57 protein-coding genes, 9 pseudogenes and 1 other annotated feature (1 of these 67 running past the window's edge) are annotated in these 52,760 nt (G+C 63.4%); of the genes and pseudogenes, 28 read left to right on the top strand and 38 right to left on the bottom strand.

The genetic code is table 11. The features are described 5' to 3' along the window. Positions 1–734, top strand: partial view of an endonuclease/exonuclease/phosphatase family protein gene (locus AC23D4_RS22955; protein ID WP_472890560.1) — the 3' portion only. Its footprint begins 133 nt before the window's first position; 734 of the gene's 867 nt are visible here — the last part of the coding sequence; its start codon lies beyond the left edge, outside the window; it ends in the stop codon at positions 732–734. Positions 735–823: 89 nt separating this feature from the next. On the opposite strand, the gene AC23D4_RS22950 is transcribed toward AC23D4_RS22955, so the two are convergent. Beyond that, positions 824–1,147: a hypothetical protein gene (locus tag AC23D4_RS22950; protein ID WP_472890559.1), complete on the bottom strand. Its 324-nt coding sequence runs from the start codon at positions 1,145–1,147 to the stop codon at positions 824–826. Next, on the bottom strand, positions 1,137–1,901 hold the full coding sequence (gene phnF, locus AC23D4_RS22945; protein ID WP_472890558.1) for a phosphonate metabolism transcriptional regulator PhnF: 765 nt from the start codon (positions 1,899–1,901) through the stop codon (positions 1,137–1,139). Before phnF ends, AC23D4_RS22950 begins: the two co-directional genes overlap by 11 nt. Positions 1,902–2,022: 121 nt before the next feature. On the opposite strand from phnF, the gene AC23D4_RS22940 reads away from it, so the two are divergent. After that, positions 2,023–2,874 carry an endonuclease/exonuclease/phosphatase family protein gene (locus AC23D4_RS22940; protein ID WP_487623750.1) on the top strand — a complete coding sequence of 284 codons (852 nt, stop codon included), beginning with the start codon at positions 2,023–2,025 and terminating at the stop codon, positions 2,872–2,874. 304 nt (positions 2,875–3,178) lie between these two features. On the opposite strand, the gene AC23D4_RS22935 is transcribed toward AC23D4_RS22940, so the two are convergent. The 3 genes and pseudogenes from AC23D4_RS22935 to AC23D4_RS22925 all read right to left on the bottom strand — a co-directional run bounded on the left by AC23D4_RS22935 (position 3,179) and on the right by AC23D4_RS22925 (position 8,499). Next, positions 3,179–4,738, bottom strand: coding sequence for a transposase (locus AC23D4_RS22935; RefSeq protein ID WP_472890556.1), 1,560 nt, complete (start codon positions 4,736–4,738; stop codon positions 3,179–3,181). 108 nt (positions 4,739–4,846) lie between these two features. Then, positions 4,847–5,452: pseudogene (locus tag AC23D4_RS22930) on the bottom strand (FAD-dependent oxidoreductase); the annotation flags it as partial. Between the two features lie 131 nt (positions 5,453–5,583). Next, a complete protein-coding gene (locus AC23D4_RS22925) occupies positions 5,584–8,499 on the bottom strand; it encodes a Tn3-like element IS1071 family transposase (protein ID WP_003158660.1) in 2,916 nt (971 codons plus the stop codon). Between the two features lie 144 nt (positions 8,500–8,643). Between AC23D4_RS22925 and AC23D4_RS22920 the strand changes: the two are divergent. Then, positions 8,644–9,189: pseudogene (locus AC23D4_RS22920) on the top strand (transposase); the annotation flags it as partial. Between the two features lie 60 nt (positions 9,190–9,249). Continuing rightward, positions 9,250–10,146 carry an alkaline phosphatase family protein gene (locus tag AC23D4_RS22915; protein ID WP_487623749.1) on the top strand — a complete coding sequence of 299 codons (897 nt, stop codon included), beginning with the start codon at positions 9,250–9,252 and terminating at the stop codon, positions 10,144–10,146. A gap of 24 nt (positions 10,147–10,170) precedes the next feature. Here AC23D4_RS22915 and AC23D4_RS22910 read toward each other — a convergent pair. The 5 genes and pseudogenes from AC23D4_RS22910 to AC23D4_RS22890 all read right to left on the bottom strand — a co-directional run. Further along, positions 10,171–10,744: pseudogene (locus AC23D4_RS22910) on the bottom strand (transposase family protein); the annotation flags it as partial. Beyond that, positions 10,428–10,544 (bottom strand) — a sequence feature (AL1L pseudoknot). It overlaps the preceding pseudogene by 117 nt. A gap of 212 nt (positions 10,745–10,956) precedes the next feature. After that, the gene (locus AC23D4_RS22905; protein WP_472890600.1) at positions 10,957–11,940 is read right to left on the bottom strand and encodes a porin; all 984 of its coding nucleotides are present in this window, start codon (positions 11,938–11,940) and stop codon (positions 10,957–10,959) included. Next, a complete protein-coding gene (locus AC23D4_RS22900; protein ID WP_472890601.1) occupies positions 11,852–12,304 on the bottom strand; it encodes a 2-oxoglutarate and iron-dependent oxygenase domain-containing protein in 453 nt (150 codons plus the stop codon). The genes AC23D4_RS22905 and AC23D4_RS22900 overlap by 89 nt, the downstream gene beginning before the upstream one ends. Further along, positions 12,301–12,972 (bottom strand): ATP-binding cassette domain-containing protein, encoded by a 672-nt coding sequence (locus AC23D4_RS22895; RefSeq protein ID WP_472890602.1) that lies wholly within the window; start codon positions 12,970–12,972, stop codon positions 12,301–12,303. The genes AC23D4_RS22900 and AC23D4_RS22895 overlap by 4 nt, the downstream gene beginning before the upstream one ends. Then, the gene (locus tag AC23D4_RS22890) at positions 12,965–13,678 is read right to left on the bottom strand and encodes an HAD family hydrolase (RefSeq protein WP_159433803.1); all 714 of its coding nucleotides are present in this window, start codon (positions 13,676–13,678) and stop codon (positions 12,965–12,967) included. The genes AC23D4_RS22895 and AC23D4_RS22890 overlap by 8 nt, the downstream gene beginning before the upstream one ends. A gap of 131 nt (positions 13,679–13,809) precedes the next feature. Between AC23D4_RS22890 and AC23D4_RS22885 the strand changes: the two are divergent. Continuing rightward, positions 13,810–14,253 (top strand): annotated as a pseudogene (locus AC23D4_RS22885) (Tn3 family transposase); the annotation flags it as partial. Between the two features lie 190 nt (positions 14,254–14,443). On the opposite strand, the gene trfA reads toward AC23D4_RS22885, so the two are convergent. Together trfA and AC23D4_RS22875 are read right to left on the bottom strand one after the other, a co-directional pair. Then, on the bottom strand, positions 14,444–15,667 hold the full coding sequence (gene trfA / locus AC23D4_RS22880; RefSeq protein WP_088138646.1) for a plasmid replication initiator TrfA: 1,224 nt from the start codon (positions 15,665–15,667) through the stop codon (positions 14,444–14,446). 47 nt (positions 15,668–15,714) lie between these two features. Continuing rightward, positions 15,715–16,053 carry a single-stranded DNA-binding protein gene (locus AC23D4_RS22875; protein WP_011798708.1) on the bottom strand — a complete coding sequence of 113 codons (339 nt, stop codon included), beginning with the start codon at positions 16,051–16,053 and terminating at the stop codon, positions 15,715–15,717. Between the two features lie 108 nt (positions 16,054–16,161). Here AC23D4_RS22875 and AC23D4_RS22870 point away from each other — a divergent pair, with 108 nt between their 5' ends. The 15 genes from AC23D4_RS22870 (at position 16,162) to AC23D4_RS22800 (ending at position 28,599) form a co-directional block, all read left to right on the top strand. Further along, positions 16,162–16,524: a transcriptional regulator gene (locus AC23D4_RS22870; protein ID WP_000283041.1), complete on the top strand. Its 363-nt coding sequence runs from the start codon at positions 16,162–16,164 to the stop codon at positions 16,522–16,524. A gap of 310 nt (positions 16,525–16,834) precedes the next feature. After that, positions 16,835–17,800, top strand: a complete 966-nt coding sequence (gene trbB / locus AC23D4_RS22865; protein WP_011798707.1) for a P-type conjugative transfer ATPase TrbB — start codon at positions 16,835–16,837, stop codon at positions 17,798–17,800. Positions 17,801–17,812: 12 nt separating this feature from the next. Then, complete coding sequence (gene trbC, locus AC23D4_RS22860; RefSeq protein WP_011222079.1) at positions 17,813–18,277, top strand: conjugal transfer system pilin TrbC; 465 nt, start codon at positions 17,813–17,815, stop codon at positions 18,275–18,277. Between the two features lie 3 nt (positions 18,278–18,280). Continuing rightward, complete coding sequence (locus tag AC23D4_RS22855) at positions 18,281–18,592, top strand: conjugal transfer protein TrbD (RefSeq protein WP_001207961.1); 312 nt, start codon at positions 18,281–18,283, stop codon at positions 18,590–18,592. Next, positions 18,589–21,147: a VirB4 family type IV secretion/conjugal transfer ATPase gene (locus AC23D4_RS22850; protein ID WP_011798706.1), complete on the top strand. Its 2,559-nt coding sequence runs from the start codon at positions 18,589–18,591 to the stop codon at positions 21,145–21,147. The genes AC23D4_RS22855 and AC23D4_RS22850 overlap by 4 nt, the downstream gene beginning before the upstream one ends. Continuing rightward, the gene (locus tag AC23D4_RS22845; RefSeq protein ID WP_011798705.1) at positions 21,144–21,926 is read left to right on the top strand and encodes a conjugal transfer protein TrbF; all 783 of its coding nucleotides are present in this window, start codon (positions 21,144–21,146) and stop codon (positions 21,924–21,926) included. Before AC23D4_RS22850 ends, AC23D4_RS22845 begins: the two co-directional genes overlap by 4 nt. A 17-nt stretch (positions 21,927–21,943) precedes the next feature. Beyond that, positions 21,944–22,843 carry a P-type conjugative transfer protein TrbG gene (trbG, locus tag AC23D4_RS22840; protein WP_000753228.1) on the top strand — a complete coding sequence of 300 codons (900 nt, stop codon included), beginning with the start codon at positions 21,944–21,946 and terminating at the stop codon, positions 22,841–22,843. Between the two features lie 2 nt (positions 22,844–22,845). Beyond that, entirely contained in the window at positions 22,846–23,334 is a 489-nt protein-coding gene (locus tag AC23D4_RS22835) for a conjugal transfer protein TrbH (RefSeq protein WP_011798704.1), read from the top strand. A 4-nt stretch (positions 23,335–23,338) separates the two neighbouring features. Then, a complete protein-coding gene (locus tag AC23D4_RS22830; protein ID WP_011798703.1) occupies positions 23,339–24,757 on the top strand; it encodes a TrbI/VirB10 family protein in 1,419 nt (472 codons plus the stop codon). 17 nt (positions 24,758–24,774) lie between these two features. Next, on the top strand, positions 24,775–25,539 hold the full coding sequence (gene trbJ, locus AC23D4_RS22825; RefSeq protein WP_011798702.1) for a P-type conjugative transfer protein TrbJ: 765 nt from the start codon (positions 24,775–24,777) through the stop codon (positions 25,537–25,539). 9 nt (positions 25,540–25,548) lie between these two features. After that, entirely contained in the window at positions 25,549–25,776 is a 228-nt protein-coding gene (gene trbK, locus AC23D4_RS22820; protein ID WP_011798701.1) for an entry exclusion lipoprotein TrbK, read from the top strand. 10 nt (positions 25,777–25,786) lie between these two features. Then, positions 25,787–26,713: a P-type conjugative transfer protein TrbL gene (gene trbL, locus AC23D4_RS22815; protein WP_472890263.1), complete on the top strand. Its 927-nt coding sequence runs from the start codon at positions 25,787–25,789 to the stop codon at positions 26,711–26,713. Positions 26,714–26,728: 15 nt separating this feature from the next. After that, positions 26,729–27,160, top strand: coding sequence for an OmpA family protein (locus tag AC23D4_RS22810; RefSeq protein ID WP_001665065.1), 432 nt, complete (start codon positions 26,729–26,731; stop codon positions 27,158–27,160). Positions 27,161–27,315: 155 nt separating this feature from the next. Continuing rightward, a complete protein-coding gene (locus AC23D4_RS22805; RefSeq protein ID WP_011798695.1) occupies positions 27,316–27,990 on the top strand; it encodes a DNA adenine methylase in 675 nt (224 codons plus the stop codon). Between the two features lie 78 nt (positions 27,991–28,068). Then, on the top strand, positions 28,069–28,599 hold the full coding sequence (locus tag AC23D4_RS22800; RefSeq protein ID WP_011798694.1) for a hypothetical protein: 531 nt from the start codon (positions 28,069–28,071) through the stop codon (positions 28,597–28,599). Here AC23D4_RS22800 and AC23D4_RS22795 read toward each other — a convergent pair. Then, a pseudogene (locus AC23D4_RS22795) lies at positions 28,535–28,753 on the bottom strand (helix-turn-helix domain-containing protein); the annotation flags it as partial. The gene AC23D4_RS22800 and the pseudogene AC23D4_RS22795 sit on opposite strands and share 65 nt — an antisense overlap. Before the next feature lie 14 nt (positions 28,754–28,767). On the opposite strand from AC23D4_RS22795, the gene AC23D4_RS22790 reads away from it, so the two are divergent. Further along, positions 28,768–29,001, top strand: coding sequence for a hypothetical protein (locus AC23D4_RS22790; protein ID WP_011798693.1), 234 nt, complete (start codon positions 28,768–28,770; stop codon positions 28,999–29,001). Positions 29,002–29,064: 63 nt separating this feature from the next. On the opposite strand, the gene AC23D4_RS22785 is transcribed toward AC23D4_RS22790, so the two are convergent. From AC23D4_RS22785 to AC23D4_RS22770, 4 genes are read right to left on the bottom strand one after another with little or no spacing between them, the layout of a single operon-like run. Then, positions 29,065–29,271 carry a hypothetical protein gene (locus tag AC23D4_RS22785; protein WP_011798692.1) on the bottom strand — a complete coding sequence of 69 codons (207 nt, stop codon included), beginning with the start codon at positions 29,269–29,271 and terminating at the stop codon, positions 29,065–29,067. Further along, on the bottom strand, positions 29,268–29,441 hold the full coding sequence (locus tag AC23D4_RS22780; RefSeq protein WP_172734609.1) for a hypothetical protein: 174 nt from the start codon (positions 29,439–29,441) through the stop codon (positions 29,268–29,270). The genes AC23D4_RS22785 and AC23D4_RS22780 overlap by 4 nt, the downstream gene beginning before the upstream one ends. Continuing rightward, positions 29,438–30,301 (bottom strand): NgoMIV family type II restriction endonuclease, encoded by an 864-nt coding sequence (locus AC23D4_RS22775; RefSeq protein WP_011798691.1) that lies wholly within the window; start codon positions 30,299–30,301, stop codon positions 29,438–29,440. The genes AC23D4_RS22780 and AC23D4_RS22775 overlap by 4 nt, the downstream gene beginning before the upstream one ends. Then, a complete protein-coding gene (locus AC23D4_RS22770; protein WP_011798690.1) occupies positions 30,301–31,257 on the bottom strand; it encodes a DNA cytosine methyltransferase in 957 nt (318 codons plus the stop codon). Before AC23D4_RS22770 ends, AC23D4_RS22775 begins: the two co-directional genes overlap by 1 nt. A gap of 300 nt (positions 31,258–31,557) precedes the next feature. Between AC23D4_RS22770 and AC23D4_RS22765 the strand changes: the two genes are divergently transcribed. Together AC23D4_RS22765 and AC23D4_RS22760 are read left to right on the top strand one after the other, a co-directional pair. Beyond that, on the top strand, positions 31,558–31,863 hold the full coding sequence (locus AC23D4_RS22765; RefSeq protein ID WP_011798688.1) for a type II toxin-antitoxin system YafQ family toxin: 306 nt from the start codon (positions 31,558–31,560) through the stop codon (positions 31,861–31,863). A 126-nt stretch (positions 31,864–31,989) separates the two neighbouring features. Beyond that, on the top strand, positions 31,990–32,565 hold the full coding sequence (locus AC23D4_RS22760; protein WP_001173919.1) for a recombinase family protein: 576 nt from the start codon (positions 31,990–31,992) through the stop codon (positions 32,563–32,565). 612 nt (positions 32,566–33,177) lie between these two features. Here the strand turns inward: AC23D4_RS22760 and AC23D4_RS22755 are convergent. The 7 genes and pseudogenes from AC23D4_RS22755 to AC23D4_RS22725 form a co-directional block, all read right to left on the bottom strand. After that, a pseudogene (locus AC23D4_RS22755) lies at positions 33,178–34,116 on the bottom strand (ArdC-like ssDNA-binding domain-containing protein); the annotation flags it as partial. Between the two features lie 190 nt (positions 34,117–34,306). Next, a pseudogene (locus tag AC23D4_RS22750) lies at positions 34,307–35,068 on the bottom strand (DNA topoisomerase); the annotation flags it as partial. Positions 35,069–35,082: 14 nt separating this feature from the next. After that, entirely contained in the window at positions 35,083–35,619 is a 537-nt protein-coding gene (gene traF / locus AC23D4_RS22745) for a conjugative transfer signal peptidase TraF (protein ID WP_011304092.1), read from the bottom strand. Continuing rightward, positions 35,616–36,857: pseudogene (locus AC23D4_RS22740) on the bottom strand (type IV secretory system conjugative DNA transfer family protein); the annotation flags it as partial. The gene traF and the pseudogene AC23D4_RS22740, both read right to left, overlap by 4 nt. Continuing rightward, a pseudogene (locus tag AC23D4_RS22735) lies at positions 36,857–37,195 on the bottom strand (relaxase/mobilization nuclease domain-containing protein); the annotation flags it as partial. The pseudogenes AC23D4_RS22740 and AC23D4_RS22735, both read right to left, overlap by 1 nt. Before the next feature lie 34 nt (positions 37,196–37,229). Continuing rightward, positions 37,230–37,601 (bottom strand): conjugal transfer transcriptional regulator TraJ, encoded by a 372-nt coding sequence (traJ, locus tag AC23D4_RS22730; RefSeq protein ID WP_011013290.1) that lies wholly within the window; start codon positions 37,599–37,601, stop codon positions 37,230–37,232. 4 nt (positions 37,602–37,605) lie between these two features. After that, complete coding sequence (locus tag AC23D4_RS22725) at positions 37,606–37,827, bottom strand: hypothetical protein (protein ID WP_011798730.1); 222 nt, start codon at positions 37,825–37,827, stop codon at positions 37,606–37,608. 362 nt (positions 37,828–38,189) lie between these two features. On the opposite strand from AC23D4_RS22725, the gene AC23D4_RS22720 reads away from it, so the two are divergent. From AC23D4_RS22720 to AC23D4_RS22710, 3 genes are read left to right on the top strand one after another with little or no spacing between them, the layout of a single operon-like run. Then, positions 38,190–38,609: a TraK family protein gene (locus AC23D4_RS22720; protein WP_011798729.1), complete on the top strand. Its 420-nt coding sequence runs from the start codon at positions 38,190–38,192 to the stop codon at positions 38,607–38,609. Beyond that, entirely contained in the window at positions 38,609–39,334 is a 726-nt protein-coding gene (locus AC23D4_RS22715; protein WP_011304098.1) for a nucleotide-binding protein, read from the top strand. The genes AC23D4_RS22720 and AC23D4_RS22715 overlap by 1 nt, the downstream gene beginning before the upstream one ends. Continuing rightward, entirely contained in the window at positions 39,334–39,774 is a 441-nt protein-coding gene (locus AC23D4_RS22710; protein ID WP_011304099.1) for a conjugal transfer protein TraM, read from the top strand. Before AC23D4_RS22715 ends, AC23D4_RS22710 begins: the two co-directional genes overlap by 1 nt. A 195-nt stretch (positions 39,775–39,969) precedes the next feature. On the opposite strand, the gene AC23D4_RS22705 is transcribed toward AC23D4_RS22710, so the two are convergent. The 13 genes from AC23D4_RS22705 to AC23D4_RS22645 all read right to left on the bottom strand — a co-directional run bounded on the left by AC23D4_RS22705 (position 39,970) and on the right by AC23D4_RS22645 (position 48,047). After that, positions 39,970–40,608 (bottom strand): IncP plasmid survival protein KfrC family protein, encoded by a 639-nt coding sequence (locus tag AC23D4_RS22705; RefSeq protein ID WP_011798728.1) that lies wholly within the window; start codon positions 40,606–40,608, stop codon positions 39,970–39,972. A 29-nt stretch (positions 40,609–40,637) separates the two neighbouring features. Next, positions 40,638–40,985, bottom strand: coding sequence for an IncP plasmid survival protein KfrB (gene kfrB, locus AC23D4_RS22700; protein ID WP_011798727.1), 348 nt, complete (start codon positions 40,983–40,985; stop codon positions 40,638–40,640). 170 nt (positions 40,986–41,155) lie between these two features. Next, positions 41,156–42,163 carry a DNA-binding protein gene (locus AC23D4_RS22695; RefSeq protein WP_011798726.1) on the bottom strand — a complete coding sequence of 336 codons (1,008 nt, stop codon included), beginning with the start codon at positions 42,161–42,163 and terminating at the stop codon, positions 41,156–41,158. Between the two features lie 201 nt (positions 42,164–42,364). Beyond that, a complete protein-coding gene (locus AC23D4_RS22690; RefSeq protein WP_088138644.1) occupies positions 42,365–43,432 on the bottom strand; it encodes a transcriptional repressor gene korB in 1,068 nt (355 codons plus the stop codon). Further along, a complete protein-coding gene (locus AC23D4_RS22685; protein ID WP_041836471.1) occupies positions 43,429–44,193 on the bottom strand; it encodes a ParA family protein in 765 nt (254 codons plus the stop codon). The genes AC23D4_RS22690 and AC23D4_RS22685 overlap by 4 nt, the downstream gene beginning before the upstream one ends. Next, positions 44,190–44,498: a transcriptional regulator KorA gene (locus AC23D4_RS22680; protein WP_041836477.1), complete on the bottom strand. Its 309-nt coding sequence runs from the start codon at positions 44,496–44,498 to the stop codon at positions 44,190–44,192. Before AC23D4_RS22680 ends, AC23D4_RS22685 begins: the two co-directional genes overlap by 4 nt. A gap of 106 nt (positions 44,499–44,604) precedes the next feature. Beyond that, complete coding sequence (locus tag AC23D4_RS22675) at positions 44,605–44,934, bottom strand: DUF2761 domain-containing protein (RefSeq protein ID WP_011798723.1); 330 nt, start codon at positions 44,932–44,934, stop codon at positions 44,605–44,607. 2 nt (positions 44,935–44,936) lie between these two features. Further along, the gene (gene kleE / locus AC23D4_RS22670) at positions 44,937–45,263 is read right to left on the bottom strand and encodes a KleE stable inheritance protein (RefSeq protein WP_011798722.1); all 327 of its coding nucleotides are present in this window, start codon (positions 45,261–45,263) and stop codon (positions 44,937–44,939) included. Between the two features lie 208 nt (positions 45,264–45,471). Beyond that, positions 45,472–45,708 carry a stable inheritance protein KleA gene (kleA, locus tag AC23D4_RS22665; RefSeq protein WP_011255200.1) on the bottom strand — a complete coding sequence of 79 codons (237 nt, stop codon included), beginning with the start codon at positions 45,706–45,708 and terminating at the stop codon, positions 45,472–45,474. 156 nt (positions 45,709–45,864) lie between these two features. Further along, on the bottom strand, positions 45,865–46,122 hold the full coding sequence (locus tag AC23D4_RS22660) for a helix-turn-helix domain-containing protein (protein ID WP_011798721.1): 258 nt from the start codon (positions 46,120–46,122) through the stop codon (positions 45,865–45,867). A 16-nt stretch (positions 46,123–46,138) separates the two neighbouring features. Beyond that, the gene (locus AC23D4_RS22655; protein WP_011798720.1) at positions 46,139–47,341 is read right to left on the bottom strand and encodes a hypothetical protein; all 1,203 of its coding nucleotides are present in this window, start codon (positions 47,339–47,341) and stop codon (positions 46,139–46,141) included. 11 nt (positions 47,342–47,352) lie between these two features. Beyond that, the gene (locus AC23D4_RS22650; RefSeq protein WP_011798719.1) at positions 47,353–47,571 is read right to left on the bottom strand and encodes a hypothetical protein; all 219 of its coding nucleotides are present in this window, start codon (positions 47,569–47,571) and stop codon (positions 47,353–47,355) included. Between the two features lie 44 nt (positions 47,572–47,615). Continuing rightward, positions 47,616–48,047: an antirestriction protein gene (locus tag AC23D4_RS22645; protein WP_011304111.1), complete on the bottom strand. Its 432-nt coding sequence runs from the start codon at positions 48,045–48,047 to the stop codon at positions 47,616–47,618. Between the two features lie 170 nt (positions 48,048–48,217). Between AC23D4_RS22645 and AC23D4_RS22640 the strand changes: the two genes are divergently transcribed. Then, a complete protein-coding gene (locus AC23D4_RS22640) occupies positions 48,218–48,481 on the top strand; it encodes a type II toxin-antitoxin system RelB/DinJ family antitoxin (RefSeq protein ID WP_011114070.1) in 264 nt (87 codons plus the stop codon). Beyond that, on the top strand, positions 48,468–48,749 hold the full coding sequence (locus tag AC23D4_RS22635) for a type II toxin-antitoxin system YafQ family toxin (RefSeq protein WP_011798718.1): 282 nt from the start codon (positions 48,468–48,470) through the stop codon (positions 48,747–48,749). The genes AC23D4_RS22640 and AC23D4_RS22635 overlap by 14 nt, the downstream gene beginning before the upstream one ends. A gap of 1,061 nt (positions 48,750–49,810) precedes the next feature. On the opposite strand, the gene AC23D4_RS22630 is transcribed toward AC23D4_RS22635, so the two are convergent. Further along, complete coding sequence (locus AC23D4_RS22630; RefSeq protein ID WP_008344252.1) at positions 49,811–52,513, bottom strand: Tn3 family transposase; 2,703 nt, start codon at positions 52,511–52,513, stop codon at positions 49,811–49,813. Between the last annotated feature and the right edge of the window lie 247 nt (positions 52,514–52,760).

Raw genomic sequence — 52,760 nt, 5'->3', positions numbered from 1 at the left:
AGGTCCTGCGCACCCCGGAGCGTGACGCCTACCAGATCGTTAAGGACAGCTCCCCCCTGCACTGGCACCACGCCTCGGACTACCGCGAGATCGGTTGGCTCCCCTGGGGCACCGCCGTCGGCACACGGTGGGAGCCGAAGAGCGTCGACATCCACACGCTCCCGGCAGCGAACGGACCGCACGTCTGGGAGATGGTGCTCCCGCTCCCCATCGGCGTCGACATGCTCTTCCTCGGCGTACGTCCGAGCTGGAAGTTCACCGATGAGGCAGCCCGCGTCGAGCAGGCGCTATTCGTGACAGAGCTCGAAGAGCGCCGCCGCCAGGTCGCGCCGACCATCCTCGCCGGCGACTTCGACGCGGCGCCCGACCAGGACTGCATCCGCTTCTACACAGGGAAGTCCGCGGTCAACGGCCGCAGTGCCGCGTTCCGCGACACCTTCGCCATCGCGGGCGACGGCACTCCCGGCTACACCTGGACCACGGACAACCCGTGGGTCGCACGCACCATCGTCGACGGCCAGGGCATCGTCCCGAACTACTTTGTGCAGGAACCGCACCACCGCCGTATCGACTACATCTTCGCCGGGGCGACCGAGAATCACGGACTCGTGGAGAGTGTGATCACGAACAGCAAGGTGGTGTTCGCGGAGTACCCCACCGCGAGCGACCACTACGGCGTCCTCAGCGACATCAGCCTCAAAGCACTGTCAGAGCCGACCGCCGTCTTACCCTGAGGCCCCACGCATCCCGCATGACAGAAGCGGCGCAACCTTCGGGTTGCGCCGCTTCTGTCATGCGGGGAATCCGTTGGCCCGCACCGCGATTACACCCCGTGGATCTGCTTCGCCTTGGCCGACAACTCCGAACCACGTCGCGTCCGACCGGGGTCTTCCGCCGCGAGCGCCGAGCACAGAGCATCCAGCACCGCGAGATGGATGAACCGGCTCATCGTCGCTTCGAGCTGGAACCGCGTCTCTCCGGAGCCTGCCACGAGAGAGATCATCGCCTCGCCCACTAGCTGGGGCAGCGATTGCAATTGCGCCGCGCAGCGGCCCAGCCAGTGGCTGCCCGCCAGCCAGCCCAGGGTGCCGGGAGCGGGAGCGAAGTACACCGCGTAACGGTGTGCGGTGGTGGCTTCAGTGTTCATCGTGCGCAATGGTCAGTTTGACGCGGTCGCCCGCAAACCAGGCGCGGGCCCACTCGATAGGGATGCCTGTGGGGTCCACGTTCAGGCTTTCCACCAGCAGCACGGGGCGGCTGGCGGGCTGGCGCAGATCGGCCGCTACCTGGGCATCTGGCAGATCGGTGGTGATGCGGCTCTCGCGGCGGGTGTAGTCGGCCACGCCATGGGCGGTAAAGCCTGCCGTGATGGAGCCGGTCTCCTGCACGATGGCGGCCAGGCCTGCAAAGCGCGGCAGCGGGAAATAGCGCTGACTGACGTGCAGCGGCTGGCCCTCGGCCTCGCCCAGCACGCGCAACGCCAGCACCTCGCTGCGCACGGGCACCTGCAAGGCCTTGGCCACCGCTGCCGAGGCCGGCAATGCCTGCTCGTGCAGCACCACCAGGCTGCCACGCAGGCCGGACTGCGCCAGGCTCTGTTTGTGCCGCGTGCGCTTGCCCAGCACCAGGTCCACCGCAAAGTCTTCGACATAGGTGCCGCTGCCTTGTGTGATGCGCACCAGGCCCTGGTTGCACAGGCTGGCCAACGAGCGGCGGATGGTGTGGCGGTTCACGCCGAACTGCTCGGCCAGCGCGTGCTCGGACGGCAGGCGCTGGCCCGGGGCATAGATGCCGCTGCCGATGGCCTCGGCCAGTTCGGCGGCAATGCGCGTCCAGAAGCTGTCGCGGGCGGGGCGTTGCGGTGCGGTGGATGCAATCGAGGAGGGAGTACTGGCTGTCATGAAATCTACACGAGCGCTCTTTAAGCTGACGCGGCGGATAAACGCTATTCGTTAGGCATCAAGACCAAGTACCGCACTTCCAATCGTCAAAGCAAACAACACAAGGAAACCTATGAACACCATGAATCTCCGCGTGCTCACCCTGAACATCTGGCTGGACCCGCGTGATCGCGCCGAACGCGACGCACTCCTGCTCCAGGGCCTCGAGGAGCACGACGCCGACATCGTCTTCCTGGGGGAGGTCCTGCGCACCCCGGAGCGTGACGCCTACCAGATCGTTAAGGACAGCTCCCCCCTGCACTGGCACCACGCCTCGGACTACCGCGAGATCGGTTGGCTCCCCTGGGGCACCGCCGTCGGCACACGGTGGGAGCCGAAGAGCGTCGACATCCACACGCTCCCGGCAGCGAACGGACCGCACGTCTGGGAGATGGTGCTCCCGCTCCCCATCGGCGTCGACATGCTCTTCCTCGGCGTACGTCCGAGCTGGAAGTTCACCGATGAGGCAGCCCGCGTCGAGCAGGCGCTATTCGTGACAGAGCTCGAAGAGCGCCGCCGCCAGGTCGCGCCGACCATCCTCGCCGGCGACTTCGACGCGGCGCCCGACCAGGACTGCATCCGCTTCTACACAGGGAAGTCCGCGGTCAACGGCCGCAGTGCCGCGTTCCGCGACACCTTCGCCATCGCGGGCGACGGCACTCCCGGCTACACCTGGACCACGGACAACCCGTGGGTCGCACGCACCATCGTCGACGGCCAGGGCATCGTCCCGAACTACTTTGTGCAGGAACCGCACCACCGCCGTATCGACTACATCTTCGCCGGGGCGACCGAGAATCACGGACTCGTGGAGAGTGTGATCACGAACAGCAAGGTGGTGTTCGCGGAGTACCCCACCGCGAGCGACCACTACGGCGTCCTCAGCGACATCAGCCTCAAAGCACTGTCAGAGCCGACCGCCGTCTTACCCTGAGGCCCCACGCATCCCGCATGACAGAAGCGGCGCAACCTTCGGGTTGCGCCGCTTCTGTCATGCGGGGAATCCGTTGGCCCGCACCGCGATTACACCCCGTGGATCTACGGATAGGCGTTTTAACCGCATGAGGCCAAGTATCGCACCGCGGAAGCGCCATCAAGCCGGCTGAGACACTCGATTTTCCCGCCCAGGTGTCAGGTTCACCACCAGGGTTTGGCGTTCAGGAGAGTGATTTGCGGCGCTCGGCGTGTACCGGGCGCAGAGCCAGTTCGCGGCAAGTCAAAATCGCCGCTTTGTTCATTCACCAACTGATGCGCTGATCGACCTCAAAGTCCGGTGCCGGTTGCGCCGCTAGGTCCCAGTCTGCTGGCTCGGTTTGCGCCCCGTCATCCATCTGCGCATCACTACAGTCATCCCACAGCGGTGGCCCGCGCGCCGGGGAGATGCGGGGTGGCTCTGAATCTGCCCCGATGTGGTCCAGGATGTGCCGGATGTCAGCGCTGTGCGTAATGAACGCGATGATGCGCATATGCCCGCCACACAGCGGACACAAGAGGGGGAACACCTCGTAGATGCGGGCGATCAGCACCGCCCACAGGTAGTGCGCTGCACGCTTGGGCAGCACCGGCTCGCTCTGGGATGGCAGCGCGCTGCTCATCGGTACCACACCAGGCGCGCACTCCCCCGTGCTGATCGACGCGCCCAGCACGGGAGCGGCTTGCGCCGGTGTCGCCAGCGCCGTCACCGCAGCCCTGAGCGGCGAGTTGGGTGCCAACACGCCAAAGTAGCGGTGCCGGTGGGTGCGTGGCGGTGGCACCAGCGCGGCGATGCGGTCGATCAGCTCCAGCGGTGTGAGGTGCAGCTCATCAACCTTGGCACCGCGCTTGTCGCTGGTGGGTTCGCTGCGCTGCTTGCCGCAGCGGTACACCAGTTTGCTTCCCTCTTTGCGTAGGCGCTCCATGGAAAACGGTGGACGCGCGCAATAGCGCAGCAGCCGCTCCAGCGCAGCGCGGTCGTGGGCTTCGATGCAGACACCGGCGTCCACCGAGAAGCCGCTGTGTTTGTAGCCCAGCATGTCTTTGGCGTCACAGTTCTCCAGCAGGCCCCGAGCAACGAAGGCGCGCAGGATGCGTTTTTGCAGTGTGGTCTGCACTGGGGCCACGGTAGCCGCATCGATGCCGGTGGCCGCGTGAAAGATGACACCCGGCGATGAGATTCGAGGGGTCGCATCAGCATCGCCCTCGCCCTCCACTTCCTCAAACACCCCGTCCACCACACAAACGTGGAAGTGGACGTGTTCATTGAGGCTGGAGCCGAATCGGTGAATGAAGGCGATGGCACCGATGTGCAGGCCTGCCTTGTCCATATGGGCCGCACCGGGGCTGTGGGTCTGCAGAGTTTGTGCGATCACCCGCAGAAAGATGCGCAGCACCATGCTCAGCACCGCTCCGTCGCGTTGCATGAAGTACCGCAACCTCTTGGGCACGGAGAGCACCCACTGGCGCACCGGCAGGCGGGGGAAGACGTGGTCGCTCAGGTGTGCCGCCGTCTCCACCATCCGCCGCGTGGTGCACGAGGGGCAGACTCCCCGGCCTTTGCAGGAGAAGGCTACAAAGTAGTCGTGCCCACAGTCGCCGCAGCGAGCGCGGGCAAAGCCATGGGCAAAGATGCCGCACTCAAGATACTTGGCAAACGCTTTGCGCACGAAGGGCTTGGGGGTGTGGTGGTCGCCCTGGCCGTCGAACTGACCCGCGCTGGCCAACTCTAGCCAGGTCTCGTAGTGCTCGGCTACCATTTGGTAGAGCAGCGTGCGTTCGGGGTGGCGTGGGTTGTAGAGCTTGGGCTTGGAAGTGGCTGACATGAAAACTGTACAAATGCACAGTATTCTGCGGCGATTGTTTGGGTACGCAAAGCACAAGGCCCGAACCGTCGCCAGTTCGGGCCTTGTCAGGGTAGCTTGGCTGCGGACTTACTTGCGCGCAGGCGGCACATCCGTGCAGCTGCCATGCGCCACTTCCGCCGCCATGCCGATGCTCTCGCCCAGCGTCGGATGCGGGTGGATGGTCTTGCCGATGTCGACAGCGTCCGCACCCATCTCGATGGCCAGGGCGATCTCGCCGATCATGTCGCCCGCATGCGTGCCGACCATGCCGCCGCCCAGGATCTTGCCGTGGCCCCGGCCAGCATGGCCGTCTCCTGATCCTGCTTCGGGGCTGTCGTCGAACAGCAGCTTGGTGACGCCTTCGTCGCGGCCGTTGGCAATGGCGCGGCCCGAGGCCGCCCAGGGGAACAGGCCCTTCTTGACCTTGATGCCCTGCTGCTTGGCCTGGTCTTCGGTCAGGCCCACCCAGGCCACTTCGGGGTCGGTGTAGGCCACGCTGGGGATCACGCGGGCGTTGAAGGCGGCGCTGGCCAGTTCCTTGTTGCCCTGCAATTCGCCGGCGATCACTTCCGCCGCCACATGCGCCTCGTGCACCGCCTTGTGCGCCAGCATGGGCTGGCCCACGATGTCGCCGATGGCGAAGATGTGCGGCACATTGGTGCGCATCTGGATGTCCACGTTGGGGTCTCCTCGTTTTCAGTGCAATAAGTGACGGTACGAAAAGCTAGCACTGGCGCGGAGGTGGTGTTGGTAGATCGTTGATTTCATTGACTTTCCTGTTCACTTTCAAATCTGCGATTCGTGGCGTCAAACCGTGGTCGGTTTCATCCATTGGTGCCAGTTATCGATGCATTTGGCCGCGAAGGCAGGATTTGGTCAGCATAGCGGTCAACCGGGAAGCGAAACACACCCCGCAAGTTGATGCTCTCCAGCCTGGTGGGCGCAATCTTCCCGATCAGTTCCGGTGGAATGACCTGGCGGCGGTTCGACCAGCGATCCAGGACCGCCTGCATCTGTGAGGTATTCCACGCCATCACGATGTTGGCCATCAGGCTCAACGCATCGGCCACAGCCTGCATTTCATCGACACGTTTGGCCTGCGCCGGGCTGATCCGGCCGGTATAAATGGCGCGCTTGAGGGCGTTAACAGCCTCGCCCCGATTGAGCACCCGGCGCAACTCGTTCCTGAAAGCGTCCTTGACAAAGTAGTCAGCCAAAAACGCCGTACGCAGCAACCGCCCCAATTGCACGCCAGCCTCATAGATTGGATCGCCCTGGGCGGCAGAACCGAACCGCGCAAGAGCTGCCACCGCACTGGCATGTCCGCTCATGACCGAGGCTGCCAGGTGCACCAGACTATCCCAATGCTTTTCGATCAAAGCGACGTCGACATTGGCTTCGCACACCGCAGCGATTTCTGCGGGCACTTTGGTGCCGCGTGGCACAAAGAGGTGGCGCTGTTTGAGTTCCTTCAACCGCGGGCAAAGATCAAAACCAAGCAAACGGGCATGTGACATGGCAAAGTCGGTGTAGCCATGGGTATCCACAGCAAGCTGGCTGGTCTCCAGCTTTTCTTGGCGGATGACACCTTCAATGGCCACGCCCGCCTGGCGCTCATTGAGCACAAAGGGCTGCGCATGGAAGATGCCCCACCGGTCTTTTACATGGGAGTAGATTCCAATGGAAGGTGTGTTGCGCCGAGGATCAAGCCGGGCTTGCCACACCCGTTTGGTGGTCTCCATGGTCATCATGTCAGAAGATGCCAAATCGGACCGCCCCCAGGTGGCGGCAATCGGGTGTCGCTGCATGAATTCCAGCACAGCCTGGCAGGCCTGGCTCAGACGCCGTTCGTCCCGCGCCCAGCGCATGGCCTGGCGAATGCTGGTGGCAGACAATTGCGGAATCATGCGCGCGCATTCGACCGCAGTCAGACTGGTGCCGTGGGCCATGATGCCGGCATAGACCATCAGCAGCTCGTCGGTAGAGCGCGGCTCACGTCCGAGCATGATCCAGCTAAAGCGCACCTGGGCGTCAACGGCCAGAATCACTTCCGGCAATTGAACCTCACCGATGCGGTGATCCAAAGCCGCGCGCAGCTTGGTCACTTCTGGGTCTTCGTCCTCTGCGGGCAATGGCGACAAATGGAGTTCATCATCCACGCGCAGTACGCCACTGCGGGCTGCAGCGGCCACCGCATCGACACCGGCAGTTACTCTGGCCAGCAAAGGCTTCAAGAAAGTGGCAGCCTTGCTGGGTAACGATAGACGGGCATAGTGTTTCTTGGACTCTGCCTGCCAACGCTCGTCCGTGAAGAACAAGCGCGCACGACCCCGAAAGCTCAGGCTGTGCTCAATCCAGACCGAGCCATTGCGCACCGCGCGGCGCAGGGCAAACAGGGTGGCCACCTCCAACGCCTGAAACGCCCGTTCCCGGTCTGGGCTGGAGATCGAAACCTGCCAGATCATTCCCAGACTTGGTGCCACCACTTCAACTGGCAGCTTTCTGGATCCTTTGAGATATAAAGCTTGCAGCTTGGCAAGGTACTCGATGGCAGGATGCTCGCCGGTGGCCTGCCAGGGCAGCTTTGCAATGGCGACGAGCAACGACCGCACGGGGCGAATTCCATCAATCAATCCCTCGCGGACCAGGGAGGCCCTGCTCGGTGGTTTGCGTTTCTGGGTTTCGGTGATCAAGGCTTCAAGACGGGCACGCAACTCAGCATCTGGCACCGCACCTTGCGCGCTCAAGGCAACAAGTTCGCCGAGCAGCGTTTTGTACATTGCGGCCCAATTGACGGTAGCGGGGACATCGGCGGCAGCCTGACGCCACAGATCGGCGATCCGGCGCTGCACCATAAGGATCAACTGGTCTGTGGTGGTGAACAGGCAATACCGAAGAAAGCATGCGACCTCCACGGTGCGCGCTGGCTCTTTGATCTTGGCTCCGGCTGAGGGCGGCCTGGAGACAAGTCGGCGCGCGTAGCGGCGCAAGATGAGATCGGGGATGTCTGCCAGGTGCTTATGAACGTCCAGCGTGTAAAGCAGGTCGATGCGCTCCAGTACCTCGCTGATTTGGCGGGTTGAGTGTTTCGCCGGTGCAGCCCATAGCCAACTCTGCTGGGTTTGTCCATCTGGGCGCAGCTCTGAAACTGAGGCTCGCCAGCGATCAAGTGTTGCTGGATCAACGCTGGCGGCGATGGCGGTGCCTGTTTCAACTTCAAGCTGGGCAAGTGCCGCCGCAATCAGTGTCCGAATTGCCCGCTCGTGCACGATCACCAGCTTGTTCTTGTACAGCCATTGACGCGCCCGCACGAGTAGCTGATCGCGGTCGGCGCAGCGCGCCACTTCGTCGCGCAGTTCACGTACCAGTGAGCGGCGCTGGTGCTCGCTCATCCACTGGAATCCAAGGACCGTGCAGGCTACTTGTTGGTGATCGAATAGCGTGCGCCCGCGTTCATACATGGCTCTCAGCGAGGCGACTTCTGGTGCTGCAATGCCAAGCTCGTTGCCAAGGTGGCGCCACAAGGCTACTGGAATTACCCGAAAGGCACCGAGCAAACGCCCACTCATGCGCAGGAAACCAATATGGAGCGCCAGACCAAGCTTGTGGGAATCACCTCGGCGTGCATTGATTGCGTCGCGCTCGGCACCATCGAAGGTGAAAAATGCCTTCATCTCGAAGTCGCTGATATCGCGGGGGAGCCCACGCATCCCCAAAAACGTTGTGTGCCAACCCTGCATCGTGAACCTCAAAAGTGGGAGGCCACCATACCCGTTTACAAAGCGAACAGGAAAGTCAATGAAATCAACGGTCTACCCAGACCACCCCCGCGCCAGTGCTAGCTTTGCGTACCGTCACTTATTGCACTGAAAACGAGGAGACCCCACCTCACACCGCTGGAACTGATCGACCGCATCGCCGCGCTGGTGCCACCGCCACGCACCCACCGGCACCGCTACTTTGGTGTGCTGGCACCAAACTCGCCGCTGAGAGCGGCGGTAACGGCGCTGGCTCAGCCTGCTGCGTCGCAACCAGCCACGGTGGAGACTGCACAACCTGGCGCGGGCGTACCTGGGGTGGCGGCGCCGGGCAACGCGGCCACACCCACACCCGAACCTGAAGCACGCCCGAAGCGAGCGGCGCATTACTTGTGGGCGGTGCTGATTGCCCGCATCTACGAGGCATTTCCGCTGCTGTGCCCCATGTGCGGTGGGCAGATGCGCATCATTGCCTTCATCACCCACAGCGCCGAAATCCGCCACATCCTGAACCACATCGGGGTGGAGTCTGCCCCCCCGCACATCACCCCGGCACGCGGGCCACCGCTGTGGGAGGGCTGCGACGCGCCGGTGGATGATGGTGCGCAAGGCGAGCCGGATTGGGATCTGGCAGCTCAACCCGACGAGGTAGACCAGCGCGTCAATTGGTGACCCAGTGAAGCGGCGGTATCCATCGCTGCGGGGAAGCAGCTGCGCGCGCGCCAGGCCCAAATGCATACTGCCTCCCAAGCTCTTGCCATTGAGCGGCAAGCGAGCGCTCAACCTTCCTTGGCCGAACGTGTTTCGAGGCCCAAAACTCGTGCCATACTTGGCCTCATGCGGTTGAATTTCCTATCCGTAGCAATGGTCGGCCGTCCCGCGCCAGACATGTACTCAGGAGACCTATCACTCTACGTCCTTGACGCAGGGCTAGCGCTGCTACGCGCTGGCAACACTCAGCTTCAGTACCTGTCCCTTTCCGATTACGTGCAACACAAGCATGCACCAGGAACGCCGGAATCAGATGCGTTCTTGCGGGCCATTGACGACCGGCTAAGCGAATTCGTCAAATTAGGTGCCGTTGTGGGCTGTGTCGCTGACCATGGCATGAGCCATAAGTCTGGGGCGGATGGCAAGGCCAACATCATCTTCCTGCAAGACCTGCTGGAAGAGGAGTTCGGAGCCGGCAGCGCACGCGTTATATGCCCCATCACAGACCCGTTCGTTCGCCACCACGGAGCACTGGGGTCGTTCGTGCGTGTTTACTCGAAGGACTCTGCGAAGGTAGAAGCAATGGTTGCCTTCACCCGCAGCATACCAGGCATGCAAACTGTGCTCGCGCGCCAGGAGGCAGCCTCTTTACTCGAACTTCCCGAGGACCGCGAAGGTGACTTCCTCGCCGTATGCGAGCATGACCATGTTATCGGTTCTCGGTCAGATGAACATGACCTGTCGAATCTGGGCGAACACCCTTTGCGCTCGCACGGTGGCTTTTCAGAGCAACCCGTGCCGTTCATTGTGTCGGAGCCCCTAAACGCAGCTTACATGGGAAAAGCCAAAGCAACCCGTTTGCGCAACTTCGATATCTTTGACTACGTGCTCAATGGAGCGCAAGGACAAGCCGCATAAGACAGCTTGCGAGGGACTTGCACCAATCAGTGTGCATCGCAATGTACCGGTTCTCAGGTTCCTCGAACCAAGCTCCCATTGAATGAAAAGTTCGACTGTGCAACTAGCCACGACAGTGCACTCCCGTGTCAGCTGCTGCCACACCTTGTCGGCGCCCTAAACCTGCATGTTGGCCTGCCAGACACGTTCAACTTGTGGCATCAGTATCTCGTCGCGATGAGCCCGGGCACAGCGCTTATGTGGCTCGCGCAGCGAAGCCTCACATGTCTTCGACATGCCTACGGAGCGACCTGCAAGACCTTGCAGAGCGGCTCGACGCAGAAGGCATCACGATGCTTGTCGACTAAGGCCTTCAGGATGTAAGTCGGCGGTCGAGCGCCGCCTGGGCAAAAAACGCACTGACCAGCTTCAATATCTCGTTGGCCCGCCGCAGTTCTTTGACCTCGCGCTCAAGCTTCTTCATCCGCTGCGCCTCGCTGGTCGTGACGCCTTCGCGGACGCCGGCATCGACATCAGCACGCTTGGCCCATTCGTTCAAGGTCTGCGGCACGCACCCAATCTTGGGCGCGATGGGAGTGTTGCGCCTTTTCAAACCTGGAACGATTCAACAATCTGAGCCAAACCGTCGCTTAGGGTTGTCCTAGCCTTCGCCTTCGTCGAATTTACCGGGAAATTTCAGCCAACAATCGAAAGCGTTAAGGCTAACGATTCCCAGGAATGACTTCTCCAATCTCTGGGTCGTGCGTCCTGCGTCAGTAGTACCCAACCGACGTAAGCCAAAGCAACAGCCGGTCAAGTAGCCACAGCTATTTAAAAATTATGGTGAATGCCTGCAGACACAACTCTGTCTGAAGCGCCCGCAACACCTCCGGAGTTCAGCAGAGATTTTTGGTCGTTTTTGACATAAGCGAAAGACGTGTACAAAGACGTTCGCTTGGATAGGGAGTGGATGTATCCGATGCCATACTGGCGAGCATTCGCGTTCGCTATAGCCCGATTGTCTTTATTTACAACAGATGCGGTAATCCGGCCGGCGCCCACGGGAGCCGAAATGCCAACCATTGTGTCCCTTACCTTAGATGCACCTAAGCCCTTTACATCATCAAAGGCAACATGAATTTTGACCACACCGAAGTCATAAGTTGCCCCTAGGAAAAAGCTACGCTGTTTATCCGTCCCATCGGCGGTATTTGCACGGTGATATGCGACCGATGCTCTAATTGGTCCGTTGGAGTAGTCGGCCGAAGCCCCTAGTTGGCGGTTTGCCGAGATGTTGTTACTGGCTTCGCCAAACCCATACATTGCGCTGATGTTCCAGCCAGAGATATTGGGCGAGAGATAGACGACAGAGTTGTTAGCCCAGAAGTTGAAGCTCTCGAAGAAGCCACGTCCGCTAGTCATGTCACCCTTATTGCCGCCAGTGAAGGGGTCGATATTGAGTTGCGACAGATAAATTGGTACGTACTGACGTCCGAACTGCACGGTACCCGCCGTGGCACTTTTCAGCCCGACGATGCTCATACGATTGAAACCTGCCCCGGCAGAGCCATCGTCAGCGTTGAGGCCCATTTCTAGGTTGAAGACTGCCGAGAGTCCCCCCCCCAGGTCCTCAGAACCAATGAAACCCAAACGGCTACCCAAGGTAACGCCAGACTCGAGCTTTTTCACGGTGCCGAGACCGTTACGCTCTACAGTGATACCTTCATCAATCACCCCATAAATGGAAACGTTGCTCTGAGCATGCGCTGCAATGGAGGCCGCACCAATAACAACCGTGGTAATGCACTTTTTCATGATTAATACTGCTTAAGGTCAAAAAAAAGGCACCTCTTGAGAATATCAAGAGTGCCAATATCAATTGGGCCGATTTGACGATGTCGATTTCGAGCTTGGCCTCGCGCGGCAAGGCAAAGAACATCCTCGATGCCGTCAGGGCCTGCGAGATGAGGTCGGGCCTGACGCCGTGACCACGAAGATAGAAAAAGCCATGATCGAAAAGGATCTCGCGCAATTCGCCGACCAGCTGCTGACGGTCCTCCTGGCTGCCATACAGGAGTGACAGATCAAGGAAGGGCAACTGGCTCGTCGACACAGCTTCCGCCGACGTGAACTCGTTGGTGCGCTGGAGCACCGGATCGGGGAGTTGGGTGACAGTCACTGGGCGTTGTCCGTGATGCGGGTCTCGCGCGGCGCCATACGAACGACCTGCTGCTCCACGGGGAGGTCTGGATCGTACATGTACTTCGGGCTGGCATCGAGAAAGTCGTGGGTGTGAACGATGACGGCTCCGCCTTGCAGGAATGCGATGGCATAGGCCGGCGGCTCCATGCTGCAGGGGATGCCGCGCTCGATGGTGAAGTCGAGCCAGAGTTGGTGGTTGAGGCCGCGCAGGGTAGTGAAGGGAATGCCGCGCCAGCTCCCTGCGATCGGCCGGTGCACGTGGCCGAAGAAGATGTGCCGGATATCGTGTCCTTCAAGCACCTTTGCAAAGGCGTCCGGATCCTCGAGCATGATCTCGTCGACCGCGCGCAGGTTCACGGGCAGCGGATGGTGATGCATGAACAGGTACAGCGCATAGGACTGGAACACCATCGCGCAGTCCCGCGCGCTGGGCGACAGGGCGAGCAAGTCGCGGTCTCCCATGCGGATCGAGCCGGTGTCGGGCGTGTCCAGGCCGGCGATCAGCTTCAGCAAGGTGGACTTGCCGCAACCGGACGCGCCCAGCAAGGTGAGGAACTCGCCGTCGCGCACGGTCAGGTCGAGTTCCTGAAGAACGGCCGCGTTGCCGTAGCGTTTGGTCAGGCCCGAGATCTGGATGTCAGACATGGTGATTCGTCTCCGTCGTTGACTGAGTCGATGTCCGGGCGGCCATCCAGCTGTGGAATTCTGCGTAGTCTGAAAACGCCACGGTGCAGGGGCGCAAGTCGTCAGGGTCCGCGGCGTAGCCGCCCAGGTGAGCCGCCAGCGGTACGCCAGCCGCCTGAGCGCATGCCGCGTCGATGCCGGAGTCCCCGACGAAGAGCGCTGTCTGCGGCGTCGCGCCCAACTGGGTCAGTGCGAGGTGCAACGGCGCGGCGTCCGGCTTGGGATGCTCGGTGTCGCCCAGGCCCACGATCGCGTCGAAGAAGCCGGTCAGTGCTGCCTTGTCCAGCAGCGTGCGTGTGGAGTCTTGATCGCGGTTCGTGCAGATGCCCAGGGCGATGCGCTGCGAACGAAGCATCGACAGCAGATCGAGAGCGCCGTCGTACACCACGGCCTGGTGCAGCCAGTGCGATGCGTAGCGGTGCGCGAAGGCATCTTCGAGTCGCGAGGCCAGCGCGAGCGGCACAGACGCCGCCTGAAGCCGGAGCGCGCTCTGGAAGAGGGCGGTGATGCCCTGGCTCAAGGCGGGACGAAGATGCTGCGGCTCGACGGCCTGCAATCCGGCCAGCACAAGCACCTCGTTGGCGGCCGCTGCGAGGGAGGGCAAGGTGTCGAAAAGGGTTCCATCGACATCAAAGACGACTGTTCGTATTTGATCGTTAGTGTTCATGTCCTGAATGCTACGAACATAATGAGTCAAACTCATGACAAATACGGGCGGTACAGTTTCCGCATCGATCCCGTGCGCGCGTGGCGCGTCAACCGTCCTGAAATGCAAGAAAACAGATGCTCAAAGCAGCTCGCCAGAAAGAAATCGTCGCCCTTTTGCAAGGGGGCGGCGTCGTCGAAGTCAGCGTGCTGGCGGAGCGTTTTCAGACATCGCCGATCACTGTCCGCCGTGTGCATGCTGGACTGAACAAGGGTGAAGCGCGCAACTCCCTGGCCAGGGCGGTGTTCTTTAACCGCCTCGGCGAGATCAGGGATCGGAGCTTCGAGCAGCAGCGCTACCGGGCCAGCGGCCTGAACCTGGTGACGGCCGCCATTGTGTTGTGGAACACGGTGTACCTGGAGCGCGCCACTCAGGGGTTGGTCGAGGTCGGCAAGCCGGTGAACGGTGAGTTGCTGCAATACCTGTCGCCGCTGGGCTGGGAACACATCAACCTGACCGGCGATTACGTCTGGCGGCAGAGCCGCAGGCTGGAGGACGGGAAGTTCAGGCCGCTACGGTTGCCCGGAAAACCTTAGCGTACGATTTTTTCCGAATTCTGCGGGCTCCCCGGTTTGGGTAACAAGAATTGCTCAGGGCATAGGAGCGTCACTTACCGGCCGTCTGGGCTCTCGATTTCACGCTTTTTTACTCCCTCGCCAGAAGTGGCGATGCTCGAGAAAAAAAGCCGCCTCGATCTCGGGCGGCTCTCCGGGGGCAGGGCGGCGTTCATCGCTTGCAATGCACCAGGTCATCGTTGATCCAGGCGCTGTCCACCAGACCGTTTCTGCGCAGCTCGTCGCACGCCTCGCTGACCTGTTCGCGCCACTTCTTCGGCCGGGTGGAATCAGAGCCGCACATGAGCCGGAACGTCTCCAGCTTGAGCGGGTACGGCTCCCGGTGGGTGGCAAAGTAGTCGAACATCCGCCGGGCGGTGGGCGACAGCTTGCGGTACTTCTCCCACACGAATTTCGTGTAGTGGTCGCCGGCGAAGAGCACCACCATTTCAGTGTCGATCTCGACCTGGCAGCGCGACGTGCGCTTGCCGCGATCCAGGATGCGGAAGCGCCGGATCAGGGACACGGATTCCAGGCGGCCCAGCCGCTGGGACGAGAACTGCATCGCGGACGCTTGCAGCCGCGAAAGGCAGTCCTCGGCCTGCTTGTAGTAGCGGCCATTGATCGACCAGCCCAAGTCCTGGCAAATCTCGTAGAACGTGAACGTGACCGGCTCGCCCAGCGGCGTGCGCTTCGCGTATTCGAGCACCTGGGCAAACACCAGCTCGTCGCTGTCGGCGCGCAGCTCGACGCCGGTAAAGGTGATCTCCACGTCCTTGCTGATGTGGTAGATCGGCTCGCGCTGCAAGGCGGCGCGGGGCACCTTCTTGTTCCTGGTCGTGAAGATCGCCGACCGGCCGAAGTCGTTGGGCATCGCGCGCATGTGGTCGGGCCACGGCGCGAGGTCGAACAAGGAAAGCTGCATGTCCTTGATCTGCTGCTTCGTGTGCTTGAGCAAGGCGGCCTGCTTGGCCTGGCTGACCTGGGCGGCCAGCTCGCCGGTGGCACCGGCCGGCTTCTCGGTCGTTTTCTTGGTCGCCATCTGCTGCGTTCTCCGTTCGGCGGTCACGCCGCTGACTTTCTCGGCCAGGGCATTGACCACGGTGCGCGGCTCGGGCGGAAGGCCCATAGTCCGCGCCAGTTCGGCCGACTCGGCCGCCATCTGTTCGGAGCGCGCCACGGCCGCGCTGGGCGGCGGTGGCGGCGGCTCCGGCGCTGCCGGCCCGTCCGGCAGCTCGAAGAGGGAACCGGCGGGGCGGAAAGCCCCGCCAGCGGTGCCGGCCTGCGTGGTGCGCTCGGCCGCGTAGCGGCGGGCAAGCGCCGTCGCGTCGGCCTCACTCAACCCGCCTTCGATGAGCTTGCGGCGATAGCCCTGCTCGTCGAAACTGTCCGGCATATCTTCGTCCTCCTAGCATAACGCCCGGCCTTGGCCGGGCGCGTTTCTCATTTGCCGCCGGGTTCCTTGGTGTCCAGGTACTCGATCACGTCGGCGATGAAGTCGAAGCCGTATTCGGTCTGGCCCTCCTTCTCGAACTTCGTCGGCTCAATGCGGCCCTGGACGAACACCTTGGAGCCTTTGCCAAGGTACTTGCCCGCGTTCTCGGCCAGGCCGGCGAATGACTTGATGCGGAAGAAGTCGGTTTGCTCCTTCTTCTCGCCGGCGCGGTCGCGCCATACGCGGTTCACGGCCAGGTCGAAAACGGCGCGGACGCTGTTTTCGCTATGGCGAACATCGGTATCACGGGTAAGATTGCCGATAAACTGGAATTGGTTATGGCTCATGCGTAGCTCTCCAGGCTGTGATGAAGCCTAGAGTTTAGCTAAACCTAATTCCGAGGTCAAGGACTTTAGCCGCTAAAATTTGAGCGGCCCACGCGCAAGGCGACGCCTTTGTATAACTACATCTTCTTCACGAACGTGCTCCGGCTGCTCGATGAGCGCCACATGACGAAAAAGGAGCTATCGGACAGGTCGGGGGTTTCGATCTCCTTCCTGTCCGATCTCACTACTGGCAAAGCCAACCCCTCCCTAAAGGTGATGGAGGACATTGCGCAGGCCCTTGAAACTCCCCTGCCGCTCCTGCTTGAATCGACCGACCTGGACAAAGAAGCCCTTGACGCCCTAGCCGGTGGCAAGGCACCGCGAAGCCTCCCGCCAGGCTTCGAGCGCGTGGCGGCTGTGCTGCCCGAGCACCAGGCGTTCATCGTCAAGAAGTGGGGCGAAGCGGCACGGAAGAAACTTAGAGGGAGTTGACGCCAGGATGTGAGAAGGGAAGGGGGGCGGCACGGAACTGAGCCACAAGAGCCAGCCAAGTTTTAGCCGCTAAAGCCCGCCGGGGTGGCTCAACCCCCGGACAACACCCATAACGCAAACGCCACGGGTTCGGCGCGAGGGCGCACGGAGCATGCGCCGCGTTGTCGCCTCTTTCGTCCCTGCAATCCGCGACGCAACGTCGCGGCCGAAGTCGCCCTTGTGCGCTTCGGTGTTGCGGTCGAAATTAGTTCGGTATATCGTATGAACCTGTGTAGAATGCGCAGAACGCAACGGCATACAGGCATACGACATGAGCGACCAAGACACCGAACACGACAGCATCAAAACGCGAGCGCGAAAGAAGCTCGAACGGGACATGGGGCCGACGCTTCTTGAGGCTCTGCACGATCCCAAGACGCAAGAAATTCTGCTCAACGCGGACGGCAAGCTCTGGCTTGAAAGCCAGGGCAAGCGGCTGCGTTGCATCGGCACCCTTCGCCGCGCACAAGCGCAGGCCATCATCGAAACAGTGGCCGGCTACCACGGCAAGGAAGTCAAGCGGGACAGCCCACTACTCGAAGGCGAGTTTCCCATTGATGGCTCGCGCTTCGCGGGCCAGCTCGGCCCGGTCGTCACCGGCCCGACCTTTGCGATCCGCAAGAAGGCCATCGCCGTTTTCACGCTGGCTCAATACGTCGAGCGCGGGATCATGACCGAGGCCCAAAAGCAGGCCATCGAGCGCGCTGCTGCGGCTCACAAAAACATCCTCGTCATTGGTGGCACCAGTTCCGGCAAGACCACCCTCGTGAACGCCATCATCCAAGCGATGGTTGATAACGATCCCTTGGAGCGTTTCATCATCATCGAGGACACCGGCGAGATTCAATGCACCGCCGAGAACTACGTCCAGTACCACACCAGCATCGAAGTGAGCATGACGATGCTGCTGAAAACCACCCTCCGTATGCGCCCCGACCGAATCCTGGTCGGCGAAGTCCGTGGCGAAGAAGCACTTGACCTGCTTGACGCCTGGAACACCGGCCACCCAGGCGGTGCAGCCACCCTCCACGCCGATAGCGCGCAAGAGGGCCTAGTTCGTTTGAAGTCGCTTGTTTCCCGGAATAAGTCGGCTCCATCCGAAATTGAACCGCTGATAGGCGCGGCGGTTCATGTCGTTGTTCACATCGCCAAAACCCCGGACGGCTCGCGTCGTGTGCAGGAAATCCTTGAGGTTTCCGGCTACGTCAACGGCCAGTACATCACCAAGTCCCTTTAAGGAGTTAGACCAATGCAAGCCTCTCTGTCGGCGTTCCGCTTCAACCGCAGCGCCATGTTCTACCTGGGCCTGTTCGCCCTCCTGGCGTTCATGATGCTGGCCCCGCACCCCGCCTTCGCCTCCGAAGGCACCGGCGGTTCGCTGCCTTATGAAAGCTGGCTGACCAACCTCCGCAACTCCGTCACCGGCCCGGTGGCCTTCGCGCTGTCGATCATCGGCATCGTGGTCGCCGGCGGCATCCTGATCTTCGGCGGTGAACTCAACGGCTTCTTCCGCACGTTGATCTTCATCGTCCTGGTCATGGCCCTGCTGGTCGGTGCGCAGAACATGATGAGCACGTTCTTCGGCCGTGGCGCGGAAATCGCCGCCCTGACCGATGGCGCGCTGCACCAGGTCAAGGTTGCCGCGCTGGACGTGGCCGGCTTCCCCGGTGAGGCCGTCATGCGCTGGGCCGAACGCGGCCACATCGCGGGGTAAATCATGGCTCTGCGCGCGATCCCCATCCGTAGGGCCGGCAACCGAGAAAACCTGTTCATGGGCGGGGATCGTGAGCTGGTGATGTTCTCGGGCCTGCTGGCCGGCGCGCTGATTTTCAGCGCCCAAGAAGTGAGGGCAACGGTGTTCGGCATCGCCTTGTGGTTCGGCGCGCTCTTCGCGCTGCGCCTCATGGCGAAAGCCGATCCGAAGCTGCGACACGTGTACCTGCGGCACCGCCGGTACAAGCCGTACTACCCGGCTCGCAGCACGCCCTTCCGTGACAACACGCCGAGTCAAGGGAAGCAATACAAATGATCGAAGCAATCGCAATTGCCATTGCTGTGCTCGGTGCGGTTCTGTTGCTCATCCTCTTTGCCCGCATCCGGGCCGTCGATGCCGAGCTGAAGCTCAAGAAGCATCGCGCCAAGGATGCCGGCCTGGCCGATCTGCTCAATTACGCCGCCGTGGTCGATGACGGCGTGATCGTGGGTAAGAACGGCTCCTTCATGGCCGCATGGCTGTACAAGGGGGATGACAACGCCAGCAGCACCGAGGAACAGCGGGAAATGGTGTCGTTCCGCATCAACCAGGCCCTGGCGGGCCTGGGGAACGGCTGGATGGTGCATGTCGATGCTGTGCGTCGGCCTGCGCCGAACTACTCGGAGCGCGGCGTCTCGTCGTTCCCCGACTCTGTGTCCTCGGCCATTGACGAGGAACGCCGGCGCTTGTTCGAGGGCCTGGGCGCGATGTTCGAGGGCTACTTTGTCCTGACCGTCACGTGGTTCCCGCCGGTGCTGGCCCAGCGCAAGTTTGTCGAACTCATGTTCGATGACGATGCGGTGGCTCCCGACCATACGGCGCGCACCACGGGCCTTATCGCGCAGTTCAAGCGCGAGATCACCAGCCTGGAATCTCGCCTGTCCTCGGCGGTCAAGCTGACGCGCCTGCGCGGCCAGAAGGTCGTCTCGGAAGAGGGCAGGGAGGTCACGCACGATGACTTCCTGAGCTGGTTGCAGTTCTGCGTGACGGGCCTGCATCACCCGGTCATGCTGCCCAGCAATCCGATGTACCTCGATGCGGTCATCGGCGGGCAAGAGCTGTGGGGCGGCGTGGTGCCCAAGATCGGGCGCAAGTTCATCCAGGTGGTCGCCATCGAAGGCTTCCCCTTGGAGTCAACGCCTGGGGTGCTCTCGGCCCTGGCCGAGCTGCCCAGCGAATACCGCTGGTCGAGCCGCTTCATCTTCATGGATCAGCACGAGTCCTTGAAGCACCTGGACAAGTTCCGCAAGAAGTGGAAGCAGAAGATTCGCGGCTTCTTCGATCAGGTGTTCAACACGAATACCGGCTCCATCAACCAGGACGCGGCCGCGATGGTCGGCGACGCCGAGGCGGCCATCGCCGAGGTCAACAGCGGCTTGGTGGCGGCCGGCTACTACACCAGCGTGGTCGTGCTGATGGACGAGGATCGGGAGCGCCTGGCGGCCTCCGCGCTCCTGGTCGAGAAGGCAGTCAACCGCCTGGCCTTCGCGGCCCGTATCGAGACGATCAACACGCTCGATGCGTACCTGGGCAGCTTGCCCGGCCACGGTGTCGAGAACGTGCGTCGGCCGCTCATCAACACGATGAACCTGGCCGACCTGCTGCCGACAAGCTCCATCTGGACGGGCAGCGCCACGGCTCCGTGCCCGATGTACCCGCCGCTGTCGCCGGCGCTCATGCACTGCGTGACGGTGGGCGCTACGCCGTTCCGCCTGAACCTGCACGTGCGCGACCTGGGCCACACCTTCATGTTCGGCCCGACCGGCGCGGGCAAATCGACGCACCTGGGGATCATCGCCGCGCAGCTCCGTCGCTACGCCGGCATGTCGATCTACGCCTTCGACAAGGGCATGTCGATGTACCCGCTCGCGGCCGGCATTCGTGCGGCCACGAAGGGCAAGAGCGGCCTGCACTTCACGGTGGCCGCCGACGATGACCGGCTGGCCTTCTGCCCGCTCCAGTTCCTCGAAACGAAGGGGGATCGGGCCTGGGCGATGGAATGGATCGACACCATCCTGACGTTGAACGGTGTCAACACCACGCCGGCGCAGCGCAACGAGATCGGCAACGCGATCATGAGCATGCACGCCAGCGGCGCGCGAACGCTCTCCGAGTTCTCGGTGACGATCCAGGACGCGGCGATCCGCGAGGCGATCAGGCAGTACACGGTGGACGGCTCGATGGGCCACTTGCTCGATGCCGAAGAGGACGGCCTGTCGCTGTCCGACTTCACGGTGTTCGAGATCGAAGAGCTGATGAACCTGGGCGAGAAGTTCGCGCTCCCGGTGCTGCTCTACCTGTTCCGCCGCATCGAGCGCGCACTGAAAGGCCAGCCCTCCGTCATCATCCTGGACGAAGCCTGGTTGATGCTGGGCCACCCGGCGTTCCGCGCCAAGATCAGGGAATGGCTCAAGGTGCTGCGCAAGGCCAACTGCCTTGTGCTGATGGCTACGCAAAGCCTTTCGGACGCGGCCAACTCGGGCATCTTGGACGTGATCGTGGAATCGACCGCGACCAAGATTTTCCTGCCCAACGTCTACGCCAGGGACGAGGACACCTCGGCGCTCTATCGCCGCATGGGCCTCAACGCGCGGCAGATCGAAATCCTGGCGACCGCCATTCCGAAGCGTCAGTACTACTACGTGTCGGAGAACGGCCGCCGTCTCTATGACCTTGCCCTGGGGCCGATGGCCCTGGCCTTCGTCGGCGCGTCCGACAAGGAATCGGTCGCCACCATCAAGAGCCTCGAAGCCAAGTTCGGCCACGAATGGGTGCATGAGTGGCTGGCCGGCCGTGGGCTGAATCTCAACGACTACCTGGAGGCCGCATGAGCATCGCCGACACCCTCAAGGGCTTGATCTTCAAGAAGCCCGCCAACCCCTCCGAGCCGCGCGATCCGCGCCGCTCGAAGGAACCGCTCGCCGGCGGTCGCCGCTCGGGCGAGGCCGAGAACCCCTACCTGGCCGCGCGTCGCACCTGGAACGATCACGTGGGCGGCGTCGTCTCGCAGCGCCAGACCTGGCAGGTGATCGGCATCCTGTCGCTGTTGATCGCGCTGGCCGGCGTTGGCGGCGTGATCCACATCGGCAGCCAGTCGAAGTTCATCCCCTACGTGGTCGAGGTGGACAAGCTGGGCCAGACCGTGGCCGCCGGCCCGGTGCAGGCCGCCGGGAAGGCCGATCCGCGCGTCATCCATGCCGCTGTCGCGGACTGGATGAGCTGCGCGCGCATGGTGTCGCCTGACGTGGCTATGCAGCGCAAGTGCGTGTTCAAGGCGTACTCGATGCTCGCCCCGAACGATCCGGCGACGCCAAAGATGAATGAGTGGCTGAACGGCACGCCCGACTCCAGCCCGTTCAAGCGCGCCGAGAAGGAAATGGTCAGCGTCGAGATCAAGACCGTCATCCCGCAGACGCCCGACACCTGGCAAGTCGAGTGGGTGGAAACCACCCGCGACCGCCAAGGCACGCTGAAAGGCCAGCCCGTCACCTGGCGCGCGCTCGTGACTACCTACATCGCCGAGGTCACGCCCAACACCACCGATGAGCAACTGAGGAACAACCCGTTGAGCATCTACGTGCGTGATTACTCCTGGTCCCGCATCCAATGAATTCGAGGTCATCCACCATGAAGAAAACCCTCTCCGCTTTGATCGTGGGCGCTGCTGTGGCGGTGCCCTCCCTGGCCCTGGCCGCCCCTGGCGACGACATTGCCGACAAGTATTTCAACAAGACCAACCCGACGCTGACCGCTCAAGAGCGCGCGGCGCTCGCCATCGCCAAGCGGTGGGAAGCGGGGTCGGCGACCGGCATCAAGCCGGTGGCCGGCTCGGGCGGTGCCATCAAGTTCGTGTACGGCGCGCAGCAGCCGAGCATCGTTTGCGCGGTGCTCCAGGTGTGCGACGTGGCCTTGCAGGCCGGCGAACAGGTGAACTCGATCAACCTGGGCGACACGGCCCGGTGGACGGTCGAGCCGGCCATCACCGGCAGCGGTGCGACCGAGGTTCAGCACCTCATCATCAAGCCGATGGACGTGGGCCTCGAAACCAGCCTGGTCGTGACCACGAACCGCCGCAGCTACCACTTCCGCCTGCGCTCGCATCGCACCGAGTACATGCCGCAAGTCTCGTTCACGTACCCCGAGGAAGCGCAAGCCAAGTGGGACGCGATCCAGCGCCGCGAGAAGCAGGAACGCACCGACAACACCCTGCCGGCCACCGGCGAGTACCTGGGCGATCTCTCGTTCGACTATGAGCTGTCCGGGTCGGCGAGCTGGAAGCCTGTGCGCGTCTACAACGATGGCCGCAAGACCATCATCGAAATGCCCGGCACGATGCAGCAGACCGAAGCGCCGACGCTCCTGGTCGTGCGCAAAGAGGGCGGCCTGTTCACCGACGACGAAACGGTGTTGGTCAATTACCGCGTGCAGGGCAATCGCTACATCGTGGACACGGTGTTTGACCGCGCGATCCTGATTGCCGGTGTTGGCAGCAGCCAAGACCGCGTGACCATCAGCCGGAGGAAGTGACCATGCGCAAGATCGTCTCTCTCGCGCTGCTCGCCCTCGCCCTGGGCCTCGGCGGCTGCGCCACCACCGGCCAGTACGGCAACTTCGTCCAGTCGGCCGCGCTCGATCAGCAGAAGCTCGCCGCCGACGCGGTGCAGCAGCTCGCCACGCTGTACGCGCCGGCGCGCACGCGCCTGGAGCTGCAACAGCCGACGCCCGACCCGTTCGGCCAGGCCCTGGTCAAGTCGCTGCGCGACAAGGGCTATGCCCTCCTGGAGTTCGCCCCGGCCGGCGCTTCCGCGCAGGCCCCGGCCTCGGCCGCATCGCAGCCGAGCGCACCGGCCACCACGGCCGCGCCGGGCGGCCTGCCGCTGCGCTATGTGCTCGACCAGGCCGGCGACTCGAACCTGTACCGCCTGACCTTGATGGTCGGCAACCAATCCATCACCCGCCCGTACCTGGCGCAAAACGGCACGTTCGCGCCGGCCGGGTACTGGGTGCGCAAGGAGTGACGCCATGACTGAAAACGCCGATCAGATGGCACCTGACGCTTCGCCTGGCGAAGTGTCCAAGAAGGCGGGCGTCCGTCGCGTCAACAACATGCCCATGTACATCCTCGGCGGCGTCCTGCTGTCGTTCGTGCTGGTCATGGCCCTGGTCGCGGCGGATCGCGCGGCCAAGCAGAACGCGCCGGCGGATGGCCCGAAGGAGAAGGCCGGCAGCACGTCGATGTTCGCCAAGGAGATCGCGGGCGACAAGACCGGCGGCTTGATCGAGCCGGCAAGCCCGCTCAAGGTGCCCGACATGCCGACCGGCCCCGCCTCGGCCCCCCTGGAGATCGCGCGGCCGTCCAACCCGGACGCGCCGCCGGCCCCGCCGGCGAACCCTGGCAACCCCGGCCAGCCGGTGAACGACGACGAGGCCCAGCGCATCCGCATGGCGAAGATGCAGATGTTCGGCGAGGCCGTGAAAGCCAAGACCACCGTGCGCGTGGATGCTCCGCGTAGCAACGGCTCCGCGCCTGGTGGCCCGAGCACCTACACCAGCACGCCGCAGACGCGCGATGAAATGCTGAACCGCATCGCAGCGGTGCAGCAGCAAATCGACGCGCAGCGCAGCAACGATCCGACCGCCGCCTATCAAGCGCGCCTGGCGCAGATTCGCGGCATGGGCGTCGGTGGCAGCGCGGCCCCGGCCGCCGGCGGCATGGGCGCGGGCGGTGCGCCGCAGCTCCTGCAAACCTCGACCAGCGGCGGCGGGCGCAACAGCATGGCGCAGTTCGGCCAGGGTGGGCAGGGCGACCGCTGGAAGCTGGATTCGCAGCCGGAAGCGCCGCGCACGCCGTTCGAGCTGCGCGCCGGCTTCGTGGTGCCGGCCACGCTCATTTCGGGCATCAACTCCGATCTGCCGGGCCAAATCATGGCCCAGGTCGCGCAGGACGTGTACGACACGCCGACCGGCAAGCATCTGTTGATCCCGCAAGGCTCGCGGCTCGTCGGCTCGTATTCGAGCGATGTGGCCTACGGCCAGGCGCGCGTGCTGGTCGCGTGGCAGCGCATCGTGTTCCCCGATGGCAAGGCGATGGACATTGGCGCGATGCCGGGCGCGGACAGCGCCGGGTACGCGGGCTTCAACGATCAGGTGAACAACCACTATGTGCGCCTGTTCGGTTCGGCCTTCCTCATGTCCGGGGTGACGGCTGGCATCACCTACAGCCAACGCCAGAACCAGGCCCAAAACACCTACGGCGCACCGAGCGCCAGCAGTGCCCTAAGCGAAGCCCTCGGCCAGCAGCTCGGCCAAGTCACGGCGCAGCTCATCGCCAAGAACCTGAGCATTTCGCCCACGCTGGAAATCCGGCCCGGCTATCGCTTCAACGTCGTGGTTACGAAGGACATGACGTTTTCCAAGCCCTACCGTTCCTTCGACTACTAACGCCATAGGAGAGCACCATGAAGCAGAAGTTTTTAGCCGCTAAATTGGCCCTCGTCGTCGCTGTTTCGAGCACGTTGATGGTCACGCCTGTGGAGGCTGGTATCCCCGTCATCGACGGCACCAACCTGTCGCAGAACATCATGACGGCTATCGAATCGGTGGCCCAAACGCTCAAGCAAATTGAGCAGTACAGCACCCAGCTCCAGCAGTATCAAAACCAGCTCCAGAACACGATGGCCCCGGCCGCGTATATCTGGGATCAGGCGCAATCGACCATCAACGGGTTGATGAATGCGACCAACACGCTGAACTACTACAAGAACCAGCTCGGCAGCCTGGACAGCTACATCGGCAAGTTCCAGGACGTGAACTACTACAAGGGGTCGCCGTGCTTCTCGGCTACCGGCTGCTCGGCCGCCGAGTGGACGGCCATGAAGAACGTGCAGCAGCTCGCCAGCGAGTCGCAGAAGAAGGCCAACGATGCCTTGTTCAAGGGCCTCGACAAGCAGCAAGACAACCTGACCGCCGACGCGGCGACGTTGCAGCGGCTCCAGTCCTCGGCGCAGGGCGCAACCGGGCAGATGCAGGCCATCGGCTACGCCAACCAGCTCGCCAGCCAGCAGGCCAACCAGCTCTTGCAGATTCGCGGCCTGTTGATCGCGCAGCAGAACGCGGTGGCAACCAAGATGCAGGCCGACGCCGACAAGGAAGCCCAGCAGGCGGCAGCGGCCGCACAACTGCGCCAGGGCAGCTACCGGGCCAGCCCGGCGCGCACCTGGTAAGGGGGATTCATGAAAGCAATCAAGGCTCTGTCCTTGGCCTCGGCCGCCCTCGTGGCGGCCTTGGTCGCCGGCTGCGACAACAAGCCGGCCACGGCCCCCATGCCGGAAGTGAACGACGAGAACTGCAAGCCCGAGAACATCGCCAAGATCGAGGACAAGGGCGTCCAGCAGGCTTTCTCGTCGCTGTGCTTGCGTCGTGGTGGGGAGTTCAAGCCCAGCCCGAAACGCGAATGGTGAGGTGCTGACGATGAGAATGCCAGCCAATCTAAAAACCCTCGCCCTGCCGCTGTTCGTCTGGCTGGCGTTCTTCGCGGTCGATGCCCACGCGGCCATCGACAACGCCGGCGTGTTCGATAGCGTGCTGGATCGCTACCAGGCCGCCGCGAGCGGCTGGGCCGGTGTCATCACCACGGCCGCAACCTGGCTCTTCTGGACGCTGGTTGTGATCTCGATGGTCTGGACGTTCGGCATGATGGCCTTGCGCAAGGCCGACATTGGCGAGTTCTTCGCGGAGTTCGTCCGCTTCACGATCTTTACCGGCTTCTTCTGGTGGGCGCTGACCAACGGCCCTAACTTCGCATCGTCCATCTATGCGTCGTTGCGGCAGCTCGCCGGCAACGCGACGGGCCTGGGCAATGCGCTATCGCCCTCGGGCATCGTGGACGTGGGCTTTGCGATCTTCGACAAGGTGATGGATCAGTCCTCGGTGTGGTCGCCGGTGGACAGCATGGCCGGCATCCTCATGGCCGTGGCGATCCTGGTCATCCTGGCCCTGGTCGGCGTCAACATGCTCCTGCTGCTCGCGTCGGGCTGGGTGCTGGCCTACGGCGGCGTGTTCTTCCTCGGCTTCGGTGGTTCGCGTTGGACTTCCGACATGGCGATCAACTACTACAAGGTCGTCCTGGGCGTGGCCTTCGGCCTGGCGGTGTGGTCGTACACGCGGCGGCCGAGCTGGGCGGCCGCGGCGGTCGCGGTGCTGGCCTGCGCGGCCCTGTGGTTCATCAATCGCAACCTGTGGGCCTTGGCGGCCCTGCCGGTGCTCTTCCTGGCCTCGCGTGTGGACGTGCGCCTGCCGCGCCTGCGCTGGGCCTTCTACGCCTATTACCCGCTGCACCTGGCCGCGCTCTGGTTGATCCGCATCCCCATGAGCAAGGCCGGCTACCTGTTCTTCTGATTGGAGTCCTGCCCCATGCGAAAACCCGTTCTTCTGGCCCTCTCCCTGGCGTTCCTGGTCAGCGCGCAAAGCGCACTGGCCGCCGGCGACGCCGGCAACTTCGGCACGCCGATCAAGTCGGGCGTGTCGGTGTCCTTCCCCGACAGCAGCGCGACGTTCCAGCCGACGCCCGAGGCCCTGGAGCTGCTGGCCGACGCCAGGAATGCGGCAATCATCTACATCAGCGGGCGCACCAGCACGCTACGGCCTAGCGCGGCCGACGAGGCCCTTGCACTGCGCCGTGCCCTGTCGGCCAGGTCGTACCTGGTGGCGCGCGGCGTCTCGCCGCTCAAGATCATGGTGAACTTCGCATCGGCCGCCGACTTCGTGGCCGACAACTCGACGGCCGAGGGCCGGCGCGAGAACCAGCGCGTGGACATTGAGGTGGTCTACATCCCCACCTACTGAGCGATCCGGCATCGCCATTTTTGGCGGTGCTGCAGGTCGCTCCAGCAGCTCGGCATCGTCGTCTCTGACGATGCAGGCCCGGCCGGCTTCCCTTGACAGCATCGCCATTTCTGACGATGCTGGCCAAGTCCCCGATTTACTCCAGGAAGAAGGCCATGAGATACCCCGGCGGCAAGGGCGGTGCCGGCGTCTACCAGACGATCATCAACAACATCCCGCCTCACGACACGTACATCGAAACGCACCTGGGCGGCGGGAACATCCTGGAGCGCAAGCGCCCGGCTGCGCGTAGCATCGGGATCGACATTGACCGCGAGGTGATCCAGGCGTGGCAGCAGCGCGAAATGCCCGGCCTGGAGCTGCATTGCGGCGACTCGGTGGCCTGGCTGGAAGGCCACGCCTTCACCGGCCGCGAGTTCGTCTATGTCGATCCGCCCTATGTGATGGACAGCCGGCGCGGCGGCAAGCTGTACCGGCACGAGTACGACGACGCCGACCACGTGCGGCTGCTCGACGTGTTGGCCGGCCTGCCCTGTGCTGTGATGGTGTCGGGCTACGACTCTCCGATCTACGACAGCTCGCCCCTGGCGACCTGGCGCACCATCGAGTTCAACGCGATGACGCGCGGCGGCATCGCCATTGAACGGCTCTGGATGAACTACCCGGAGCCGGACGCCCTGCACGATCTGCGCTACCTGGGCAGCAACTTCCGCGAGCGCGAGCGCATCAAGCGGAAGAAAGCCCGCTGGCAAGCGAAGCTCGCCAAGCTCGACCCGCTGGAGCGGGCCGCCATCATGGAATGCCTGCGCGAGCTGGAAGCTGCCGAGTAGGTGTCAACCAAAACGGCCAATTATTCGGTAGATCGCCGCTCGGTCGATCTACAAAATGGACGAAACAGGAGATTGACTATGACCTTCATCGCACCCCCTCAATTTTGGGAAGAGCGTCGCGCCCAGCTCGGCACAAAACCGGATCGTGAATTAGCCGCGTTGTGGGGCGTTCCCATTGCTCAAGTTAAAAAGCATCGTGAGCGACACGGCATCGCAGCCTGTAAACCTACCTATGCGATAGCTCCGGCAACCTGGACAGCAGAGCAAGACGCCATGCTGGGAAGCATGCCCGATACCGAAACAGCAGCCGCGCTCGGAAACATCGACCCGCAGGCCGTCAAGGCCCGTAGAAAAGAGCTTGGCATCCCATCGTTCGCGGATCAGGTTAGCGCCAGAAAACAGGAAAAAGAAGATCGCGCGTTTGAGAACATGCAATGGCCGCCTGAGCTACTGGCAGAGCTTGGAAAGCGGTTCGACCACTATCTTGCCGACCGCTTTGGAATCCCGGAATGGATGGTGCGCCGAAAACGCGCGGCTCTAGGCATCAGCGAGGAACCGTTTTCGCACTTGTATGAGACTGCTCCTGGCTCATCGCCCACACCCGCTTGACCTGGCTTTCGCTGCATCCGGCCAGCCTGGCCGTCTCCGGGATGCTGTGGCCTGCCGTGCGCAGGGCCACGATCCGATCATGCACCTTCGTGTTCGGCTTGCGGCCGGTGAAGCGGCCGGCGCTCTTCGCCAGCTCGACTCCCTGCCGCCGCCGCCCGCTTTTCGATCATGGCCCCGGTGCAGGCCGCCTATGACGCCTACCAGGCCACGGCAAGCCGGACGCAGAACACGATGGACAGCATCGAGGCCGAGCTACGCGAACCCGTGACGGCCGAACGCCGCGAGCTGCTGGCGGTGTCGCTTGCAGTAGCCCGCGCCCGCGAGGCGGCCGCGCTGGGCAAGCTACAGGCGGAATCGGCCCTTGCGCAGTTGAAGATGGCCGACTTCAACGCCACCAGGTAAGGCACAACCAGTAATGAAAAGGGCGGCCAGTTGGCCGCCCTTTTCACGTCCGGGCCTGCATCGTCAGGAATGGCGATGAGATCCACCGCGGCGGCCGCCATCGCCGGAAATGGCGATGCTGGCCAGCTCCTCGCCTTCCAAGGTTTCGCAGGCTGGCCACTCGCGGCCAACGGCTGGCGCATCGACCCATTCCCGTTCTTCGGGCGGTAGCGGCTGCGAATAGTCGGATTCGGCCAGCAGCTCATCGAGCGTGTAGCGCGCGCGGCTCATCGGCGGGCCTCATCGAGCCAGGCCAGCGTTTCAGCTTCGCGGGCGGCCACGCGGGCCACCAGCTCGCGCACCAGGGCGGCCAGGCTCATGCCGTGCGCTGCCGCGACGGCGGCAGCTTCGGCTTTCACGTCAGCAGGAACGGCGGCGCTGATGGTGGCGACCTGGTTCATACGGCCAAATCCAGCGGCAAATCGGAAATGTCTTTCAGGCGCTTGCCATCGACCATCACGGCCAGCATGTCGGCCGCGTCTGTCATGCCCAAGGCTTCTACCGTGGCTTGCAGCTCATACAGGGCAAAGTGATAAACGCAATCAATGTCCCCGGTTCCCAGGGCGATAGAAGCAAGGCGGCTTGGTGTCGGTTCGGCCGTGACGACCACCACATGAGGCAGGCGGCCCTTGCGGTTGCGCACCAGGTTCAACGCTTCGGAACGGGCGTTCTGCGCCCGGTCGCTGCGAATCGTCCATTTGCATGAAATGCTGGCGTGCAGCAGCGGCAGGCCGCCGTTTTTCTTGCGCAGGCTGGCAAGCGTGGTCACGTTGTCATCGACCAAGAACGCGGGCGCATTGATGGCGCTGTCGTCCTCGGTGTCGCGCACCACCACAATATCCGGCGTGATGGTGTAGTCGCTGCCCAGGGCGGCCGCCAGTTCGGCATCGGCCTTGGCGGCCCGGTCGAGCGCGACCAGATGCGCGTATTGCTCATAACGGGCAATTTCCAGGCGGTTGCGCCCGGAGACTTGATGCACATCCCAGGTTCCGGGGCGAAGGTGGCCGAGCTTTAGGAAGGTTTCACGCACGAAGGCCGCGCAGGTGCCTTCAAACTGGTTGCCCGAAGTCTGGCCCGCGATGCGCTCGCCAATGGTTTCGGCCTTGAGCAGATCGGCAATGCCCTTGGCAATCGCCTTGCTTGTGGTGTTGCTGCTGTCGGCGTTGCTCACCACTCCCGCGCTGTTGATGGTCAGCGTTGTTTGCAGCAGCGAAGCATGGAACGCCTTGCGGGCTTCGAGGAAATCGGCCTCTGCACTCATCACGCCACCTTGTAGATGCGCTGGACGGACAGAGCGGCGAAGATTTGCCGGGCCACGGCGGCGGCCACTGGTGGCGGGAAGGCGTTGCCGATCTGGCGATAGGCGGCTGTCTTGCGGCCGGAGAATTGCCAATCATCGGGGAAGCCTTGAATGCGGGCCGTCATGCGCGGCGTCAGGCGCGGCATACCCACAAAGTCGCGGGGCGGTGCATCGTCCCACAGGCCCATGCCATCGACGCCTAGCGCGGCCCAGGCACGTTTTGCGCGGGTCGGCCCAAGGTCAGGCCCGCCATGTTTTTTGGAGCCGCCAACCAGCGTAGGTGCAATGGCATTTGCTTGTTCTCGCCAGCGGTCAGCGCCGCGCCAGCCATTCGCGGCCATGAGATCGTGCAGCAGCTCGCCCACGGTCGGCGGGTTGTTTGGCAGCGGTTCCGGCCAGGAGAAGCCGCTAGCCAGGTCTTTGCGGATGCCGACGAACACCACGCGCGGGCGCAGTTGTGACACGCCGTAATCCGAGGCGTTGAACAGCCGCCAGCCGGGCACATAGCCCAATTTCTTGAGCTGCTTTTCTACCTTGTTCCGGTAGTCGTCAAAGACGGCATCGAGCAGGCCACGCACGTTTTCCAGCATCACGGCTTGCGGGCGGCACTCATCGACCAGGCGGATAGCTTCGGGGAACAAGTCGCGCTCATCCTTCGCACCGAGCTGCTTTCCTGCCTTGGAGAACGGCGGGCATGGCACGCCACCGGCTACCAGGTCGATGCCTTGATAGGGGCGGCCATCGAAGCGGCGCAAATCGTCCTCAATGACGTTCCAGGCGGGACGGTTCAGCCGCAGCGTGGCGCAAGCGGCCGGTTCCAGTTCGACCAGGGCCGCATGATCGAAGCCAGCCATTTCCAGGCCGAGCGCCTGGCCCCCTGCCCCTGCGCACATTTCCAAAGAATTGAATTGGCTCATATCGCTTTTCTCTTGGTTGATTGACGTGGCTTTCTGGCTGCCGGTGCCGCGAACATATCCGGTTGTAAGCCGCCTTGGTGCCTGTCGGCGAACGCCTGCATGAACTCGCGCAGCACTTCCGACGCCTTCCGGTTTTCAGCCAGACAGGCCCCTTGGAACGCCTCTCGGAGTTCCTTTTCAACACGGATACGGAGGCCAACGTCTTTGCTCGACATAAGGCGACAGTATCGCATGGATACACAATTGTGTATCCAAAAAATCGCTATCACGTCGCATAAATCCTAAGTTTTGCGACACGCCATGCCCTTGTCATTTTCAGAAGACGACTGCACCAGACAACGCGGTTTGAAGGCTGTTGTGCAGTCGTCTATTGAACGAACAGTATCAGGAGTCCGCTGCACGAATGATGACCTCAAGCCGGTTCTGGTCGCGCTGGCGACCGATCAGCCCCTGGATGTGCGATACCGCGACCACGATCTTTCCGGCGATTGGGCGGGCTACCGCGAATGCCACATCAAGCCCGACCTGCTGCTGATCTACCGCAAGTCCGACGCCGACACCCTGCGACTGGCGCGGCTTGGCTCCCATAGCGAGCTGTTCGGCTGATGCCAGTCGCCTTGTCCGCCAAACGATCATTAGGCGGCCAAACCGGACACCTGTCCGAAAACATCTTGCGCAACGGGATGACGGACAATAAGATAGGCGGACGGTATAACGGACAAATGGGCGGAAATGGCACTCATCGGCTATGCGCGGGTATCGACGGCGGAACAGGACACCGCCTTGCAGACGGATGCGCTGCGCAATGCAGGCTGCGAACGGGTTTTCGAGGACACGGCATCCGGGGCCAAGGCAGACCGGCCCGGCTTGGCCGATGCGCTGGCTTATCTGCGCGATGGCGATGTGCTGGTCGTCTGGCGGCTGGATCGGCTTGGCCGCTCCCTGCCGCACCTGATTGAGACGGTCGGCAAGCTGGAAGCACGGGGCGTCGGCTTCCGCTCGTTGACTGAAAACATCGACACCACCACGCCGGGCGGACGGCTCATCTTCCATGTGTTCGGTGCGCTGGGCCAGTTCGAGCGCGACCTGATCCGCGAGCGCACCAAGGCCGGGTTGACCGCTGCCGCCGCACGCGGGCGCAAAGGCGGACGCAAGCCGGTTGTCACTGCCGACAAGTTGCAACGAGCGCGGGAGCTTGTCGCCAACGGCTTGAATGTCCGCGAGGCCGCCGCACGCCTCAAGGTAGGAAAAACCGCTCTCTACGCTGCCTTGCAGGCGGCCAGTTCTGGCAGTGCAGCCGACTCCTGATATTTCGTGCAGTCGCCTTCTGAAAACGACATTATCTTGGCCGGGTCGTTTTTGCCGGGTCTAAATGGCCGCTGTGGATCTCATCGTCAGAAATGGCGATGCGAGCTCCAGGCGGGCAGGGCGGCCGCCATCGCCGGAAATGGCGATGCTGCAGCTCGACGTGCGCGGGCCTGGTGGCATCGTCGGATGCGGCGATGCTCGAGCAAAAAAAAGCCGCCTCGGGGTGCGAGGCGGCGATGACTGCCGGCGGTCAGGGAGGGAGGAAACCGCGCTGTGTGGTTGCAGCCTTCCCGGACTTTAGCCGATGCGTGCAGCGCGGCGAGGGCGTTCCGGCTGCTGCTGTTGCTTCTCCGCACGCTCCTGGCGCTGCTCCTGCTGTTGCCGGCGGCCTTCCTCGATCAGCACCTGGCCCACGGCCGCGCCGACCTGGCGCTTGAGGCCATCGCGGCCCAGCTCGCTCTTGTTCGCCAGGTCGTTGAAGTCGGTGAAGCCCTTGGGGTTCGCCTGCTGCTCGCCCGGCGCGAAGATCGGGAAGATGGCCTTGCCGCCTACGGCCTTCGCGGCTTCCTCGGCCTTGGCGCGGCCGGGGTTGTGGCCGCGCTCGATCTCCTGCGTGATCGACGCGCCGGACGCTTTCAGGATGTGCTCGGCGCGCTCGACGGCGCTCCAGGTCTGTTCCTTCTTCTGGATCGGCGGCAGGCCGTCGATCTGCTCGGCGTTGAACACCGTGGCGAAGAACACGCGCGGGCGTTCGAGCTGCACGGTTTCCTTGACCGGCTCGCCCTTCGCGTTGAGAACGGGCCGGCCGCTCTCATCGACCTTGTTCTGTTCCTCGCTGAATTTCCAGTATTGAACGGGCGTGCCCTTCTCGCCCTTGCGTACCTGCGCGCCCACGGCGGCGGCCTGCTTGTAGGTCATCCAACGGCCATCACTGCGGCCCTGGGCCATCAAGTGAATGGCGTTGATGCCCTTGTACCGCTTGCCGGTGGTCGGGTTCATCGGCAAGTAGGCGTTCGGCTCGCCAGGCTCCCACGGTCGTTGCCACGGTGCGGTGCCGGCCTTGAGCTGCTCGATCAGTTTTTCGGCAACGACTTCATGAAATGGCTTCTTCGGTTCCATAGTTTCATCCCTTCGGAATAGTTCGTTGATCTGCGGAAAGGTCTGCTGCGTCCTGGAACGGTCGTGAAGGCCATCGGCGACCATGCACACGATGTTGTGCAGGTCGGCGGATTGCATGGGCCTCACGCGGGCGATGCAGGTTTCCATGAATGACTGCTCGCCGCGCTCGCGCACGTGGGCCTGGCCCACGTGCTGGCCGGGCGCGAGGGTTTCGCAATGCAGCGCCCATACCTCTTCGGCCCGCACGTCCATCGACGTGCCGGCATAGCGGCGGTTGATGTCCTCCCAGCGGTCTTTCATGCCGGGCTGTTCGCGGGCGGCGATGATGCCGTCCAGCAGGGCGCGCTTCTCGGCCGGCGCGAAGGTGTTGGCCCCGTAGTGGCCCAGCACTTCATGCCGCAATGTCACCAGCAGGTCGGCGGCGTCGTCCATGTTCCCAAGGGGCACGTCCACGCGGCCACGGTACGAACGGCCGTTGTGGATTTGCTCCTTCGACAGATAGCCGCCCTTGAGGTCTGCCGGAACTTCCGCTGCGCGGTGGCCGTACAGCTCGCCGGTGCTCTCGCGGAAGTGGTAGATCAGCTCCAACGCGCCCGGATAGTCTCGGGTGAACGCCAGGGTGGCCTTCGCTGTCCAGGCCGGCTTGATCTTCCTTCGCCTTCCAGGCGGCCATAAACGTGCCGCCTTCGTGCTGAATCGCTGCGCGGATCGTGTGATACGGCACCGGCTTGAAAGCCTCGATTTCACGGTCACGATTCACGACCAGGGCCAGCGTCGGGGTCTGCACCCGGCCCACGGTCAGCAAGGCCCTGGAACCGCCGCGCTGCGCCCGCAAGGTGTAGGCGCGGCTTAGGTTCATGCCGATCAGCCAGTCGGCCCGCTGCCGGCCGCGTGCGGCGTCGGCCCAGCCCTTGTACGTGGTGTTGTCCTTCAAGGCGGCCAGGCCGCGCTTGACGGAAACCGAATCCTGGGCGGACACCCAAAAGCGGCGCGTCGGCTTGCTGCTCTTGAAGTGCTCCAGCACCTCATCGACCAGCAACTGGCCTTCACGGTCGGGGTCGCCGGCGTTGACGATCTCCTTGGCCTCTTTCAGCAGCTTGCCGATCACGGCGAGCTGCTTCTTGGCATCGTCCTTCGGGTGAAGAATCCAGGTCTGCGGGATGATGGGCAGATCATCGACGCGCCATAGCTTCTTGCCCGATTTCCCGGTCGGCACGTCGTCGGGCGTGTACTCGTCCGGGTCGGCCTGCTCCAGCATGTGCCCGAAGCACCAGGTCACTTTGTCGCCGCCGCATTCGATGTAGCCGTCGCCCTTGCCGGTGACGCCCAGCTCGCCGGCGATGGCCTTGGCGACAGATGGTTTTTCCGCGATGAACAGTCGCATGGTGGTTTCCTCCCCTACCAGGTGATGACCGGACGGATCACGGTCTGAACTTGAGAACGGTTGATGGGGCCGAAGTAGCGCCCGTCGAAAGACGTGTCGCTCACGTCCGACATAAGCAGCAGCTCGGCGCTGCCCAGCGTGTAGGTGCTGGCCTGGAAGCGCGGCAGGGGCCGCCCGGACTTGTCGGCCTGGATCGGCTTGCTGTGGGCCAGCAGCTCGCCATTCACACGCACGCCGTCATCGGCCACCGATACGGCATCGTCTTTAGCGGCTAAAACGCGCTTCATCATGTAGCCGTAGTCGCCAGGGCAGAACCCGGCCCCGATGTAGCCCCTTTCCTTGGCGTCATCGAACACGCCGACCTTCGGCGGGCACCAAAGCACGTAAGCGCCCTTCTCCACCGGCGCGCTGCTCGTCCAGTACAGGCCGACCGGAATGCTCTTGGTGGTGTTGATGCGGGCACCGGCGGCATAGCCGCCAGCGGCCAGCACCAGGGCGGCCACGCCGGCGATGGCAACGCCGGTCGTGATGCGTTTCAGGATGCGGCTCATATCGTGATGCCCTCCCCTGCCTCGACAACCTGACGCAGCCGGTCGGTGGCCTTCGGCGCGGGGATCGCGGCCCGCGCCTGAAACACCGGGTCTTTGAAGTACAGCGGCTGCTTGCCGTAGATGGCCGGGTAGCCGGCGACGTAGATCACCATGTCGCCGGCTTCCTCGATCTCGCCCTTGTCGTTCTTCTTTGGCCCCGGCATCCGCAGGCACTCATCGGGCGTCAGCAAGGGGCGCTGCACTTCCTGGTAGGTGCGCGACACCTGGCCCAGCATGGCCGCCGTGCGGCGGCCGCTGGTCGTGATCTGCTCCTTCACCACGGTGGTCTGCCCGGTCAGTCGGGACAGGTGTTCGGCTGTCTCGACGCGGTTGGGCGGGTAGGCGTTCTGCACGTGGCAGTTCGACGTGATGCTTTCGTCGTGGCCGTAGCCCGTCTCGCGGCTGCGGAGCTGGTTAATGTCCTGGCAAATCAGGTAGCACTTGATGCCGTAGCCGGCGACGAAGGCCAGCGACTCTTGCATGATCTCCAGCTTCCCGAGGCTCGGGAACTCGTCCAGCATCATCAGCAGGCGGTGCTTGTAGTGGGCCACCGGCCGGCCGTTCTCGAAGTCCATCTTGTCGGCCAGCAGGCGCACGATCATGTTCACCATGACGCGCACCAGCGGCCGCAGGCGGGCCTTGTCGTTGGGCTGGGTGACGATGTACAGGCTCACCGGGTCGTCGGAGTGCATCAGGTCTTTGATGCGGAAGTCCGACCGGCTCACGTTGCGCGCCACCACGGGATCGCGGTACAGGGCCAGATAGGATTTGGCCGTGGACAGCACCGATCCCGCTTCCTCTTCGGGCCGATCCATCATGTCGCGGGCCGCCGATCCGATGGCGTGGTGGTTCTGACCGTCCACGTGCCCGTAGGTGGTCATTTCCATCCATAGCTCGCCAATGTCCCGGTTCGGGTCGGCCAGCATGGCATCGACCGATGGCAGCGTGGCCGTGCCGCCCTCGTTCCTGGCCTTGTAGAGCGCGTGCAGGATGACGCCGACCAGGAGCGCGAAGGCGGTCTTTTGCCAGTGCGAATCCAGGCCCTTGCCGTCCGGGTCAACTATCAGAGTTGCTAGGTTCTGCACGTCGCCGACTTCGGCCTCGGTGCCGACGCGGATTTCATCCAGCGGGTTCCAGCACACGCCGCCCGAGCTGCTGGCCGGCTCGAAGCGCAGCACCTTGTTCTTGGCGTGCTTCTGTCCGTGTCGTTATGAACGGCACTGACGCGCTGATGCTCGGCGAAGCCAAGCCCAGCGCAGATTCGTTCCTCTATCGCCCGCAAGGTGTCGGCGCTGGGCTGCTCGCCAGCCCGGAAGCTGACGATCAGGTGATAGGTCTTGTCGCCCTTGGCCCGCGTGTTCGTGTGCTGGGTCGCCAGAACCTCCGTGATGGCGTCCTGTACCGACATGGCATCGCAGTTCGTGATCTGCACCTGGCCCAGCCGGTGATCCTTGCTCTGCGCGTCGGTGACGTAGTTCACCAGGCCGGCGAAGTCGGACTTGCCCAGCGAGCGCATGGGTACGTGCTTGACGATCATCGGCCGGCCTCCGGCGTTTTAGCCGCTAAAACGCTCAAGGCTCGGCCCTCGGCTGCACCACGGACTTCATGAGGCGGCTCATTTCGTCCTGGGTGGCTTCAATCCGGCCCAGCAGGGCAAGGATCGTCGCGTCGCCGAAGCGAGCCGTGCGCGGGTCGTCGGTCAGCCATAGCTTGAGCAAGCCGCCCAGCCGGCCAAGGTCGCCATTCACGCGCACCAGCTCGCGCACGTATTCGTAATCCATGACGCCCTTGATCTGGTAGCCCTGGCCCACGTCGCGCAGGTAGCGCGCCACGCTGACCCCGGCCCTCTTGGCGTTCGCCTCGATCAGTTCCTTCTCTTCGGGGAACACCGGCACCCGCAGGTGCTGCCGCCGCTTCGCTGTCGGCTGTTCGTCGGCTTCCATGTCGTCACCCCTTGAGCGCGTGCGCCGTGTGCCGCGCGTAGGTCGCCACGGCTCGCCAGTAGGCGGCCATCGGCCCCTTGCGGCGTGCCCATGCCTTCTCGGCTTCGTCGTTGGCCTGCGTGCGCAGCTCGCGCAGCACGCGGGCGAGGCGCTGCCGGTCGGCCACCGGCAGCGCCTGGAGTTCGCGGCCTGCTGGAAGCTCCAGCAGCGGATTGATGTAGCCCATGTCGTTCGTCTCTCGTTTCTTGCCGGCGGTAGCCGGCCGCCTCGCAGAGCAGGATGCCCGTTGAGTGCCGCAGGCGCGAATAAGGGACAGCGAAGATAGATAACCGGCTCGCCGGTTAGCTAACTTCGCCTATCCTGCCCGCCTTACGGCGTTGATAACACCAAGGAAAGTCTATACCGAAACCTTCGCATCTGTCTGCATTCAGCGCGAAAAGATGGCGGATATATCGAATGAAGGCGTACAATGCCTGGAAAGCGCGCTAGATGCAGCGGTGTCAGGCTGCTATCCACGCGCTTTACATAGACTTTCCACGGGTCGATACATGAAAATGACGGCTATTTACAAACCACGGAAGCGAGGCGATGGCAGAAAGCAGCTACCCCGACGAGCTGGCCGCGTGGATCGAGAAACGAGCGGCCAAGAAGCGCCGACAGGACGCGGCCGCAGTCGCGTTCCTGGCGGTGCGTGGGGATGTGAAGGCCGCGATGGACTCGGGCTATGCGGTGACGACGATCTACGAGCACATGCGCGAAACCGGCCGGGTGAAGTGCAGCTACGAGACGTTCCGCAAGCACGTCCAGCGGTTCATCAAGGCGGCCCCAGCAGCACCCGCGCCGGTGCCCCCCACGGCGGCCGACCAGGCCAAGGGGGGAAAGCCGGCGCAACAGGAAGGGGGGTCGAAGGCGAAGAAGCCGAAGGCACCCGAGCCGAAGAAACCCGAGCCGGCAGGGATCGCCGGCTTCAACTTCAACCCGAAACCGAATAAAGAGGATTTACTGTAATGGCGAAAATTCACATGGTCTTGCAGGGCAAGGGCGGCGTCGGCAAGTCGATGATCGCGGCCACCATTGCGCAGTACAAGGCGAGCAAAGGGCAGACGCCGCTTTGCATCGACACCGATCCGGTCAACAGCACCTTCGAGGGGTACAAGGCCCTGAACGTGCAGCGTCTGAACATCATGGACGGCGACGAGATCAACACCCGGAACTTCGATGCCCTGGTGGAGCAAATCGCCTCGACCAAGGGCGACGTCATCATCGACAACGGGGCCAGCTCGTTTGTGCCGCTGTCCAGCTACTTGATCGGGAACCAGGTGCCGGCGCTGCTCCAGGACATGGGGCACGAACTTGTGGTGCATACGGTCGTCACCGGCGGGCAAGCCTTCCTCGACACCCTGAACGGCTTTAGCACGCTCGCCAGGCAGTTCCCGGCCGAATGCGTGTTCGTGGTCTGGCTGAACCCGTACTGGGGGCCTATCGAGCACGAAGGCAAGGGCTTCGAGAAGATGAAGGCGTACACCGACAACAAGGCGCGCGTGTCGGCCATCATCCAGATTCCGGCGCTCAAGGAAGAAACCTACGGCCGCGACTTCTCGGAAATGCTCCAGGATCGCCGGACGTTCGATGAGGCCCTGGCCGATTCGGCGCTCACGATCATGACGCGGCAGCGGCTCAAGATCGTGAAGTCGCAGCTCTTCCAGCAGCTCGACAACGCGGCGGTGCTCTGATGGCGAGCGACGACAAGATCGAAGAGCTGATACGGGAAATCGCGGTCAAGCACGGCATCGCCGTGGGCCGCGATGACCCGATCTTGATTCTCCAGACGATCAACACCCGCTTGATGCAGGACAGCCAGGCCGCGCAGCAAGAAATCCTGGATCGCTTCAAGGAAGAGCTGGAAGCCATCGCACACCGCTGGGGAGATGACGCCAAGGGGAAGGCCGAAAGGACGCTCAACGCGGCCCTGACGGCCTCCAAAGAGGCAATGGCGAAGGGGATGCAGGACGGCGGCAAGGCGGCGGCCGAGGCCGTGCGCCGCGAGTTGGAAGCGGCAGCCGTCCAGTTCGCGGCCCCGGTGCGCGAGGCGCGGCGGGTCGCGTACATGAACATCGTCGCCGCCGGCATGGCCGTTTTCGCGGCGGCCTTGGCGCTGTGGGCATCGCTGTAAATGGCGATGCGGGATCTCATCGTCAGAAATGGCGATGGTCGACCGCGCCGGCGGCATCGCCGGAACTGGCGAGGCTGGCCAGCCCCTTGCATCGTCGGGAATGACGATGCTGCAGGATGCCCGCCGTCGGCGGGCCTGCATCGTCGGAAACGGCGAGGCTCGAGAAAGAAGCCCGGCAGTTGCCGGGCTTTCGCTTTAGACGGGCCGGGTGAGGCCCAAGCTCTGCGACCGGCCTGGTCGCTGCTCCAGGGCCTGCGCCTGCTTGCGCTCCTGTTCCTCGCGGCGTTGCAGCGCCTGGTGCCGGCGTGCCGCCTCGCGCATGGCATCCCAATCGGATGCCAGCTCGGGGTTCTCGGCGCGCATCTTCCGGGTCGCCAGCTCTTCGACTTTCGGCGAGTGCAGGCCCATCCCTTCCTTGATCTCGCGGACGGCCTCCAGGCGAACGTGCAGGGACTGCAAGCGCGCCTGCTGCTGCATCTGCTGGTTCTGCCAGGCGCGTTTCGCGCCCGGCCGGGACAGTAGGCCCGGCTGGTTGGCCTGGGTCTGCTGCAAGCGCGCTTGCTGCCGGTCGATCAGGTTTTCAAGGCGATCCTCGATGCGCTCCACCTGGTCGTGCTTGGCCTGAACGTACAGGGCAAGGGCTTCCTGGTAGGTCTGGTCGAGCGGCGCGGCCTCTAAGGCCGCCTGCTGCTCGGCCTCGGTGGCCTCGGCAGCAGCCAGCAGGCCGTCGCCGGTGGCGTCGGTTCTGCTGGTCGTGCTGGTCGTGAAGCCGGCGGATGCCGGCTGAATGCGGCGGGCGTCTGCCCGGCCGGCGGTGGGTGTGAGTCGTCTCAAGGCGTGGCCCTCCTTTTAGCCGCTAAAAGCTATCGGGATCGGCCTCGCGTGAGTTTCGGGGCCTCGGCGGCAACTACTGCTTTGCCTTGTGCGCTGTAGCTGATGCTCTTCGCACTCCCGATTTCAGGTACTTTATCGAAATCTGACCGGGCGTGCATGACAAAGTTCTTGCCGATCTGCTGGAACACCTGATTGTTGTCGGCATGAACGATCACGCCATCATGAGTCTGCTTCTTGTCGGCCTGCTGGGCCATGTATAGGTTGTAGATGCCAGGCTTTAACGCGCCCGCCTTATCAACCTTCTGATTGGCCCAAGCCCCTTCTTGCTCGGTCTGAACGATCCGCTGTCCGTTCATGACCAAGAGGCGTTGTTTCATAGGGCGCTCCTATCGTTAGTGTTTCGCAAAATGTTGGAATCCCTCCTTTGGCCTTCTAGGTGTTCCGTCTCCGGCAATAAAAAAGCCGACCTCGGCACGCGAGGCCGACTCGTCCTTGGGGCCGGGGAGATACGACTAAAGCTACATTTTATTGAAAATCTGCATAGCCGTCAGGCGTTTCTCGTGCTATCGCCCTTGCCCTTGCCCTTCCCGGCGGCCATGACGGTCTCCAGGGCCTCCAGGCGACCCCGCAGAGTAGCCGCTTCCTCGCGGGCTTGGCTGACCTCCTTGCGCGCCGCATCGCGCTCGGCCTGAGTAGCCGTCAGTCGCTCGGCCTGGCGGTGCGCCTCGGCCGCGATCTGCTTGCGCTGCTCCTGGTGCGCCTGGTCGGCGGCGTCGGCCTTGGCCTGCACCTTCGCCAGCTCGCCGCGCACCTGGTCAAGCTGACCGGCCAGCGCCTGGGCGGCCTTCTGCTGCTCGGTCGCTGCCTGGTTCGCACGCTCCAGGTCGGCCCGCAGCTCGCCGGCGCGGCGCTCGACCTCGGTTGCCTTGCTGTTCGCGGCCGCCAGCTCGGCCCGCAGGGCCTCCACCTGGTCGGCGCTGGCCGCCGCTTTCTCCTGGGCCTTGTCGCGCTCGCTGCGCACCTGGCGCGCCTCCTGGTGGGCGTGATCCAGCTCCGTGCGCAGCTCGCCGGCGCGGGCCTCGGCCGTGGCCGCTTTCTCGCCGGCCGCTGCCAGCTTCTCGCGTAGCGCCTCGGCCTCGGCCTTGGCGGTGGCTTCTGCGGCCTCCAGCGCCGCGATACGACCCTTGGCCTCGTCCAGCTCGACGGTGAGCTGGTCGGCCAGCTCTGCGGCCTCCTGGCGCGCGGCCTCGGTTTCCTGGCGGACAGCTTCCAGCGCCTCGCGCTCGGCGGCCAGCCGGTTGTTCGCCATGTCCAGGGCCACGGCCCACAAGTCGCCGCCCAGCTCGGCCAGCTTCTCGGTGATCGAAGCCGGGGCCGGCTCGCGGATCGGGGCCGCCTGGCTGGCCTTGCGCGCCCGCCATTCGTTCATCGCCTCGGAAATGGTCGTGAAGCTCCCGCCGCCGAGCTGCTTGCGCACGCTCGCCAGGGTGGGGTTCTGGCCGGCGGCGTCCAGGTCGTCGGCGACCGCAAATATCTGCTCTTTCGTGATTGCCATGATTGGGCCTCCTTTTGGCCGGTGTTGTATGTTGTAGCGTGTAGCATACTACAACATACAACAAGGCGCAAGGGTTTAGCTGAACTTTTTTAGCGGCTAAAACGCGGCCGGCCCCGGCGCTGGGCACGCAGGCAAAAAAAGCCCCGCTCGATGGCGGGGCGCAGGGGTGTGGGGGGTCGGCGGGGTCTCGTGCAGGGGCGTCTAGCCCTCCAGCAGCGCGACAAGCTGCACGGTGCCAAGGTCGGCCTCGAACTCCTGGCCGTCATCCTCGTACTTGAGCCAGGCCCAGCCCTCGGCCGGCGGCCGGCGGTTGAGGATCAGGCGGGCAGGGCGGTCATCGTGCTTGACCTGGATGATCGCCTTCTTGAGCTTGTCCGGGTCGGGTTCCTTCGGCTCCTTCTTCTTGGCGTCATCATCCGGGCCTTGCCCGTCGCCGTCGCCCTCGGCCTCGCCGTCCGTCTTGCCGGTGAAGGCATCGACGGTGTTGGGGTCGCGCTCGCCGTCCTGGCTGCGCTTGTCCTCCAGGTACTCGCGCAGCATCTTGACCGATCCGCGCGTCAGCTCCTGGCTGTCGTCCTCCAGCCATACGCGCACTTCCTCGGGGTTCTTCTTGTACGCCGTGGCAAGCTCGTTGATAACGGTCACGTCCTTGCTGCGGCCAGCGTTGAACGCCCTGGCAATCGGCTCCGGCAAGTCCAGCAGCGTGACGTGCTGCGTGACGAATGCCGGCGACTTGCCGATCTCCTTGGCGATCTCCGACTTCTTCTTGCCCTTCGCCAGCTCGCGGCCGATGAAGTCCGCGATCTCGCGGGCCGTCAGCTCGTTGCGTTGCAGGTTCTCGATTACCTGGTCGGCCTCGTTGTAGTCGTTGTCGATGAAGGCCGGGATGCTGGTCTTTTCGGCCCACTTCGAGCCACGGTAGCGCCGTGCGCCGTGGTTGATGAGGTAGCGGCCCGGCGCGTCCGGGTTCTCGCGCACGCTGATGGGCGACTTCACGCCTCGGGCCTTGATCGTCTCGCCGATCTCGGCGATGGACTCCGGCGAGAAGCCGGGATTGTCGGCCGTGCGCGGCTGGTGTGGATCTTCGTCAATCAGGTCAAGCAGCAGCTCCTGGGGGCCGCCGCCAGGGGCCGCATTCGCGGCCTGTGGCTCGTCCAGCAGGCTCGACAGGTCGCCGAGGCCATCCAGGCCCAGCCCGCCGCCCTTGGGCTTCTCTGCGGCCGCTTGCGGGGCCTTCTTCGTGGCGTTGGTCTTTACGGCGCTGGTCATTGCGCGATCTCCATCTTCGTGTACACGTAATCCGCCAGGGCGCGCACTTCCTGCGTGGCCTTGCGCGCGGCGGTTTTCTTGATCTTCCACACCGGCATCTGCTCGCCCAGCGCCTCCGCGATGCTGTCTCGCGCGCCGACACTGAACGGCAAGATCAGTTGCGGGTATGCCTGCTGCAAGGTCGCCAGGTTGCTGACGTGGCGCGGCTTCCGCGCGTCCACCTTGTTGGGCACCATGCCGAGGAAGCGCAGCTTCGGGTTCTGCTTGCGCAGGTTGCCGATGACGGCAACCATCTTCTTCATGCCCTGCAAGCTATACGCCTCCATTTCGACCGGCGAAAGCATGTAGTCGGCGGCCAGCACGGCCGCCGTCATGGCAACGCCAAGGGAAGGGGCCGTGTCGATCAGGCACACGTCGAAGAACTCGCCCAGCGCCTCGATGCTGGCCCGCAGCGCGCCGGCGGCCTGGGCCAAGTCCATCTTGTCCAGGTTCGCCAGGCTGGCGTCGGCCGCGATCAGCGCCAGGCCGTCATCTTCCCGGCCAGCGAACCAGGCGCGCAGCTCGTCGCCGCCGGCGGTGAACATGCGACTGGCGGGATAGCCCGAGTCGTGGCCGGCCAGCGTCCAGCTCGCATTGCCCTGGGTGTCCAGGTCGATCACTGCAACCCGAAGGCCGCGCTCCTGGAAGTCGAATGCCAGGTGGCAGGTTGCGAACGTCTTGCCTTGGCCGCCTTTCTGAATTGCCGTGACCAGTGTTTTCATGAGTTGGGTTCCTGTTTCCTCTTTCCCTTGGCGTCGGCTTCCCAACGCTTGACGATGAACGCTTGATGCTCCGGCAGTACCGCCGTCACCCGCTCGAATCCCTCGGGGAGCACTCCCCCCGCTGCTGCCCACACGCGGCTGACCGCTTGCGACACCGCCCCCTTGGACAGCCCCAGCGAGGCCACAAACTCGGCCTGGGGCCTTCCCTCGACCAGCACGCCGCGCGCTATGTCGATGGTCTGCTGCCCGATCTCCAGGCCCTTGATCGCCGCCTGAAATTGGGCTTCGGTTAGCCGTTTCTTCATGGAGAACACCCATATAAACTCCACACCCGGTTGTTGAACAAAAGGCGGTGCCAGCCGCCGACCATGTGCAGAAGTTTAGCTAAACTTGCCACCCGCGTCAAGCCTTTTAGCGGCTAAAAATGGGCGCATGATCTCCTTCCTTGGCGTTCAACCTGGCCGCGTCAGCGGCACTCAAGAAGAACGTCATCAGCGGGCCGACCGTGCGGCTCGAACCGCTGGCAAAGCACACGTCGAACTGTCCGCCGGACGTGTGCGGATCGACGCCTTCCACCAGCCGCCACGGGTCAAGACCCCATTCCTCGGATTGCGCGCTGTACCAGTAGGCCGGCGCATCGCCGTTCAAGTCGCTGGCCGCGTAGTCGTGCACCAGGACGGCCACCCGGCCGGTGTTCGGCTCCACGAACCCCGGCGGGTACGGCATGGTCTGCTTCTTCATGGTCAAAGCCCCTTCGGCTTGTAGATCGAAACGAAGTAGGTGATCGCGGTCAGTGCCGCGAAGTACGCCAGGAAAGACCAGCCGGCAGACACGCCGGGCGTGTTCCAGTGGTAGAGCATCCGCACGAACTGGAAGAAGGTGATGATCGACAGCACCCACTTGAGCACCGGCCAGACCAGGACGGTCGCCACCCATACGAACTTGACCAGACCGGCCAGCAGGCCAGCACCTGGGGCCTTCGCGGGGGCAGCAGGCGCGGCGGCAGGCTCCACCGGCGCGGGCGCGGCGGGCTGCTCGATCTCCTTGGGGAACTTGATGATGTTGGACATAGCTTGACCCTCCACGCGCTTACGTGTTGAATGCTGGGTGCTCCCACTCGGAAGCATGGTTACGGTGTGCCAGCACCAGGCCAAGCGCCCCGGATCACTCCGGGGCGTTCCTCCACCTGGGGCCGCCCTCGATCTTGCCTCGGCTCACGCAATACTCCTTCTTGGCGTCCTCGATAGGCCCGGCCGTTGCCGACCGGGCCATGTGCCCTTACCAGCCGGCCCGGCGCTTGGCCTGCTCGACGGCTTCCATCGACCAATGGCCCTTGGCCTGGCCCTCCAGGGAGCACCCGGCGAAGTACGCCTTGCCGCGCAGTTCCTCGGCTTTGCGCACCAGCTCGGCCGCCTCGGCCATCATGGCCGCGATCTCGTCACGGCGGGCCGGGAAGTCGGTCGCTGCCGCACCCTCCAGCTCATCAATCCAGGGCATGATCTTGTTGTCGCTCATCGGACTTCCTCCGGTATCGACCTGGGCGGTATGCCCGGCCTTCAAGTGCTATATTAGGGCAAAATGCCCTAGCCTGTCAAGCAATTTAGCTAAACTTTTTTCGCTTTACCGGAATCCGAAGGCTAAACTTTAGCCGCTAAAACCTTTCCCTTGGCGTCAATCCTCTTTCCAGATCAACCCAAGCCCGGCCATTTCGCATAGCAGCGCCCAATTGGCGTAAGAAATGGCGCTATCTTCCGAAAGCCACCGGCGCACGGTTCGGCCCCCTTTCTCGCCCAGCCCTAGCGCCTGTGCGGCCCTCGCACCCGTAAAGCCGGCCAGGCGCAGCACCTCGCGGACTTCCTCCCCGGTCGGCTGCGCCCAGCGTTCGGCCGGCTTCAAGCACTCCAGCCGGATATTGGCGTCGTTCGTCATTTGTTCGTTCTCCTGGTCAAGTGATAAGCCGCAACTGGTCGAAGCCGTAGATCGACTGGATGCAGCTCGGGTCTGAATCGACCACGCGCCGGCCGGCGCGATTGGTCTTGTACGTGATCGGCCTGTCGTCGTGCGCCCACACCTGGCGGGTGTCGGGATGCACCTTCACGATGATGATGCGCTTGCCGATGTAGCGGTTGAAAACCGGGTGATGGACGCTCACGATCTCGCACCGCTGGCCGGCCTTGAACTCCACCAGGTCGGCAGGGCCTCCATCGTCATTCCTGGCGATGCTGCAGCTCTCCGCGCCGCTGCTCGGCATCGTCGCTTCCGGCGATACAGGCCCGCCCTCGGCCGGCGCGGCATCGTCGGCTTTGACGGTGCTGCAGGTCATCGTCGGTTCTGGCGATGCGGGATCTCGCTCTGTGCCTGCGCCCTTTCCCTTGGCGTTCAACCCGGCGGCCCTGGCCGCCTTGATCTTGGTCGCCGCCTCGGCCGCCCAGCGCCTGGCGATGAAGGCCCGATGCGAGGGCAACACCACATCGACCAGGACGAACCCCGGCGGCACCAGGACGGTAGCCGGCTCGCGCCGCGCCGGCGGCTCCAGGCCGGCCAGCCAGGCGGGCAGGGGAGCATCGGCCAGGCGGTCGCGGTAGCTGGCCTCGACCATCACCGGGCGCTTCTTCTCGGCCCGCTGCGCGGCCAGGATGCCGCGCGCAACCTCGTCCACCGTCATGCAGCCCCGCGCCGTGTCGAAGTGCGAGCGGTAGCCCGTTTCGGAGATAAACGGCCTGTCCAGGTCGATGACGTGGAACTGAAAGTGGGCACCCAGCGGCCCGCCGTAGCCGGCCTCGTACTCCACCAGGGCGCGCATGTCGCCATCCGCGACCAGGAACTGGCCGCGCTGGCCCCACAAGGGCACGTCGCCAGGCACCGCCGCGCAATGGCGCTCGATGACCTGGCCGGGCGCGTCGTGGTCGGCCATGCTGCCCACGTGCGTTCCGCCGTTCATCTTCCAGATGACGGCCTCGTATCGGTCGCTGGCCGCCGTGGCGGCCGCACCGTCGCCGCGCATGATCGCCGCGTCGATCTCCACCACGGCCGCCACGGCGGCGGCCAGCAGCTCGTTGCGGTCGGTGGGTAGCTCGGCCAGCAGCTCGGCCGCCGGCGCGTTCCAGTCCTGGCCCGGCTGGGCCGGCGTCTTGCGTTTCTTCGCCATCGGCCGGCCCCTCAAATGTCAACACGCCGCCACGCGATCACGTCGCGGGCTTCGTAGCCGTGGCGCTTGCAGTCGTCGCAGAATCCCGAGCTGAACCCCTTGTAGTCCGTGCCGATCCACGCGGCCGGCTTGCCGCATTCGTGGCCGTAGGTGCCCGGCTCGGCGTTGTGGCACTTGCCATCCGTCGCGTAGCTGTTCGTCGGGGCCTGGTGAGCGTTGTTCCTGGTCATGATCGCCTCCTGGAAGCCCCGGCCGAAGCCGGGGCCGCCCCTCATCAGTCAATAGCCCGGCGGATTGCGCCGCTTTCGGGGTGAGTCGTGGCGAACTCGACCAGCTTGTAATACTGCTCGATCAGGTGGTCTTGGGCCTCGCCCTTGGCCTCGTGCGTGAGTTGGTTCAGCGCGAAAAGGCTGGCGACGATGCCGGCGGCGTCGGCGGACAGGTTGCCCTCGAAGCCGTTACCATCGACCAGCACCGCCAGGCGCGAGTCGCCCATTTCCGGGGCCATGTAGTGGCCGCCGTTGGAAAGGCTGTAGTAGTGCCAGAAGCCGCCGCTGTAGTCCTTGGACAGTCGGCGCATCCAGCCGTACACCAGCGACTCGCCGCGCATGAAGTAGCGGCCGAACGTCGCCGGCAGGTAGTTCATGCGCTTGGCATCGGGGATCAGGGTAGCCGTGATGGCCTCGGGGACGGGTTGCATGCTCATCGGACTTTCTCCGGTATCGACCTGGGCGAAATGCCCGGCCTTCAAGAGCTATATTAGGGCAAAATGCCCTAATCGTCAAGCACTTTAGCTAAACTTTTTAGCCGCTAAACCTTGTCCTTTCCCTTGGCGTGCATTACAATGTAATTCACGAAACCAACCGGAGAACGATCATGGCTGCAAACCAGCTCGTGCAAACGCGCATCGACGGCGCGATCAAGGAAGAAGCGGCGGCCGTCCTGGCCGCGATGGGCCTTACCGTGTCCGACGCGGTGCGGCTGCTGCTCACGAAGGTGGCCCAGGACAAGGCGCTGCCCTTCGAGCCGCTGATTCCGAACGCCACCACCATCGAGGCGATGAAGGAAGCCCGCAAGGGCAAGCTGCCGCGCTTCGCCACCGTCAACGATCTGATGGCCGATCTGCATGCGGCAGATTGAGCGCACCGGCCAGTTCAAGCGCGACTACAAGCGCGAGGCGAAAGGGCAGCACCGGGCAACGCTCGATGCCGACCTGGTGCCCGTCCTGGTCGCCCTCGCCGGCGACCAGCCGCTGGAACCTCGGCACCGCGACCACGCGCTGACCGGGGACTGGAAGGATCACCGGGATTGCCACGTCAAGCCCGACCTGGTGCTGATCTACCAGAAGCCCGACGCCGACACGTTGCGCCTGGTGCGCCTCGGCTCTCACTCCGAACTCGGCTTGTGATCGGCGCGGGCCTGGCCCCGCGTCTCACGTTTCTTTGACACTTGAGGGGCGTTCCCGCTCCACCGGCCAGCCCGACCGACCCCCTTCCTTGGCGTAAAACCTGCGGCGGTGGAGTTGCCGCGGTGCTTGAGGGTCACGCAGGCAGTCGAACTGGCGCGGCCTAGTTGGGGAGTGTGAGGGGGCTTTGCCCCCTCGCAAGCTCTCGAACTTACTGCCTTTCGCCAGGCGCTTGCGCCTGGCTCTCCTAAGCCGCAGCGCCGAAGGCGCTCCATTCGTGGGGTGAGGCCGCTTGCGGCCGAGGGGCGCAGCCCCTGGGGGGATGGGAGGCCGCTTGCGGCCGGGTGGGATCGAGAAGGGGGGGCACCCCCCTTCGGCGGCCGGTCATGCTGCGCGCCCGCTTGGGCCGTATTGCCGTTTTTTTCGCCAGCCTCTGGTTATTCCTATCGGTTTATATAAAAAGGTTATAAAAGCGGTTAAAACTCCGGTTAGCATCACCGAAAAACGCGCGTAAACCGTTGTCACGCCAAGGAAAAGGGCGAAGGGGCCGCCCCTCAAGTGTCAATGGATAAGCCCCCCATGTGTCAATAGGCTGCCCCTCAAGTGTCAAGAAAAGCGCCCCTCAAGTGTCAATAGGGCCGCCCCTCAAGTGTCAATACCGGGGCAGGGTTCCTAACAGGCTTATCCACAACTTCGGTGGATAAGTCGCGCCGGATCAAGCACTTGGGCCGCCTCGGCGGCCACCTGGACGGCTCGGCCAGGTCGAAATCGACCGCCGCCCCCCAAGTGTCAGCATCGCGCCGGCCGTGCTGCCCCTCAAGTGTCAACGTCAGGGCTGCGCCGGCCGGAGCCGGCCGACTTGTCTCGGAACTGTCCACAACGGCCGCGCCGGTGGGGCAGGGCAGGGAAGGCCCCGGAAACGGGGTCTCCTCGTTTTCAGTGCAATAAGTGACGGTACGAAAAGCTAGCACTGGCGCGGAGGTGGTGTTGGTAGATCGTTGATTTCATTGACTTTCCTGTTCACTTTCAAATCTGCGATTCGTGGCGTCAAACCGTGGTCGGTTTCATCCATTGGTGCCAGTTATCGATGCATTTGGCCGCGAAGGCAGGATTTGGTCAGCATAGCGGTCAACCGGGAAGCGAAACACACCCCGCAAGTTGATGCTCTCCAGCCTGGTGGGCGCAATCTTCCCGATCAGTTCCGGTGGAATGACCTGGCGGCGGTTCGACCAGCGATCCAGGACCGCCTGCATCTGTGAGGTATTCCACGCCATCACGATGTTGGCCATCAGGCTCAACGCATCGGCCACAGCCTGCATTTCATCGACACGTTTGGCCTGCGCCGGGCTGATCCGGCCGGTATAAATGGCGCGCTTGAGGGCGTTAACAGCCTCGCCCCGATTGAGCACCCGGCGCAACTCGTTCCTGAAAGCGTCCTTGACAAAGTAGTCAGCCAAAAACGCCGTACGCAGCAACCGCCCCAATTGCACGCCAGCCTCATAGATTGGATCGCCCTGGGCGGCAGAACCGAACCGCGCAAGAGCTGCCACCGCACTGGCATGTCCGCTCATGACCGAGGCTGCCAGGTGCACCAGACTATCCCAATGCTTTTCGATCAAAGCGACGTCGACATTGGCTTCGCACACCGCAGCGATTTCTGCGGGCACTTTGGTGCCGCGTGGCACAAAGAGGTGGCGCTGTTTGAGTTCCTTCAACCGCGGGCAAAGATCAAAACCAAGCAAACGGGCATGTGACATGGCAAAGTCGGTGTAGCCATGGGTATCCACAGCAAGCTGGCTGGTCTCCAGCTTTTCTTGGCGGATGACACCTTCAATGGCCACGCCCGCCTGGCGCTCATTGAGCACAAAGGGCTGCGCATGGAAGATGCCCCACCGGTCTTTTACATGGGAGTAGATTCCAATGGAAGGTGTGTTGCGCCGAGGATCAAGCCGGGCTTGCCACACCCGTTTGGTGGTCTCCATGGTCATCATGTCAGAAGATGCCAAATCGGACCGCCCCCAGGTGGCGGCAATCGGGTGTCGCTGCATGAATTCCAGCACAGCCTGGCAGGCCTGGCTCAGACGCCGTTCGTCCCGCGCCCAGCGCATGGCCTGGCGAATGCTGGTGGCAGACAATTGCGGAATCATGCGCGCGCATTCGACCGCAGTCAGACTGGTGCCGTGGGCCATGATGCCGGCATAGACCATCAGCAGCTCGTCGGTAGAGCGCGGCTCACGTCCGAGCATGATCCAGCTAAAGCGCACCTGGGCGTCAACGGCCAGAATCACTTCCGGCAATTGAACCTCACCGATGCGGTGATCCAAAGCCGCGCGCAGCTTGGTCACTTCTGGGTCTTCGTCCTCTGCGGGCAATGGCGACAAATGGAGTTCATCATCCACGCGCAGTACGCCACTGCGGGCTGCAGCGGCCACCGCATCGACACCGGCAGTTACTCTGGCCAGCAAAGGCTTCAAGAAAGTGGCAGCCTTGCTGGGTAACGATAGACGGGCATAGTGTTTCTTGGACTCTGCCTGCCAACGCTCGTCCGTGAAGAACAAGCGCGCACGACCCCGAAAGCTCAGGCTGTGCTCAATCCAGACCGAGCCATTGCGCACCGCGCGGCGCAGGGCAAACAGGGTGGCCACCTCCAACGCCTGAAACGCCCGTTCCCGGTCTGGGCTGGAGATCGAAACCTGCCAGATCATTCCCAGACTTGGTGCCACCACTTCAACTGGCAGCTTTCTGGATCCTTTGAGATATAAAGCTTGCAGCTTGGCAAGGTACTCGATGGCAGGATGCTCGCCGGTGGCCTGCCAGGGCAGCTTTGCAATGGCGACGAGCAACGACCGCACGGGGCGAATTCCATCAATCAATCCCTCGCGGACCAGGGAGGCCCTGCTCGGTGGTTTGCGTTTCTGGGTTTCGGTGATCAAGGCTTCAAGACGGGCACGCAACTCAGCATCTGGCACCGCACCTTGCGCGCTCAAGGCAACAAGTTCGCCGAGCAGCGTTTTGTACATTGCGGCCCAATTGACGGTAGCGGGGACATCGGCGGCAGCCTGACGCCACAGATCGGCGATCCGGCGCTGCACCATAAGGATCAACTGGTCTGTGGTGGTGAACAGGCAATACCGAAGAAAGCATGCGACCTCCACGGTGCGCGCTGGCTCTTTGATCTTGGCTCCGGCTGAGGGCGGCCTGGAGACAAGTCGGCGCGCGTAGCGGCGCAAGATGAGATCGGGGATGTCTGCCAGGTGCTTATGAACGTCCAGCGTGTAAAGCAGGTCGATGCGCTCCAGTACCTCGCTGATTTGGCGGGTTGAGTGTTTCGCCGGTGCAGCCCATAGCCAACTCTGCTGGGTTTGTCCATCTGGGCGCAGCTCTGAAACTGAGGCTCGCCAGCGATCAAGTGTTGCTGGATCAACGCTGGCGGCGATGGCGGTGCCTGTTTCAACTTCAAGCTGGGCAAGTGCCGCCGCAATCAGTGTCCGAATTGCCCGCTCGTGCACGATCACCAGCTTGTTCTTGTACAGCCATTGACGCGCCCGCACGAGTACTGGAATTACCCGAAAGGCACCGAGCAAACGCCCACTCATGCGCAGGAAACCAATATGGAGCGCCAGACCAAGCTTGTGGGAATCACCTCGGCGTGCATTGATTGCGTCGCGCTCGGCACCATCGAAGGTGAAAAATGCCTTCATCTCGAAGTCGCTGATATCGCGGGGGAGCCCACGCATCCCCAAAAACGTTGTGTGCCAACCCTGCATCGTGAACCTCAAAAGTGGGAGGCCACCATACCCGTTTACAAAGCGAACAGGAAAGTCAATGAAATCAACGGTCTACCCAGACCACCCCCGCGCCAGTGCTAGCTTTGCGTACCGTCACTTATTGCACTGAAAACGAGGAGACCCCGATCCTGAAGATTGCTTGCGCCTTGAACTTGGAGGAGTCGACGAGGACATTGACGGACTGGGCCGCGTCCACGAAGGCTCGATTCATCGCTGACTCCTCGGG

This window comes from Hydrogenophaga sp. L76, from assembly GCF_057654755.1.
Note: the sequence above shows the minus strand (reverse complement) of the source record. Positions and strands in the feature narration are given on the sequence as shown.

What these genes read in the sequence shown, in the direction of transcription:
- AC23D4_RS22950 (WP_472890559.1), bottom strand. Translation starts at nt 1,147, where the DNA reads ATGAACACTGAAGCCACCACCGCACACCGTTACGCGGTGTACTTCGCT.
- phnF (WP_472890558.1), bottom strand. Translation starts at nt 1,901, where the DNA reads ATGACAGCCAGTACTCCCTCCTCGATTGCATCCACCGCACCGCAACGC.
- AC23D4_RS22940 (WP_487623750.1), top strand. Translation starts at nt 2,023, where the DNA reads ATGAATCTCCGCGTGCTCACCCTGAACATCTGGCTGGACCCGCGTGAT.
- AC23D4_RS22935 (WP_472890556.1), bottom strand. Translation starts at nt 4,738, where the DNA reads ATGTCAGCCACTTCCAAGCCCAAGCTCTACAACCCACGCCACCCCGAA.
- AC23D4_RS22925 (WP_003158660.1), bottom strand. Translation starts at nt 8,499, where the DNA reads ATGCAGGGTTGGCACACAACGTTTTTGGGGATGCGTGGGCTCCCCCGC.
- AC23D4_RS22915 (WP_487623749.1), top strand. Translation starts at nt 9,250, where the DNA reads ATGCATACTGCCTCCCAAGCTCTTGCCATTGAGCGGCAAGCGAGCGCT.
- AC23D4_RS22905 (WP_472890600.1), bottom strand. Translation starts at nt 11,940, where the DNA reads ATGAAAAAGTGCATTACCACGGTTGTTATTGGTGCGGCCTCCATTGCA.
- AC23D4_RS22895 (WP_472890602.1), bottom strand. Translation starts at nt 12,972, where the DNA reads ATGTCTGACATCCAGATCTCGGGCCTGACCAAACGCTACGGCAACGCG.
- AC23D4_RS22890 (WP_159433803.1), bottom strand. Translation starts at nt 13,678, where the DNA reads ATGAACACTAACGATCAAATACGAACAGTCGTCTTTGATGTCGATGGA.
- trfA (WP_088138646.1), bottom strand. Translation starts at nt 15,667, where the DNA reads ATGCCGGACAGTTTCGACGAGCAGGGCTATCGCCGCAAGCTCATCGAA.
- AC23D4_RS22875 (WP_011798708.1), bottom strand. Translation starts at nt 16,053, where the DNA reads ATGAGCCATAACCAATTCCAGTTTATCGGCAATCTTACCCGTGATACC.
- trbB (WP_011798707.1), top strand. Translation starts at nt 16,835, where the DNA reads ATGAGCGACCAAGACACCGAACACGACAGCATCAAAACGCGAGCGCGA.
- trbC (WP_011222079.1), top strand. Translation starts at nt 17,813, where the DNA reads ATGCAAGCCTCTCTGTCGGCGTTCCGCTTCAACCGCAGCGCCATGTTC.
- AC23D4_RS22855 (WP_001207961.1), top strand. Translation starts at nt 18,281, where the DNA reads ATGGCTCTGCGCGCGATCCCCATCCGTAGGGCCGGCAACCGAGAAAAC.
- AC23D4_RS22850 (WP_011798706.1), top strand. Translation starts at nt 18,589, where the DNA reads ATGATCGAAGCAATCGCAATTGCCATTGCTGTGCTCGGTGCGGTTCTG.
- AC23D4_RS22845 (WP_011798705.1), top strand. Translation starts at nt 21,144, where the DNA reads ATGAGCATCGCCGACACCCTCAAGGGCTTGATCTTCAAGAAGCCCGCC.
- trbG (WP_000753228.1), top strand. Translation starts at nt 21,944, where the DNA reads ATGAAGAAAACCCTCTCCGCTTTGATCGTGGGCGCTGCTGTGGCGGTG.
- AC23D4_RS22835 (WP_011798704.1), top strand. Translation starts at nt 22,846, where the DNA reads ATGCGCAAGATCGTCTCTCTCGCGCTGCTCGCCCTCGCCCTGGGCCTC.
- AC23D4_RS22830 (WP_011798703.1), top strand. Translation starts at nt 23,339, where the DNA reads ATGACTGAAAACGCCGATCAGATGGCACCTGACGCTTCGCCTGGCGAA.
- trbJ (WP_011798702.1), top strand. Translation starts at nt 24,775, where the DNA reads ATGAAGCAGAAGTTTTTAGCCGCTAAATTGGCCCTCGTCGTCGCTGTT.
- trbK (WP_011798701.1), top strand. Translation starts at nt 25,549, where the DNA reads ATGAAAGCAATCAAGGCTCTGTCCTTGGCCTCGGCCGCCCTCGTGGCG.
- trbL (WP_472890263.1), top strand. Translation starts at nt 25,787, where the DNA reads ATGAGAATGCCAGCCAATCTAAAAACCCTCGCCCTGCCGCTGTTCGTC.
- AC23D4_RS22810 (WP_001665065.1), top strand. Translation starts at nt 26,729, where the DNA reads ATGCGAAAACCCGTTCTTCTGGCCCTCTCCCTGGCGTTCCTGGTCAGC.
- AC23D4_RS22805 (WP_011798695.1), top strand. Translation starts at nt 27,316, where the DNA reads ATGAGATACCCCGGCGGCAAGGGCGGTGCCGGCGTCTACCAGACGATC.
- AC23D4_RS22800 (WP_011798694.1), top strand. Translation starts at nt 28,069, where the DNA reads ATGACCTTCATCGCACCCCCTCAATTTTGGGAAGAGCGTCGCGCCCAG.
- AC23D4_RS22790 (WP_011798693.1), top strand. Translation starts at nt 28,768, where the DNA reads ATGGCCCCGGTGCAGGCCGCCTATGACGCCTACCAGGCCACGGCAAGC.
- AC23D4_RS22785 (WP_011798692.1), bottom strand. Translation starts at nt 29,271, where the DNA reads ATGAGCCGCGCGCGCTACACGCTCGATGAGCTGCTGGCCGAATCCGAC.
- AC23D4_RS22780 (WP_172734609.1), bottom strand. Translation starts at nt 29,441, where the DNA reads ATGAACCAGGTCGCCACCATCAGCGCCGCCGTTCCTGCTGACGTGAAA.
- AC23D4_RS22775 (WP_011798691.1), bottom strand. Translation starts at nt 30,301, where the DNA reads ATGAGTGCAGAGGCCGATTTCCTCGAAGCCCGCAAGGCGTTCCATGCT.
- AC23D4_RS22770 (WP_011798690.1), bottom strand. Translation starts at nt 31,257, where the DNA reads ATGAGCCAATTCAATTCTTTGGAAATGTGCGCAGGGGCAGGGGGCCAG.
- AC23D4_RS22765 (WP_011798688.1), top strand. Translation starts at nt 31,558, where the DNA reads ATGCCCTTGTCATTTTCAGAAGACGACTGCACCAGACAACGCGGTTTG.
- AC23D4_RS22760 (WP_001173919.1), top strand. Translation starts at nt 31,990, where the DNA reads ATGGCACTCATCGGCTATGCGCGGGTATCGACGGCGGAACAGGACACC.
- traF (WP_011304092.1), bottom strand. Translation starts at nt 35,619, where the DNA reads ATGAGCCGCATCCTGAAACGCATCACGACCGGCGTTGCCATCGCCGGC.
- traJ (WP_011013290.1), bottom strand. Translation starts at nt 37,601, where the DNA reads ATGGAAGCCGACGAACAGCCGACAGCGAAGCGGCGGCAGCACCTGCGG.
- AC23D4_RS22725 (WP_011798730.1), bottom strand. Translation starts at nt 37,827, where the DNA reads ATGGGCTACATCAATCCGCTGCTGGAGCTTCCAGCAGGCCGCGAACTC.
- AC23D4_RS22720 (WP_011798729.1), top strand. Translation starts at nt 38,190, where the DNA reads ATGGCAGAAAGCAGCTACCCCGACGAGCTGGCCGCGTGGATCGAGAAA.
- AC23D4_RS22715 (WP_011304098.1), top strand. Translation starts at nt 38,609, where the DNA reads ATGGCGAAAATTCACATGGTCTTGCAGGGCAAGGGCGGCGTCGGCAAG.
- AC23D4_RS22710 (WP_011304099.1), top strand. Translation starts at nt 39,334, where the DNA reads ATGGCGAGCGACGACAAGATCGAAGAGCTGATACGGGAAATCGCGGTC.
- kfrB (WP_011798727.1), bottom strand. Translation starts at nt 40,985, where the DNA reads ATGAAACAACGCCTCTTGGTCATGAACGGACAGCGGATCGTTCAGACC.
- AC23D4_RS22695 (WP_011798726.1), bottom strand. Translation starts at nt 42,163, where the DNA reads ATGGCAATCACGAAAGAGCAGATATTTGCGGTCGCCGACGACCTGGAC.
- AC23D4_RS22690 (WP_088138644.1), bottom strand. Translation starts at nt 43,432, where the DNA reads ATGACCAGCGCCGTAAAGACCAACGCCACGAAGAAGGCCCCGCAAGCG.
- AC23D4_RS22685 (WP_041836471.1), bottom strand. Translation starts at nt 44,193, where the DNA reads ATGAAAACACTGGTCACGGCAATTCAGAAAGGCGGCCAAGGCAAGACG.
- AC23D4_RS22680 (WP_041836477.1), bottom strand. Translation starts at nt 44,498, where the DNA reads ATGAAGAAACGGCTAACCGAAGCCCAATTTCAGGCGGCGATCAAGGGC.
- AC23D4_RS22675 (WP_011798723.1), bottom strand. Translation starts at nt 44,934, where the DNA reads ATGAAGAAGCAGACCATGCCGTACCCGCCGGGGTTCGTGGAGCCGAAC.
- kleE (WP_011798722.1), bottom strand. Translation starts at nt 45,263, where the DNA reads ATGTCCAACATCATCAAGTTCCCCAAGGAGATCGAGCAGCCCGCCGCG.
- kleA (WP_011255200.1), bottom strand. Translation starts at nt 45,708, where the DNA reads ATGAGCGACAACAAGATCATGCCCTGGATTGATGAGCTGGAGGGTGCG.
- AC23D4_RS22660 (WP_011798721.1), bottom strand. Translation starts at nt 46,122, where the DNA reads ATGACGAACGACGCCAATATCCGGCTGGAGTGCTTGAAGCCGGCCGAA.
- AC23D4_RS22655 (WP_011798720.1), bottom strand. Translation starts at nt 47,341, where the DNA reads ATGGCGAAGAAACGCAAGACGCCGGCCCAGCCGGGCCAGGACTGGAAC.
- AC23D4_RS22650 (WP_011798719.1), bottom strand. Translation starts at nt 47,571, where the DNA reads ATGACCAGGAACAACGCTCACCAGGCCCCGACGAACAGCTACGCGACG.
- AC23D4_RS22645 (WP_011304111.1), bottom strand. Translation starts at nt 48,047, where the DNA reads ATGAGCATGCAACCCGTCCCCGAGGCCATCACGGCTACCCTGATCCCC.
- AC23D4_RS22640 (WP_011114070.1), top strand. Translation starts at nt 48,218, where the DNA reads ATGGCTGCAAACCAGCTCGTGCAAACGCGCATCGACGGCGCGATCAAG.
- AC23D4_RS22635 (WP_011798718.1), top strand. Translation starts at nt 48,468, where the DNA reads ATGCGGCAGATTGAGCGCACCGGCCAGTTCAAGCGCGACTACAAGCGC.
- AC23D4_RS22630 (WP_008344252.1), bottom strand. Translation starts at nt 52,513, where the DNA reads ATGCAGGGTTGGCACACAACGTTTTTGGGGATGCGTGGGCTCCCCCGC.